At 71.5% G+C, this 57,671-nt stretch carries 49 protein-coding genes (2 of these 49 only partly in view); 28 read left to right on the top strand and 21 right to left on the bottom strand.

What is annotated here, in order from left to right; translation table 11 throughout:
* On the bottom strand, window positions 1-834 hold the 5' portion of the coding sequence (locus tag Pph01_RS09540; protein ID WP_204072636.1) for a purine-cytosine permease family protein. The gene continues 666 nt to the left of window position 1, outside the view; 834 of the gene's 1,500 nt are visible here — the first part of the coding sequence; it begins with the start codon at window positions 832-834; the stop codon falls past the left edge of the window.
* Between the two features lie 258 nt (window positions 835-1,092).
* Here Pph01_RS09540 and Pph01_RS09535 point away from each other — a divergent pair, with 258 nt between their 5' ends.
* From Pph01_RS09535 to Pph01_RS09525, 3 genes are all read left to right on the top strand, one after another.
* Complete coding sequence (locus Pph01_RS09535; protein ID WP_275412812.1) at window positions 1,093-2,817, top strand: NAD-dependent malic enzyme; 1,725 nt, start codon at window positions 1,093-1,095, stop codon at window positions 2,815-2,817.
* Between the two features lie 2 nt (window positions 2,818-2,819).
* Window positions 2,820-4,292 carry a class II fumarate hydratase gene (locus tag Pph01_RS09530; protein WP_204072635.1) on the top strand — a complete coding sequence of 491 codons (1,473 nt, stop codon included), beginning with the start codon at window positions 2,820-2,822 and terminating at the stop codon, window positions 4,290-4,292.
* Window positions 4,293-4,454: 162 nt separating this feature from the next.
* The gene (locus tag Pph01_RS09525) at window positions 4,455-6,116 is read left to right on the top strand and encodes a DEAD/DEAH box helicase (RefSeq protein ID WP_204072726.1); all 1,662 of its coding nucleotides are present in this window, start codon (window positions 4,455-4,457) and stop codon (window positions 6,114-6,116) included.
* 97 nt (window positions 6,117-6,213) lie between these two features.
* On the opposite strand, the gene Pph01_RS09520 is transcribed toward Pph01_RS09525, so the two are convergent.
* Window positions 6,214-6,843 (bottom strand): DUF305 domain-containing protein, encoded by a 630-nt coding sequence (locus Pph01_RS09520; RefSeq protein ID WP_204072634.1) that lies wholly within the window; start codon window positions 6,841-6,843, stop codon window positions 6,214-6,216.
* Window positions 6,844-7,109: 266 nt separating this feature from the next.
* On the opposite strand from Pph01_RS09520, the gene Pph01_RS09515 reads away from it, so the two are divergent.
* On the top strand, window positions 7,110-8,420 hold the full coding sequence (locus tag Pph01_RS09515) for an LVIVD repeat-containing protein (protein ID WP_204072725.1): 1,311 nt from the start codon (window positions 7,110-7,112) through the stop codon (window positions 8,418-8,420).
* 19 nt (window positions 8,421-8,439) lie between these two features.
* Here Pph01_RS09515 and Pph01_RS09510 read toward each other — a convergent pair whose 3' ends face one another.
* From Pph01_RS09510 to Pph01_RS09500, 3 genes are all read right to left on the bottom strand, one after another.
* The gene (locus Pph01_RS09510; protein WP_204072633.1) at window positions 8,440-11,103 is read right to left on the bottom strand and encodes a YfhO family protein; all 2,664 of its coding nucleotides are present in this window, start codon (window positions 11,101-11,103) and stop codon (window positions 8,440-8,442) included.
* Between the two features lie 243 nt (window positions 11,104-11,346).
* A complete protein-coding gene (locus Pph01_RS09505; RefSeq protein ID WP_204072632.1) occupies window positions 11,347-11,574 on the bottom strand; it encodes a hypothetical protein in 228 nt (75 codons plus the stop codon).
* Window positions 11,561-11,809, bottom strand: coding sequence for a DUF6400 family protein (locus tag Pph01_RS09500; RefSeq protein ID WP_204072631.1), 249 nt, complete (start codon window positions 11,807-11,809; stop codon window positions 11,561-11,563). Before Pph01_RS09500 ends, Pph01_RS09505 begins: the two co-directional genes overlap by 14 nt.
* A gap of 182 nt (window positions 11,810-11,991) precedes the next feature.
* On the opposite strand from Pph01_RS09500, the gene Pph01_RS09495 reads away from it, so the two are divergent.
* From Pph01_RS09495 to Pph01_RS09435, 13 genes are all read left to right on the top strand, one after another.
* A complete protein-coding gene (locus Pph01_RS09495; RefSeq protein WP_239116556.1) occupies window positions 11,992-12,495 on the top strand; it encodes a 2Fe-2S iron-sulfur cluster-binding protein in 504 nt (167 codons plus the stop codon).
* A complete protein-coding gene (locus tag Pph01_RS09490) occupies window positions 12,492-13,490 on the top strand; it encodes an FAD binding domain-containing protein (protein WP_204072630.1) in 999 nt (332 codons plus the stop codon). The genes Pph01_RS09495 and Pph01_RS09490 overlap by 4 nt, the downstream gene beginning before the upstream one ends.
* Entirely contained in the window at window positions 13,487-15,586 is a 2,100-nt protein-coding gene (locus Pph01_RS09485) for a xanthine dehydrogenase family protein molybdopterin-binding subunit (protein ID WP_204072629.1), read from the top strand. The genes Pph01_RS09490 and Pph01_RS09485 overlap by 4 nt, the downstream gene beginning before the upstream one ends.
* A gap of 77 nt (window positions 15,587-15,663) precedes the next feature.
* Window positions 15,664-15,888 carry a hypothetical protein gene (locus Pph01_RS09480; RefSeq protein WP_204072628.1) on the top strand — a complete coding sequence of 75 codons (225 nt, stop codon included), beginning with the start codon at window positions 15,664-15,666 and terminating at the stop codon, window positions 15,886-15,888.
* 126 nt (window positions 15,889-16,014) lie between these two features.
* Window positions 16,015-17,037 (top strand): N-acetylglucosamine kinase, encoded by a 1,023-nt coding sequence (locus tag Pph01_RS09475; protein WP_239116551.1) that lies wholly within the window; start codon window positions 16,015-16,017, stop codon window positions 17,035-17,037.
* Window positions 17,034-18,524 (top strand): glycoside hydrolase family 3 protein, encoded by a 1,491-nt coding sequence (locus Pph01_RS09470; RefSeq protein ID WP_204072627.1) that lies wholly within the window; start codon window positions 17,034-17,036, stop codon window positions 18,522-18,524. Before Pph01_RS09475 ends, Pph01_RS09470 begins: the two co-directional genes overlap by 4 nt.
* Window positions 18,525-18,638: 114 nt before the next feature.
* On the top strand, window positions 18,639-19,574 hold the full coding sequence (locus tag Pph01_RS09465; protein ID WP_204072626.1) for a MurR/RpiR family transcriptional regulator: 936 nt from the start codon (window positions 18,639-18,641) through the stop codon (window positions 19,572-19,574).
* An 87-nt stretch (window positions 19,575-19,661) separates the two neighbouring features.
* Window positions 19,662-21,464, top strand: coding sequence for an ABC transporter substrate-binding protein (locus Pph01_RS09460; RefSeq protein WP_204072625.1), 1,803 nt, complete (start codon window positions 19,662-19,664; stop codon window positions 21,462-21,464).
* Window positions 21,461-22,495 carry an ABC transporter permease gene (locus tag Pph01_RS09455; RefSeq protein ID WP_204072624.1) on the top strand — a complete coding sequence of 345 codons (1,035 nt, stop codon included), beginning with the start codon at window positions 21,461-21,463 and terminating at the stop codon, window positions 22,493-22,495. The genes Pph01_RS09460 and Pph01_RS09455 overlap by 4 nt, the downstream gene beginning before the upstream one ends.
* Window positions 22,492-23,403: an ABC transporter permease gene (locus Pph01_RS09450; protein ID WP_204072623.1), complete on the top strand. Its 912-nt coding sequence runs from the start codon at window positions 22,492-22,494 to the stop codon at window positions 23,401-23,403. Before Pph01_RS09455 ends, Pph01_RS09450 begins: the two co-directional genes overlap by 4 nt.
* A 5-nt stretch (window positions 23,404-23,408) precedes the next feature.
* Window positions 23,409-24,419: an ABC transporter ATP-binding protein gene (locus tag Pph01_RS09445; RefSeq protein WP_204072622.1), complete on the top strand. Its 1,011-nt coding sequence runs from the start codon at window positions 23,409-23,411 to the stop codon at window positions 24,417-24,419.
* Window positions 24,416-25,438, top strand: a complete 1,023-nt coding sequence (locus Pph01_RS09440; protein ID WP_204072621.1) for an ABC transporter ATP-binding protein — start codon at window positions 24,416-24,418, stop codon at window positions 25,436-25,438. Before Pph01_RS09445 ends, Pph01_RS09440 begins: the two co-directional genes overlap by 4 nt.
* Window positions 25,435-26,301: a GNAT family N-acetyltransferase gene (locus Pph01_RS09435; protein ID WP_204072620.1), complete on the top strand. Its 867-nt coding sequence runs from the start codon at window positions 25,435-25,437 to the stop codon at window positions 26,299-26,301. Before Pph01_RS09440 ends, Pph01_RS09435 begins: the two co-directional genes overlap by 4 nt.
* 2 nt (window positions 26,302-26,303) lie before the next feature.
* Here Pph01_RS09435 and Pph01_RS09430 read toward each other — a convergent pair whose 3' ends face one another.
* Window positions 26,304-27,416 (bottom strand): exo-beta-N-acetylmuramidase NamZ family protein, encoded by a 1,113-nt coding sequence (locus Pph01_RS09430; protein WP_204072619.1) that lies wholly within the window; start codon window positions 27,414-27,416, stop codon window positions 26,304-26,306.
* Window positions 27,417-27,448: 32 nt separating this feature from the next.
* Here Pph01_RS09430 and murQ point away from each other — a divergent pair, with 32 nt between their 5' ends.
* Both murQ and Pph01_RS09420 read left to right on the top strand, forming a co-directional pair.
* Window positions 27,449-28,471: an N-acetylmuramic acid 6-phosphate etherase gene (gene murQ, locus Pph01_RS09425; protein ID WP_239116550.1), complete on the top strand. Its 1,023-nt coding sequence runs from the start codon at window positions 27,449-27,451 to the stop codon at window positions 28,469-28,471.
* Between the two features lie 6 nt (window positions 28,472-28,477).
* Window positions 28,478-29,536, top strand: a complete 1,059-nt coding sequence (locus Pph01_RS09420) for a serine hydrolase domain-containing protein (RefSeq protein WP_204072617.1) — start codon at window positions 28,478-28,480, stop codon at window positions 29,534-29,536.
* A gap of 82 nt (window positions 29,537-29,618) precedes the next feature.
* Here Pph01_RS09420 and Pph01_RS09415 read toward each other — a convergent pair whose 3' ends face one another.
* The gene (locus Pph01_RS09415) at window positions 29,619-30,197 is read right to left on the bottom strand and encodes a TetR/AcrR family transcriptional regulator (protein ID WP_204072616.1); all 579 of its coding nucleotides are present in this window, start codon (window positions 30,195-30,197) and stop codon (window positions 29,619-29,621) included.
* Window positions 30,198-30,374: 177 nt separating this feature from the next.
* On the opposite strand from Pph01_RS09415, the gene Pph01_RS09410 reads away from it, so the two are divergent.
* A complete protein-coding gene (locus tag Pph01_RS09410; protein WP_204072615.1) occupies window positions 30,375-31,319 on the top strand; it encodes an SDR family NAD(P)-dependent oxidoreductase in 945 nt (314 codons plus the stop codon).
* Between the two features lie 37 nt (window positions 31,320-31,356).
* Here Pph01_RS09410 and Pph01_RS09405 read toward each other — a convergent pair whose 3' ends face one another.
* On the bottom strand, window positions 31,357-32,487 hold the full coding sequence (locus tag Pph01_RS09405; RefSeq protein WP_239116549.1) for an NAD(P)-binding domain-containing protein: 1,131 nt from the start codon (window positions 32,485-32,487) through the stop codon (window positions 31,357-31,359).
* A 152-nt stretch (window positions 32,488-32,639) separates the two neighbouring features.
* On the opposite strand from Pph01_RS09405, the gene Pph01_RS09400 reads away from it, so the two are divergent.
* Both Pph01_RS09400 and Pph01_RS09395 read left to right on the top strand, forming a co-directional pair.
* The gene (locus Pph01_RS09400; protein ID WP_275412811.1) at window positions 32,640-32,951 is read left to right on the top strand and encodes a thiamine-binding protein; all 312 of its coding nucleotides are present in this window, start codon (window positions 32,640-32,642) and stop codon (window positions 32,949-32,951) included.
* On the top strand, window positions 32,948-33,298 hold the full coding sequence (locus tag Pph01_RS09395) for an MmcQ/YjbR family DNA-binding protein (protein ID WP_204072614.1): 351 nt from the start codon (window positions 32,948-32,950) through the stop codon (window positions 33,296-33,298). The genes Pph01_RS09400 and Pph01_RS09395 overlap by 4 nt, the downstream gene beginning before the upstream one ends.
* Window positions 33,299-33,330: 32 nt before the next feature.
* Here the strand turns inward: Pph01_RS09395 and Pph01_RS09390 are convergent, their stop codons facing one another.
* Window positions 33,331-33,993 (bottom strand): endonuclease V, encoded by a 663-nt coding sequence (locus tag Pph01_RS09390; protein WP_204072613.1) that lies wholly within the window; start codon window positions 33,991-33,993, stop codon window positions 33,331-33,333.
* 232 nt (window positions 33,994-34,225) lie between these two features.
* Between Pph01_RS09390 and Pph01_RS09385 the strand changes: the two genes are divergently transcribed.
* Window positions 34,226-36,199 (top strand): HNH endonuclease signature motif containing protein, encoded by a 1,974-nt coding sequence (locus Pph01_RS09385; RefSeq protein ID WP_204072612.1) that lies wholly within the window; start codon window positions 34,226-34,228, stop codon window positions 36,197-36,199.
* A gap of 74 nt (window positions 36,200-36,273) precedes the next feature.
* Here the strand turns inward: Pph01_RS09385 and Pph01_RS09380 are convergent, their stop codons facing one another.
* The 4 genes from Pph01_RS09380 to Pph01_RS09365 all read right to left on the bottom strand — a co-directional run bounded on the left by Pph01_RS09380 (window position 36,274) and on the right by Pph01_RS09365 (window position 39,622).
* Window positions 36,274-36,945, bottom strand: a complete 672-nt coding sequence (locus tag Pph01_RS09380; protein ID WP_204072611.1) for a 4'-phosphopantetheinyl transferase family protein — start codon at window positions 36,943-36,945, stop codon at window positions 36,274-36,276.
* On the bottom strand, window positions 36,942-37,772 hold the full coding sequence (locus Pph01_RS09375; RefSeq protein WP_204072610.1) for a metallophosphoesterase family protein: 831 nt from the start codon (window positions 37,770-37,772) through the stop codon (window positions 36,942-36,944). Before Pph01_RS09375 ends, Pph01_RS09380 begins: the two co-directional genes overlap by 4 nt.
* Before the next feature lie 36 nt (window positions 37,773-37,808).
* The gene (locus Pph01_RS09370) at window positions 37,809-38,102 is read right to left on the bottom strand and encodes a DUF2218 domain-containing protein (RefSeq protein WP_204072609.1); all 294 of its coding nucleotides are present in this window, start codon (window positions 38,100-38,102) and stop codon (window positions 37,809-37,811) included.
* Window positions 38,103-38,290: 188 nt separating this feature from the next.
* Window positions 38,291-39,622 carry an MFS transporter gene (locus tag Pph01_RS09365; protein WP_239116548.1) on the bottom strand — a complete coding sequence of 444 codons (1,332 nt, stop codon included), beginning with the start codon at window positions 39,620-39,622 and terminating at the stop codon, window positions 38,291-38,293.
* 114 nt (window positions 39,623-39,736) lie between these two features.
* Between Pph01_RS09365 and Pph01_RS09360 the strand changes: the two genes are divergently transcribed.
* Window positions 39,737-40,642 carry a LysR family transcriptional regulator gene (locus tag Pph01_RS09360; protein ID WP_204072608.1) on the top strand — a complete coding sequence of 302 codons (906 nt, stop codon included), beginning with the start codon at window positions 39,737-39,739 and terminating at the stop codon, window positions 40,640-40,642.
* On the opposite strand, the gene Pph01_RS09355 is transcribed toward Pph01_RS09360, so the two are convergent.
* The 5 genes from Pph01_RS09355 to Pph01_RS09335 form a co-directional block, all read right to left on the bottom strand.
* Window positions 40,639-43,812: an efflux RND transporter permease subunit gene (locus tag Pph01_RS09355; RefSeq protein ID WP_204072607.1), complete on the bottom strand. Its 3,174-nt coding sequence runs from the start codon at window positions 43,810-43,812 to the stop codon at window positions 40,639-40,641. The two genes, Pph01_RS09360 and Pph01_RS09355, sit on opposite strands and share 4 nt — an antisense overlap.
* Before the next feature lie 177 nt (window positions 43,813-43,989).
* Window positions 43,990-44,673 carry a response regulator transcription factor gene (locus Pph01_RS09350; RefSeq protein ID WP_239116547.1) on the bottom strand — a complete coding sequence of 228 codons (684 nt, stop codon included), beginning with the start codon at window positions 44,671-44,673 and terminating at the stop codon, window positions 43,990-43,992.
* Complete coding sequence (locus Pph01_RS09345; protein ID WP_204072606.1) at window positions 44,670-45,875, bottom strand: sensor histidine kinase; 1,206 nt, start codon at window positions 45,873-45,875, stop codon at window positions 44,670-44,672. Before Pph01_RS09345 ends, Pph01_RS09350 begins: the two co-directional genes overlap by 4 nt.
* A 57-nt stretch (window positions 45,876-45,932) precedes the next feature.
* Window positions 45,933-46,901 (bottom strand): glutathione S-transferase family protein, encoded by a 969-nt coding sequence (locus Pph01_RS09340; protein WP_204072605.1) that lies wholly within the window; start codon window positions 46,899-46,901, stop codon window positions 45,933-45,935.
* A gap of 120 nt (window positions 46,902-47,021) precedes the next feature.
* Window positions 47,022-48,131, bottom strand: a complete 1,110-nt coding sequence (locus tag Pph01_RS09335; RefSeq protein ID WP_204072604.1) for an NAD(P)/FAD-dependent oxidoreductase — start codon at window positions 48,129-48,131, stop codon at window positions 47,022-47,024.
* Between the two features lie 156 nt (window positions 48,132-48,287).
* On the opposite strand from Pph01_RS09335, the gene Pph01_RS09330 reads away from it, so the two are divergent.
* Together Pph01_RS09330 and Pph01_RS09325 are read left to right on the top strand one after the other, a co-directional pair.
* On the top strand, window positions 48,288-48,749 hold the full coding sequence (locus tag Pph01_RS09330) for a DoxX family protein (RefSeq protein ID WP_204072603.1): 462 nt from the start codon (window positions 48,288-48,290) through the stop codon (window positions 48,747-48,749).
* A 127-nt stretch (window positions 48,750-48,876) separates the two neighbouring features.
* Window positions 48,877-50,523, top strand: a complete 1,647-nt coding sequence (locus tag Pph01_RS09325; RefSeq protein ID WP_239116546.1) for a thiamine pyrophosphate-binding protein — start codon at window positions 48,877-48,879, stop codon at window positions 50,521-50,523.
* A gap of 139 nt (window positions 50,524-50,662) precedes the next feature.
* Here the strand turns inward: Pph01_RS09325 and Pph01_RS09320 are convergent, their stop codons facing one another.
* A complete protein-coding gene (locus Pph01_RS09320) occupies window positions 50,663-51,190 on the bottom strand; it encodes an SPW repeat protein (protein WP_204072602.1) in 528 nt (175 codons plus the stop codon).
* Window positions 51,191-51,370: 180 nt separating this feature from the next.
* On the opposite strand from Pph01_RS09320, the gene Pph01_RS09315 reads away from it, so the two are divergent.
* Entirely contained in the window at window positions 51,371-51,565 is a 195-nt protein-coding gene (locus Pph01_RS09315) for a CsbD family protein (protein ID WP_204072601.1), read from the top strand.
* A gap of 136 nt (window positions 51,566-51,701) precedes the next feature.
* Here Pph01_RS09315 and Pph01_RS43285 read toward each other — a convergent pair whose 3' ends face one another.
* Both Pph01_RS43285 and Pph01_RS09310 read right to left on the bottom strand, forming a co-directional pair.
* Window positions 51,702-51,827, bottom strand: a complete 126-nt coding sequence (locus tag Pph01_RS43285; protein ID WP_275412810.1) for a hypothetical protein — start codon at window positions 51,825-51,827, stop codon at window positions 51,702-51,704.
* Window positions 51,828-51,931: 104 nt separating this feature from the next.
* Window positions 51,932-56,719, bottom strand: coding sequence for a cation-translocating P-type ATPase (locus Pph01_RS09310; RefSeq protein WP_239116545.1), 4,788 nt, complete (start codon window positions 56,717-56,719; stop codon window positions 51,932-51,934).
* A 62-nt stretch (window positions 56,720-56,781) separates the two neighbouring features.
* On the opposite strand from Pph01_RS09310, the gene Pph01_RS42695 reads away from it, so the two are divergent.
* Window positions 56,782-57,671, top strand: the 5' portion of a protein-coding gene (locus Pph01_RS42695) for a hypothetical protein (RefSeq protein ID WP_239116544.1). 478 nt of this gene lie beyond the right edge of the window; 890 of the gene's 1,368 nt are visible here — the first part of the coding sequence; it begins with the start codon at window positions 56,782-56,784; the stop codon falls past the right edge of the window.

Raw genomic sequence — 57,671 nt, 5'->3', positions numbered from 1 at the left:
GGACCCGGCCAGCAGCAGGCCGAAGACCAGCAGGATGATCGGCGCGACGGACGCCCCGAACGTCGTCCACCCGACGACGCCGCGGCCGGAGGACCTGCGCGGCAGGTAGCGCGAGTAGTCGGCCGCCGCGTTGACCCACCCGAGCCCGAAGCCGGTCATCATGAACACCAGGGCGCCGATGAACTCCTGCGAGGAGCCGCTCGGGACGGCGGAGACCGTGCCCCAGTCGATGTGGTCGAGGACCAGCACGATGTAGACGACCGTCAGGACGCCGGTGACCACCGTGATGATCGTCTGCAGGCGCATGATCAGGTGGAATCCCATGACCCCGGCGCCGATGATCAGCACGGTCACCACGATGAGCGCGATGACCTTGGTCGAGGTGCCGCCTCCCCAGCCGAGCCTGCCGAGCACCGTCGCGGTCGCGAGGGTGGCGAGGGCGGTGAGCACGGTCTCCCAGCCCACCGTCAGCACCCAGGAGATCGCCGACGGCAGGCGGTTGCCCCCGACGCCGAACGCGGCGCGGCTGAGGACCATCGTGGGGGCTGAGCCCCGCTTGCCCGCCACCGCGACGAAGCCGCACAGCAGGAACGAGAAGACGATGCCCACCACACCCGCGATGAGCGCCTGCCAGAAGGAGATGCCGAACCCGAGGGCGAACGAGCCGTAGCTCAGCCCGAGGATGGAGACGTTGGCGCCGAACCACGGCCAGAAGAGCTGCCTGGGGCGGCCCTTCCGCTCATCGTCGCCGATCACGTCGAGCCCGTGGGTCTCGATCGTCAGCGCTCGTGCGGCGGTCGTGGATTGCTGATGTTCGCCCTGCGTACTGGCCATTTGCCCTACCTGTCTAAACTTGTTCAGGGAAACATAGGACTTATGGCGATATAGCGTCAAGACCCCGTAAATATCGGGCCCGCGTCCGCCGTACGCACAGGGGCAGTACGGCGGACGCGCCCGGGGGCGTGCGCAATGGATGTCTGAGATGTCCTTTGGCGCCGCTTTGGCTTGCCGTTCCCGTTGAAGGGAACCCCGTAATGGACCGTATGCGCCGTATATGACGGAAACGCATAGTTTCAGCCACGGGGAGGCCCGGTGTCCGCGGTGAAGAACGAGCGAGTCGGGGGACGGAACTTCACGGAGACCGACGGGACCTACGTCACGCCGGCGCGCGGGCTGGAGGTCCTGCGCGATCCCCTGCTGAACAAGGGCACGGCGTTCACGGAGGAGGAACGGGCGGAACTCGGGCTCGAGGGCCTGCTCCCCCCGGCCGTCGAGACACTCGACGAGCAGGCGCGCAGGGCGTACGAGCAGTACGAGGCCCAGCCGGACGACCTCCGCAAGAACATCTATCTGACGGCGCTGCACGACCGCAACGAGGTGCTCTTCTACCGCCTGCTGTCCGATCACCTGAGGGAGATGCTCCCCGTCGTCTACGACCCCACCGTCGGCCAGGCGATCAAGGCGTTCAGCCACGAGTACCGCAGGCCGCGCGGGGTCTACCTGTCAATCGACGACGTGGGAGGCATCGAGCGGGCCTTCGAGAACCTCGGGCTGGGGCCGGACGAGGTCGACCTGATCGTCGCCTCCGACGCCGAGGAGATCCTGGGCATCGGCGACTGGGGCATCGGCGGGGGCAGCGGCATCGCCGTGGGCAAGCTGGCCGTCTACACGGCCGCCGCGGGCATCCACCCGAACCGGGTCGTCGCCGTCGCGCTGGACGCGGGCACGAACAACGAGGCGCTGCTCAACGACCCCTCCTACGTGGGCTTCAGGCATTCGCGGGTGCGGCGCGAGCGCTACGACGACTTCATCGACGCCTACGTCTCCACCGCCACCCGCATGTTCCCCAAGGCGCTGCTGCACTGGGAGGACTTCGGGCCGTCCAACGGCCGGCGGATCCTCGAGAGGTACACCACGCGGATCAGCACCTTCAACGACGACATGCAGGGCACGGGCGCGATCGTGCTCGCCGCCGCGCTGGGCGCCACCCGGGTCGCGGGCGTGCCGATGAGGGAGCAGCGGATCGTCGTGTTCGGCGCGGGTACGGCGGGCGTCGGCATCGCCGACCAGTTGCGAGACGCGATGACGCGTGCCGGCCTCGAGAAGGAGTCCGCCACCCGCATGATCTGGGCGGTCGACAAGCAGGGACTCCTGAGCGACGACATGGACGACCTGCGGGACTACCAGGCCCCCTACGCCCGGCCCGCCGCGGAGGTGGCGGGCTGGCAGGGCGAGGACGGGCGGATCGGGCTGCGCGAGGTGGTCGGCCGCGTCCACCCGACCATGCTCATCGGGACCTCCACCGTCCACGGCGCCTTCACCGAGGAGATCGTCCGGGCGATGGCCGCCCACACCGACCGGCCGATCATCTTCCCGCTGTCGAACCCGACCGAGCGGATCGAGGCGATGCCGGGCGACCTGATCCGCTGGACGGACGGCCGCGCCCTGGTCGCCACCGGGATCCCGGTCCAGCCGGTCACCTACAAGGGCGTCACCTACGCCATCGGCCAGGCGAACAACGCCCTGCTGTACCCGGGCCTGGGGCTCGGCGTCACCGTCTCGCGTGCCCGGCGGGTCAGCGACGGCATGTTCCAGGCCGCCGCCGACGCGGTGGCGAGCCTGGTCGACGTGTCGGCACCGGGCGCCTCCCTGCTGCCGCAGGTCGAGAACCTCAGGGAGATCTCGGCTCTGGTCGCGGTCGAGGTCGCCGGGGAGGCCGGGAAGGAGAACCTCGCGCGCGTGGAGTTGCACGACGTCATCCAGCAGGTGGAGGACGCGATGTGGCGACCCGAGTACCGCCGGGTCAGGGGAGGCTGACGATGACGCGCAACGGCCCCCGGATCCTGAACGTGCCGATCGGGCTCGACGCGACGGGCACCCGCACCGAGAGCGACTCGCTCGGCGAGATCGAGGTGCCGGCCGACCACTACTGGGGAGCGCAGACGCAACGCTCCCTGATCCACTTCAGCATCGGCGACGACCGGATGCCCAAGGCCGTCTACCACGCCTACGGCTACATCAAGAAGGCGGCGGCCCACGTCAACGGGCGTGCGGGCCGTATGCCCCGCTGGAAGGCCGACCTCATCGCCCGCGTGGCCGACGAGGTGATCGACGGCCGCCTGGACTCGGAGTTCCCGCTGTACGTCTGGCAGACCGGCTCGGGCACCCAGTCGAACATGAACGTGAACGAGGTGATCTCGAACCGGGCGATCCAGCTGCTCGGCGGACGCCTCGGGAGCAAGGATCCGGTGCATCCGAACGACCACGTGAACATGGGCCAGTCGTCCAACGACACCTTCGTCACCGCGATGCACATCGCGGTGGTCCACGCACTCGAGACACGGCTGCTGCCCGCGTTGTCACGGCTGAGCGACGCGGCCGGGCGCAAGAGCCGGGAGTGGGCGCACGTGGTCAAGGTCGGCCGTACCCACCTGGAGGACGCGACGCCGTTGACGGTCGGCCAGGAATGGTCGGGGTACGTCGCCCAGATCGAGGACGCCACCGAGCATCTGAAAACCACGGCACGAGGGCTCGACAGGCTGGCGATCGGCGGGACGGCGGTCGGCACCGGCCTGAACGCCCCGCCCGGCTTCGGAGACGAGGTCGCCCGCGAGATCGCCAGGCTGACCAGGCACGCGTTCACCGGGGCGCCCAACAGGTTCGCCGCCCAGGCGTCGTGCGATCCGCTCGTCCGCGTCTCGGCGGCGCTGCGCACCCTGGCCGTGTCGCTGTTCAAGTTCGCCAACGACTTGCGGTGGCTGGGGTCGGGCCCGCGAACAGGCCTGCACGAACTGGACCTGCCGTCCAACGAGCCGGGGTCCTCGATCATGCCGGGGAAGGTCAACCCGACTCAGGCCGAGGCGATGCTCATGGTCGCCGTCCAGGTGATCGCCGATGACGGGGCCGTCTCGATGGCCGGGGCGGAAGGGAACTTCGAGCTCAACGCGTTCCGGCCGGTCATCATCAACAACGTCCTTCACTCGATCCGGATTTTAGCGGACATGATGGATCATTTCCGGGAGTATCTGGTCGAAGGTGTGCGGCTGAACACTCCCAAGCTCGAGTCCGACGTCGAGCGCTCGGTCATGATGGTGACCGCGCTGAGCCCGGTCATCGGCTACGACGAGTCCGCGAAGATCGCACACCGGGCGATCGCCGACGACCTCACGCTGAAGGAGGCCGCGATGAGGTCCGGCGTCGACGAGCGGCTCTTCGACAGGGTGGTCGATCCGGAGCGCCTCACCCGCCCGGGGGTGGCGGGCAACGGCCGGACGCGCCGCACCGGCGGCTGATCGCCGGACCCTCTCACCGCCGCGTCGGCCGGGATTTCCGCCGGTGAGGGCCGCCCGCTGACGAAGGAGTGTCAGGTTGGGGGGATCATAGGGGGGACCAGTTCCCCGCACACCTGCCCGTTCTCAGAGGAGCCCGACATCGTGAACGTGACCGACGAAGCCATGAGCTTCGCGGATCTGGCACTGCGCCCCGAGCTTCTGCGGGCTCTCGGCGATCTCGGTTACGAGGAGCCGACTCCCATTCAGCGGGAGGCGATTCCGCCCCTCCTCGAAGGCCGTGACCTGCTCGGACAGGCCGCCACCGGCACCGGCAAGACGGCGGCGTTCGCCCTGCCCGTGCTGCAGCGGATGTCCGAGAGGGAGCAGGAGTCCGGGCCGGTCGCGCTGATCCTGGTCCCCACGCGGGAGCTCGCCGTACAGGTGTCGGAGGCGATGCACCGCTACGGCAAGGACATCGGGGCGCGGGTGCTCCCGATCTACGGCGGGCAGCCCATCGGCCGTCAACTGCGGGCGCTGGAGCGAGGCGTGGACGTGGTGGTCGCGACCCCGGGGCGTGCTCTCGATCACATCGGGCGGGGCACGCTGGCGCTGGGCGGACTCCGGATGGTCGTGCTCGACGAGGCCGACGAGATGCTCGACATGGGCTTCGCCGAGGACATCGAGGCGATCCTCCAGGACACCCCCGAAGACCGGCAGACGGTGCTGTTCTCGGCGACCATGCCGCCCCGCATCGACGGGATCGCGCGCAGGCACCTCTCCGACCCCGTACGGATCAAGATCGAGCACGAGCGTCCCACCACGGGGGAGAGCCCGCTGGTGCGGCAGAGCGCCTACATCGTGACCCGGTCCCACAAGCCCGCGGCGCTCGGGCGTGTGCTCGACGTGGAGTCGCCGACGGCCGCGATCGTGTTCTGCCGTACGCGTGACGAGGTCGACTCCCTGACCGAGACGCTCAACGGGCGCGGTTACCGCGCCGAGGCGCTGCACGGAGGCATGGGCCAGGAGCAGCGCGACCGCGTGATGGGACGCCTGCGGACCGGCACCGCCGACCTGCTGGTGGCGACCGACGTGGCGGCCAGAGGTCTCGACATCGAGCAGCTCACGCATGTCATCAACTACGACGTCCCCTCGGCGCCCGAGTCGTACGTCCACCGGATCGGGCGGGTCGGCCGGGCAGGCAGGGAAGGCGTGGCGATCACGCTCGCCGAGCCGCGCGAGCACCGCATGCTCAAGACCATCGAGCGGGTCACCCGGAGCCGCATCGAGATCGAGAAGGTGCCGACGATCGCCGACCTGCTGGCGCGGCGACTCGAGCTGACCCGGGCCGCGCTGCACGAGAGCCTCCTCGAGGACGACGACCTGGACCGGTTCCGCGTCGTGGTCGAGACCCTCACCGACGAGTTCGACGTGATGGAGGTGGCCCTCGCCGCGGTGAAGCTCGCCCACGAGTCCACCGGTGCGGCGGCCGACGAGGAGGAGATCCCCGAGATCGCCCTGTCGCCCACCCGCGGCCGGCGCGACGGAGGCGGACGCGACGCGGGGCCGAGGGACGACCGGCGGGGGCGCGGCCCGTCGAGGGGCGGCATGGCCCGCCTGTTCGTCGGGGCCGGGCGCAGCGCGCGGATCCGGCCCCAGGACCTCGTCGGCGCCATCGCGGGGGAGACGAGGGTGAGCGGGCGCGACATCGGCGCGATCGAGATCGCCGACCGGTTCTCCCTGGTCGAGATCCCCGAGTCGGCCGTCCAGGAGGTCATCGACGCCCTCAGGAGGACCACGATCAAGGGCCGCAAGGTGACCATCCGCCGCGACCGCGACGCCCACTGACCCGCCCCCACCCCCTGGCCGTGATCAACGCACAAGGTTCGTGCCGGCCGGGTGGTGCGCGCGCGAACCTGTGCATGATCACGCAGGGGTTGGGGCTTTATGGCTGGAGTTGGCGGAGGCGGTTGATTTCGGCGGTTTGGGTGACCGAGATGTCCTGGGCCAGCTCCTGCACCGTCACGTGGGAGCCCTTCTCCATCTCGTCGGCGGCCATGGTGATCGCACCCATGTGATGGGCGATCATCAGCTGCACGAACAGCCGGTCGAAGTCGGCGCCGCCGGCCTTGCGTAGAGCGTCCAGTTGCTCGGGGGTGGCCATGCCGGGCATGTCGTGATGCTCGAGCTCATGGTGGTCGGGAAGCCGCTGCCCCTGCTGCTCCAGCCAGCGGGTCATCGCGGAGATCTCCGGCCCCTGGGCGTCGTTGATCCGGGCCGCCATGCGCTTCACGGCGTCCGAGGCGGCCCGCGTCGGCGCGAGGTCGCTCATGTCGAGCGCCTGGCGGTGGTGGACGATCATGTCCTGCATGAAGAGGACGTCGGCGGCGTTCGCGGACGGGGACGGCACGGCCGGCACGGTCTCTGTGGGACTGAGCGTCCTCGCCTGCTCGCCGGGCCTGCCGGGAGCGATGACCGGGGCGGTCGGCCGGGCCTCCGTGGGCTCCGACGAGCCCGAACACCCCGCGAGCGTGGCCGTCCCGATGACGATGGCGGTGAGGAGTGCGGCGCGCACCCAGCCTCCCTGTGATCTCTAGCCGTGCCCACGCACCCTAACAAAATACTGAAAAACGGGTAAACCCGGAATGTTGATCTATTTTCCGGAAGCAGGCAGGATGGCGTACAAATTCCTGTTCGGGTGACGAACTGGTGATATTTCGTCTGCCCGGACGCGTGCGACCAAGGAGGGGTACCTGCGTGTTGTCCAACCTCCGCAGAGGCGGTCCGGTCGGCCGCCTCCTCGTTCTGGTGGGCGCGGCGGCGGCGATCGCGCTGCCTGCGATGCCCGTTCAGGCCGCGGACATCCCGGGAACCGATGAGATCGTCATGAGCTCGAACGTCGAGCACGTGACGAACGTCCCCAAGCCGGCCGCCATCGCGGCCACCATCAACACCGACATCGCATTCCAGGGCAATTATGCCTATGTCGGTAACTATGGCGGTTTCTCCATCTACGACATCAAGAACCCAAAGAAGGCGAAAGCGGTCAGCTCCGTCGTCTGCCCCGGTTCGCAGATGGACCTGTCGGTCTACGGCGACCTGCTGTTCGCCTCGGTCGACTCCTCACGTAACGACGACTCCTGCGCCAGCACCGGGCAGCCGGCGTCGGTCAAGGAGTCGTGGGAGGGCATCCGCATCTTCGACGTCAGCGACAAGACGAACCCGAAGTACATCAAGTCGGTCGAGACGAGCTGCGGTTCGCACACCCACACGCTGGTTCCGGACAAGAAGCGGAACAACGTCTACCTGTACATCTCGTCCTACAGCCCGTCGGCGAGCTTCCCCGACTGCCTGCCGCCGCACGACAAGATCTCGATCGTGAAGGTGCCGCTGAAGAACCCGACGTCCGCGTCGGTGGTGGCCACCCCGGTCGTGTTCCCCGACGGCGGCAACGAGACCCAGCCGGGCCTGCTCATCCCCACGAGCGGCTGCCACGACATCACGGTCTACCCGGAGAAGGGCATCGCGGCCGGCGCGTGCATGGGCGACGGCGTGCTGTTCGACATCCGCAACCCTGAGCAGCCCAAGGTGACGGCCCGCACGACCGACCCGAACTTCGCGTTCTGGCACTCGGCGACGTTCAACAACGAGGGCACCAAGGTCGTCTTCACCGACGAGCTCGGCGGCGGCGGCGCGGCGACCTGCAACGAGGCCATCGGCCCCAACCGGGGCGCCGACGCGATCTACGACATCGTGAAGGGCAAGCTGGTCTTCAAGAGCTACTTCAAGATCCCCCGTTACCAGGCGGACACGGAGAACTGTGTCGCCCACAACGGCTCGCTCATCCCGGTCAAGGGCCGCGACATCATGGTCCAGGCCTGGTACCAGGGCGGCGCGTCGTTCTGGGACTTCACCGACTCCGCGCACCCGAAGGAGATCGGCTACTTCGAGCGCGGTCCGGCCGCCGAGGGCTCGGGCGGGTTCTGGTCCGCGTACTACTACAACGGCTACGTCTACGCGAGCGACTTCAACCGCGGCTTCGACGTCATCAAGATCGATGACCGTCGGACCGATTCGGCGAGCAAGGTCCGCGTGGACCGGCTCAACACGCAGACCCAGGGCTCGTACCCCGAGCACGGCCACGGGCACTGACGGTAACAGGCTCCGCTGATCACGCAGGGGCGGCGCCCGAGGCCACGGCGGTCTCGGGCGCCGTCTCTTCCCGTCTGCGGCGTGCACGCCGCAGGAAGAACAGGCCGATCCAGAGCGCGGCCGCGCCGAGCACGGTGCTCCCGGTGATCGTCAGCCCGATCTTCAGCCCCGGCGGCGTGAACGAGCAGCTCACCCGGGTCGTCTTGCCGTCCAGCGGCACGGCGACCAGCCCGAGGAAGCTGCCTGCGGGCCGGGCCCCGGCGCTCCCGAGCGCGCAGGTCCATCCTCTGATCGCCGGTACGGCCATGACCGCGGTTCCCGTGCTGCCGGCGGGCAGCGTGGCGTTGACGGTGTGCCCGGAGACCTCGACGCGGGTGGCGCCGGTGCTCCGGAGACGACTCACCGCGTCGGCCAGGCGTGCGGTGTCCAGGCAGGCGATGGGGTGGTCCGGCACGGCCCCGCGATCCATCGGCCGGAGTTTGACCTTGACCCTTCCCGTCGCGGGAACCGTGCCCAGCCACTCGATCGGCGCCCGGTTCCGCCCGGCGGAGCCGGTGAGCCCGACCCGGATCCCACTGTCCACCAGCGAGGCGCCGCCCGCGTAGTCGGGGGCGTACAGGTACACCTCCTGGCCGGGAGCGCAGGCGGCGAACAGGTTGTACGGATAGGAGCGGGGGGTCGGGTCGGGAACGGTCTCCAGCGGCCCGGTCGTGCCGATGACCGTGCCGTCCTTGCGCTCGTAGCGCACCTCGGGAACCGTGTAGACGGACGTGCCGAGCAGCAGCTCCTGGTTGCGGAACGGAGACGCGCCGTACCGCGGCGGCGGGCGGAAGTCCGGCCGCACGGTCACCAGCGGGGCGACCTGCCGCCGGGTCAGGGTCACGTCGGCCTGGTCCCCGCCCCGAGACTGCGACGCGCCCGTCACCGTCGAATGGGCCCGCGCGGCGATCGAGAACACCGTGTCCGTCACCGGATTGTCGAGGCTCTTGGGCGACCTGCCCCGGGAGATCCAGCCGTAGCCGAGGTTCTCGAGCATCCCGATCAGCGTGACGGAGGTGAAGCTGCTGTAGTAGGCGGACCCCTCGCCGCCGACCAGTTGCGGATCGTTGCCGGTCACCCTGGCCTCGCCCGGGTCCGTACGGTAGGACGGCCACGCGTCGGCGGAGGCCACGGCCGCGCGCAATCGCTCGTGCCAGGTTCCCCAGGGGGCGTAGTAGCCGAGGGCCGCCTGGCGCTTGGTGTCGACGTCGGCGACGTTGGCCGCGGTCTCGGCCGTCTGCGCCGCCGCCACCAGGACGAGCAGGACGCCGGAGGTGATCCGCCACGTCCGCCGGCCGATCTTCTTCGCCAGCGCCAGCACGCCGTACAGGACGGCGCCGACGGCCGCGACCGCCCAGGTCCACTGGAGCATCTCCGGGGCGGCCTTCTCCCAATCGGAGGCCACCCAGATCGTGAGACCGAGCAGCGCCGCGCCTCCCGCCAGCGCGTAAGGCTTCGGCATGCCCCGGGAGAACGACGTCCATCCCGCAACGACGATCATGCCGCACAGAACGAACGCCTCACGGTAGGCGCTGCCGTTGGGGGTCGTGTAGGCGTACCAGATCCGGACGGTCGGCTCCCACAACATCGAGGCCGCAACGGCGACGATCGCCACCGTCCAGGCGATCCGCGCACGCACCCGGACGGCCGGGTTGAACGGCAGCGTGAGCGCCGCGAAGAGCGCGAAGGTGCCCACGAAGATCGCAGGGGAGTTGAACTCGTAGCTGCCGGGGAGCAGCCGCCCGAGCATGGGGGAGACGCCGACGGAGGTGAAGGGCCGGGGAGTGACGGGCCAGGCGTCGGCGGCCGCGAGGTAGACCACCAGCGCGACGGGCGCGGCCACCCCCAGGCCGGCTCCGACGTACAGCGCGGCGCGCCCGGATCCGCGGAGTCTGGCCCGGAGGGGCGAGTCCTCGGTCGTCGCCCGGATGAGGAGCACGACGGTGGCGCCGATCATCGCGAAGGCGGCGGTGTAGAAGCCCGTGACCAAGGCGAACACCACGCACAGCGGGCCGAGCACCGGCCTGCGCCCGGCCATGGCCCACTCCCCGACGATGCACAGCAGGGGGAAGGCGATCAGGCCGTCGAGCCACATGGGGTTGTAGGCCGCGTCGGTGACGGCCCAGCCGCACAGGCCGTACGCGGCGCCGAAGACGGCCGCCAGGCCGGAACGGAACGGCCCGCGGACGCGGAGCCCGCGCAGGTACCAGGCCATGACGGCGGCGCCCGCCGCGATCTTGGCCGCGGTGATCACGTAGACGGCGAGGTCGACCTCGGCGCGGGGGAACAGCGCGACCAGGAGGGAGAAGGGGCTGGCCAGGTAGTAGAACACGTCGGGCAGGTAGCTGGAGCCGAACCCCGAGGCCCAGTTGACGATCAGGTCGCCGCGGGCGTGCCCGTGCAGCACGTCCCACCAGTACGCGTAGAAGGGGACGTACTGGTTGCCGAGGTCGCTGATGCTGCGGGACGCGGGCCCGAAGGGGAAGAACCCGGCGACGGCGTCGCCCGCGCAGAGCCCGGCGGCGGCCAGCAGCGCCGCCATGAGAGCGGCGGCCGATCTGCGGAGGACAGGGCGGCGGGCACGGTTCACCGTGAGGGAAGGGGCCGCGATCGCGGGCGTGCGGTCGAGTTCCTGCGTGGTCACGGATCCTCATGGCATGGGTGGGAATCGGCCAGAGGCACCCTAGCCGATCATGTTGACCTGCAGGTGAACACCGGATATCTCGCCGGCTCCGGCGAGATGATCTTCCTGCCCAAAGCCGTCCCACGCAGCCGTCCCACGCGACCGCTTCGCCCCGACCGTCGGCGCGGAACCGTCCCGCGCGACCGCGTCGCCCCTGCCGTCGGCGCGGAAGCGGCCCGCGCGACCGTCGGAGCCCGCCGCGGATCAGTGGTGGCGGGTGCCGTGCCGGAACCGGGTCTCGTGGTCCCAGAGGTGGGCGCAGCCGGGGCACTGCACGTGGAGGAGGCTCCCGCTGGTGCTCAGGAGGTAACGCCAATGGTCACGGCAGTTGCGGCCGGCTCCGCACTCCGCGCAGTCCTTGTCGTCGCGGCACCGGGGGCAGGGCACCCAGGCGCGGCGGCCCAGGTCGGCGTGGGGGTCAATCGGCAGCATGGCCGGGCCTCCGCCGGGGCAGCACGCCGGCGGCCACGAGCATGTCGTAGGTCTCCTGCTGCCGCGCGTCGAGATTCGAGTAGAGGGCGTCGTAGGCCTCCTCCTCCGCCCGCATGGCCTCCATCGGGTTCCAGTCGCTCCCGAGTGCGGTGACCACCTCGGCGCGGCGCCGGGCCTCCTCGAGGGTGAGGTCGATCTCGAACACGGCGTGTACGCCGTCGTCGTGCTGGGGCATGGGGTGCTTTTCCCATCCACGGTCGAAGTTTTATCCCGTCATGCACGATATATGGCCTTTTGGGGTAAATCGAGTGATTTTACTCGCGGGGGGAGGGCCATGCCGCGATACGCACGGCGGCAACTGGGTAAGGCACGCGCGTGAACGGCGAAGGAAACAGCGGTCCGGTCTTCGCGGACCCCATCACGGCCGACCTCATGCTGTCGGTCAACGGAGACGAGCACCCCGTCACGGTGGACACCAGGGAGACGCTCCTCGACACGTTGCGGGAACACCTGGATCTCATCGGAGCCAAGAAGGGCTGCGACCACGGCCAGTGCGGCGCCTGCACGGTCCTCGTCGACGGCAGACGGGTCAAATCCTGCCTGACCCTGACGGTGACGGTGGACGACCGGGAGATCACCACGGTCGAGGGGCTCGCCGTCGACGGCGCCCTGCACCCGATGCAGGCGGCGTTCGTCGAGCGGGACGCCTTCCAGTGCGGCTACTGCACCCCCGGCCAGCTGTGCTCGGCCGTCGCGATGGTGCGCGAGGTCGCCGACGGATGGCCCAGCGCGGTCACGGCCGACGTGTCGGGTCCGGTGGCGCTCGACGACGACGAGATCCGCGAGCGGATGAGCGGCAACCTGTGCAGATGCGGCGCCTACGTCAACATCGTCGCGGCGATCCGGCAGGTGGGCGCATGAGACCCTTCGCCTACGAACGCGCCGCCGACGTCCGGTCGGCGGTCGCCGCCTGCGCGGCAGGCATGGCCGACGGAGCCGGCGCCGTCTACCTCGGCGGGGGCACGAACCTCGTCGATCTGATGCGGCTCGGCGTCGTCTCGCCCGGAGTCCTCGTCGACGTCACACGCCTGCCCTTCGACGGGGTCGAGGAGACCGCGGGCGGCGGCCTGCTCATCGGCGCCGCCATGCGCAACAGCGACCTGGCCGCCCACCCTCTCGTACGGCGGCGCTACCCGATGCTGACCCAGGCGGTCGTGGCCGGAGCCTCCGGCCAGGTCCGCAACATGGCGACCGTCGGAGGCAACCTCCTGCAGCGCACCCGCTGCTCGTACTTCCAGGACGTGACCAAACCGTGCAACAAGCGGGCGCCAGGCTCCGGCTGCCCGGCGCGGAACGGCGACCACCGCAACCTGGCCGTCATCGGCCAGTCGGAGTCCTGCGTCGCCACTCATCCGTCGGACATGGCGGTGCCACTGGCCGCGCTGGGAGCGATCGTCCACATCGAGGGCCCGGGCGGCAGCCGGAAGGTGCCGATGCCCGGTCTCCACCGGCTGCCCGGCGACACGCCGGAGCGTGACACCGTGCTCGAACCCGGCGACCTCATCACCGCGGTCGAACTGCCGCCGCTGCCGTTCGCCGTCCGATCCCGCTACCGCAAGGTGCGCGACCGCGCGTCGTTCGCGTTCGCGGTCGTGTCGGTGGCCGCGGCGCTGGACGTCGAGGACGGCATGGTCAGGGACTGCAGGATCGCCCTCGGCGGAGTCGCCCACGTCCCCTGGCGCGCGGAACGGGCCGAGTCCGCACTGCGCGGCTCGCCCGCGACCGAGGCGGCGTTCGCCCAGGCCGCCGACGAGGAACTGGCCCAGGCGACCCCTCTTCCGCACAACGCGTTCAAGGTGCCGCTCGCCCGCAACGTGGTGGTCCGCACGCTGCTCGACCTCGTGGAGGCGTCATGACCACCGTCGCCGCGCCGTACTCCGGGACGGCCCTGGACCGGGTCGACGGCCCGGAGAAGGTGACGGGCCGGGCGAGGTACGCCTACGAGCACGCCCCAGACGACCTGGCCTACGCCGTGGTCGTCCAGTCCACGATCGCCAGGGGAGCGGTCCGCGTGGTCGACGCCGACTCGGTGCTCCAGCTTCCCGGGATCATCGCCGCGATCTGGCACGAGAACGCGCCCCGGGTGGCCCCGATCGAAGACGCGGAGCTCACCGTCCTTCAGTCGCCGCGGGTGGCGTACCGCGGTCAGGTGGTGGCGGTCGTGGTGGCGGAGACCATCGAGAGCGCCACCGAGGCGGCCCGGCTCCTGCGGGTGGACTACCAGGTTGAACCGCACGACGTCGAACTGCGCGCCGATCATCCGGGGATGTACCGGCCCGACCACGTCAACCCCGACTACGCCACGGACAGCGAACTCGGCGATCCCGAGGCCGCCCTCGGCTTCGCGCCCGTCGTCGTGGACGCGACGTACACCACGCCGGCGCAGCACCACAACCCGATCGAGCCGCACGCCACCGTCGCCGTCTGGGACGCGGACGGGCTCACGCTGTACGACTCCACCCAGAGCGCCTCGGCGGTGCGCGCCACGATCGCCCCACTGTTCGGCCTGCCGCCGGAGAGCGTTCGGGTGGTGTCGCCGTACGTGGGCGGCGGATTCGGGTCCAAGGGCGCCCCACACGCCCAGGTGGTGCTCGCGGCGCTGGCGGCCAAGCAGGTGGGCCGCCCGGTGAAGCTGGCCGCCACCCGGCGGCAGATGTTCGCCGTGACCGGCTACCGGACCCCCACCGTCCAGCGCGTACGGCTCGGCGCGGACGAGGAGGGGAGGCTGAGCGCGGTCGTGCACGAGGCGTTCGAGCAGACCGCCACGGTCAAGGAGTTCGCCGAGCAGACGACCGTCGTCACGCGGATGATGTACGCGGCTCCGCATCGCCGGACCTCGCACCGCCTGGTCCGGCTCGACGTGCCGGTCCCCACGTGGATGCGCGCGCCCGGGGAGACGCCCGGGATGTTCGCGCTGGAGTCGGCCATGGACGAGTTGGCCGTCGCCTGCGGGATCGACCCCGTCGAGCTGCGCGTCCGAAACGAGCCCACCGTCGATCCGGAGCGCGGACTGCCGTTCAGCTCCCGCAACCTCGTCGCCTGCCTGCGCGAGGGCGCCGCCCGGTTCGGGTGGGCGGGGCGCGACCCCGAGCCGGGCGTCCGCCGCAGGGGCCGGCAGCTGATCGGCACGGGGGTGGCGTCGTCGACCTACCCGGTCTACCGGTTGCCCTCCCAGGCCACCGCCCGGGCCGAGCCCGGCGGCGGCTTCACGGTCAAGATCGCCGCCGCCGACATCGGGACCGGGGCGAGGACCGTCCTCACGCAGATCGCCGCCGACGCGCTGGGCGTCGCGCCGGCCCAGGTGCGGATGGAGGTCGGGGACAGCGCGCTGCCCCGGGCCTCGGTCGCCGGAGGGTCGTCGGGGACGGCCTCGTGGGGCACCGCCGTCGTGCGGGCCTGCGAGGCGCTGACGGACGTCCTCCACCGCCGCGCGGGCGACGTGCCGCCGGGCGGCCTCGAGGCGAGCGTGGACACGGCCGAGGAGTTGCGGTCGCAGCGGCCGTTCTCCAGGCACGCGTACGGCGCCCAGTTCGCCGAGGTCGGCGTCGACCTCGACACGGGGGAGGTGCGGGTGCTGCGCCTGCTGGGGGCGTTCGCGGCCGGCCGGATCATCAACCCCAAGACCGCGCGGTCGCAGTTCATCGGAGGCATGACCATGGGCCTGTCGATGGCGCTGTTCGAGGAGAGCGTCATGGACGTCGAGTTCGGCGACTACCTCAACCGCGACCTGGCGCAGTACCACTTCGCCGCCTGCGCGGACGTCCGCGACGTCGACGCGTTCTGGATCGAGGAGGAGGATCCCGAGCTGAACCCGATGGGGTCGAAGGGCATCGGCGAGATCGGCATCGTGGGCACGGCCGCCGCCGTCGCTAACGCGGTGTACCACGCCACCGGCCTGCGGGTCCGCGACCTGCCGATCCGCCTGGACCGCCTGATCGGCGGGGCCGTGTGAGCAAACTCGCATAGAAAACAACCGGTTTGGGCACCCCCCGAAGTACGGGCCTCTGGCCCGAGTCGAGGGGGGGACCCATGACGGTGACAGCGGATCTGGCGAAGCTGCTCGATCGGGACTACGAGAACATGAGCCTGTCGGACCTGCTCAAGGCCCCGGTTCACGCGATGTCGGGCATCAGCGAGAAGGACGGCGAGCTCCTCAAGCAGGCCTTCAACATCAAGACGATCGGCGACCTGGGCCGCAACAGGCTCTTCCGGATGGCGGCGGACCTGGCAGACCTGGCCGACAACACCAGGTAACCCTGCACTCGAAGCCCGCGGGCCCGCATCGGGTCCGCGGGACGGGTCTTCTCCGTCACAGCACTCGTTGTAGAAAATCTTCGCTCTCTTGTAACTTGTCGGAAGGTATCTACGCAAGGGGCGGTCGTGACGGCTCTGTTCGTCGGTGTGGACGGCGGTGGTACGAGCACTCGCTGCGTCGTCGCCGGGGAGACCGGAGAGGTCGCCGGGCGCGGGCGTTCGGGCGGTGCCAACGTGCTGTCCGCTCCCGACCCGGCCGCCAGCCTGCTGGCGGCGCTGACCGCCGCGCTGGAGGGCCTCAACCGGTCACGGGTGGCCGGAGGCGTGTTCGGCCTCGCGGGAGTCGCCCGGGGCGAGGCGCCGGCCGTCCAGGCGTGGCGGGCCGCCGGGCTGCCCGGCCTCCCGGTGGTGGTGCCGGACGTGCTCGTCGCCTTCTGCGGCGCCACCCCCGAGCCCGACGGCACCGTGCTGGTCTCGGGGACCGGCGCGATGGCGGCCAGGATCCGGGACCGCGCCGTCGTCCGGCGCGCCGACGGCCTGGGGTGGCTGCTGGGCGATGAGGGCTCCGGAGTGTGGATCGGGCGACACGCCCTCACCCGCGCGCTCACGGCCCTCGACGGCAGGACCCCGCCGACCCTGCTGGTCGACCTGGTCGCGGCGGCCGTCCTCGGCCGCGCGGCCCCGGCCCACGAGCCCACCCCGGAATGGTCGCGGGAGCTCACCGCGCGGCTCATCGACGTCGTCTACGAACGGGTGGCGTCGAAGGGCGCGGCCTGGCTGGGCACCCTGTCTCCCGTGGTCGACGACGCCGCCAGGAAGGGCGACCCGGTCGCCGGCGACATCCTCGACGAGGCCGCGCACCGGCTGAGCCGTACGGCGAAGGTCGCCGGCCGCGACCCCGAGCGGGACGAGGACGACGGAGATGACTTCGGCGGCCCGCTGGTGCTGGCGGGCTCGCTGCTGACCGAGCCGACGGAGCTGGCGCGCAGGGTGCGGGCCGCGCTGGGGGAGCGGGCTCCGTGGACGCCCGCACGCGACGGGGCCGTCGGCGCTGCGGCGCTGGCGCTCAGGGCGGCTCTGCCGGCCGACCGGGCGCACGAGGCGCACGTGCGGCTGATCGAGCGCGTTCCGGTTCCGGAGGGACGATGAGAACGCGATCCCGCGAGCTCTGCCGGCTCGCGATGACCGTGCTCCAGCCGGGTTTCGAGGGGGCGGAGCCGCCGGACTGGCTGCGGCGGGCGCTCGCCGACGGTCTGGGCGGCGCCGTCCTGTTCACCCGCAACCTCGCCGACGCCGCGCAGACCGCCGAGCTGGTGGCCGCCATGCGCCGGGAGAACCCCGGCGTGATCGTCGCGATCGACGAGGAGGGGGGCGCGATCACCCGGCTGGAGGCGCGGACCGGCAGCTCCTGGCCGGGCAACCTCGCCCTGGGCGTCGCCGACGACGTGCGCGCGACCGAGCGGGTCGCCCGGCAGATCGGGCGCATGCTCGGCGCCGTGGACGTCACCCTGGACTACGCGCCCGTCGTCGACGTGAACGCCGACCCTCGCAACCCGGTCATCGGCGTCAGGTCGTTCGGCTCGGACCCCGAGCGGGTCCGGCGGCACACCGTGGCGTGGATCGAGGGGCTCCAGGGGGCGGGCGTGGCCGCCTGCGCGAAGCACTTCCCCGGGCACGGGGACACCGTGACCGACTCCCACCTTGTTCTCCCGGAGGTCCGGGCCTCCCGCGAGGTCCTCGAACGGCGGGATCTGCCGCCGTTCCGTGCCGCGATCAAGGCCGGTGTGCGAGCGATCATGTGCGGCCATCTCCTCGTGCCCGCCCTGGATCGCTCTCCCGTCACGATGAGCCGCGCTGCGCTGACCGGCCTGCTGCGGGAAGAGCTCGGGTTCGGAGGCCTCGTCGTCACCGACGCCATCGAGATGCGCGCGGTGGCCGCGCTTCACACCGCCGAGGAGATCACCGTCCGGGCCCTGGCGGCGGGCGCGGACGCGATCTGCGTGGGCGTCTCCTCGCCGGGCGGTGAGAGCGTTTACGCGCTCCGGGACGCGATCGTCTCCGCCGTCCGCGAGGGGCGCCTGCCCGAGGGCCGGCTGGCCGAGGCCGCGGGCCGGGTGCTCGACCTCGCCCGGTGGCACGCGGACCAGGCTCCCGCCAGGGCGGCGGCCGCCCGCGACGTGGACGAGGGCGTCGGCCTGAAGACCGCGACGGCCGCCCTGCGCGTGATCGGCACCCCCTCCCGTCCGGTGCTGAAGGTCGCCCCGCTGGTCGTGGAGATGGCCGCGCGCCCCAGCCAGGCCGTGGGACGGGCCGCGCCGGTCTCCTTCGGCGCGGCGATCGGCGAGATCATGCCGGGGACCCTCCTCGCGGAAGTGGCCGAGGGAGACGACCTCCCCGACCTCACCGACGTCCGCCGCCCGGTCGTCCTCGTCGTGCGCGACGCCAACCGGCACGAATGGATCCAGCGGTCGATGGCACGAGCCCTGGAGGTGCGCCCCGACGCCGTCGTGGTCGAGACGGGCGTGCCGGGCACCCCCGCAGGCGCCGTGTACCTCGCCACCCATGGCGGCTCCGCGGTGTCCGCGCGCGCGGCCGCCCGCCTGCTGACCGCCATCCGCCCGCAGGAGTCTGCCTGACGCTCCCGTGCCTCCCCGGCCCGTGGGACCCGGCAGAACCCCGTCACGACCCTCCGTTCCCCGTAACCCCTCCACCCCCGATTCCCCCGTCTCACCCTCCCCAGAAGGAGCCCCATGAAGGAGCCCTCAGCAGGCGGACCCGCGTCCGCGAACCTCGTCGCCACGGTGCGCGCGGTGCTGCCCTCGCTCACCCCCGCCGGGCGCTCGATCGCCAGGCTGATCCTGGACGACCCGGCCACGGTCGCGAGGAGCACGATCACCGAGCTGAGCGAGGCCTCGGGCACCAGCCAGGCGACGATCGTGCGGACCGCCCGCGCCCTCGGATTCACGGGATACTCCCAGCTGCGCCTGGCCCTGGCCGCGGCGTCGGCGCGCGAACGGCCGGACCGGCTGGTGCCGGGAGACCTCGCTCCAGGCGACCCGCTCGCCGACGTCATCGCCAAGGTCGCCAGGGCGGAGTCGGAAGCGCTGGCGGACACCGCGGCGCAGCTCAGCCCGGAACTGCTCGGCCCGGTCGTCAAGGCCGTGGCGGACGCCCGGCGGGTGAGCGTCTACGGCGTGGGGGCGTCGGGCCTGGTCGCCGCCGACATGGCGCAGAAGCTGCTGCGGATCGGCGTCTCCGCCCATGCCTTCACCGACGTCCACCTCGCTCTCACGGCGGCGGCCGTGGCCGGGCCCTCGGACGTCTCGATCGGCGTGAGCTGCACCGGGGAGACGCCCGACGTGCTCGAGCCGATGCGGACGGCCCGGCGGGCGGGAGCGGCGACGGTCGCGATCACCAACAACCCCCGGTCGTCGCTCGCGGAGACGGCCGAACACGTGCTCGTGTCGGCCGGTCGCGAGACGGAGTTCCGGCCGGGCGCGCTCGCCAGCCGCATCAGCCAGTTGCTCATCGTCGACTGCGTCTTCGTCGGCGTCGCGCACCGGACCTTCGAGGCGTCCGAAGGAGCTCTGAAAGCCACCAAGGGAGCGCTGGATCGGTTCCTCGAGGACACCCGTCACCGCCATCGCCAGACGTCTCCGCAGGTGGGCGGCCTGGGTAAAAATTAACTTCATGAGTACGTCCATAGACGGAAAAAATTGACGCTGCCGCCGGGCGCCCGTATTGTCCAGGCAACCGGGAACCAGGAGCAGCCCATGAAGCGACTCGCGGCGATCGCGGCTCTGGCGTCGATCGCCACCGCCACCGCGTGTGGAAGTACCGGCCAGGAGGATGCGGGGCAGGGGGGGATCTACACCACGATCGACGGCAGCAAGCAGATCAACGCGAGCGCGCCGATCAATCCCTTCAACCCAGTGGGCTCCGTGTTCGACGGCTACAACGGGATGGCACTCGCCTGGCCGAAGAACGACCCGATCGACCCGAACCAGTTCTATCCGGCGATCGCGCGCAGCTGGACGATCACTCCCGACGAGTCGGAGGCCGTGATCCACCTGCAGCCGAACGCCCGATGGTCGGACGGCAAGCCGGTGACCAGCGAGGACGTCCGCGTCTCGATCGGTCTGGCCTACACCCAGGGCGGTACGGCCTACGCGCTCGACCCCAAGGCGGCGGGCGCCGCGGCCACCATCCAGGTGGTGGACCCGACGACGATCCGGATCACCCAGGGCGCCAACAAGAGCAACACGTTCCTCAGCAACCTGCTGTCGACCGTCGTGGTGCCCGCCCACGTCTACGGCTCGTTGCTGCCCCGCGACTTCTGGCACACGCTCAAGGTCGCCCAGGACGGGAAGGGCGCGCCGGCCGAGCGGGCGAAGACCGAGATCACCGGTCTGGCCGACAAGGTCATCGCCTTCGCGCCGCGCCATGACGTGTCCGCGGGGCCGTTCGTGCTGGAGCGGGTCAACCCGGGCGCGGCGCTGCTCAGGCGCAACCCGTACTTCTACGACGGCAAACTGATCGGGCCCGACAAGGTCGAGCTGCTCAACTACTCGGGCAACCAGCAGATCTGGAACTACCTGATCGCCGGGAAGCTGGACAACGCGCCCTTCACGTCGGTGCCGTCGGCCGTCCTGGACCGCATCCGCGCGGTCAGGGGCAACAAGGTCATCAAGGGCTTCTCGCCCGTGTCCACGTCGCTGGCGTTCAACCAGGCGCGCAAGCCGTACGACAACGTGCACGTGCGACGGGCGCTGGCCTATCTGATCGACCGGGCACAGGTGACCAAGATCGCCTCACCCGAGGGCGGAACGCCGTCCCTCACCACCTCGGGCATCCACGCCGAGGCGGCCAAGGTCTGGCTGGGGGCGGAGTTCAACGGCCTCGACCCCTACCGCCTCGACCCGGCCAAGGCCGCGGCCGAGCTCAAGGCGGCCGGCATGACCCGGCGGGGGAACAAGTGGGCGCTGCCCGACGGCCGGCCGTGGAAGGTCGAGATCCACGTGCCCGCGTCGTTCTCCGACTGGATCTCCGCGGCCAAGTCGATCACCAGCCAGCTCAACGACCACGGGATCGACGCGACGGTCGTCACCGCCGCCGACTACACCCTCTATCTCAGTGAGCTCGCGGCAGGGAAGTACGATGTTGGTTTCTGGCTGATGGGCCTCGGGCCCTCGCCGTACAACATCTTCCAGCGCCTGTACGGCCAGGCCAACGGCTGGCAGATGTTCGGCGGCAGGCTCGAGCACGTCGCGCCGGGCACCGAGGGCAACTGGATGGGCGGCCCCGAGACGGTCACCGTCTCCGGCACGAAGGTCGATCCGGGAGCGCTGACCAGCAGGCTCAACTTCGCCCCGCCCGCCGAGCAGAAGCAGATCGTCGGGACGCTGGCGAAGGTGTCAAACGAGCAGCTGCCGGTGATCCAGCTGTGGGACTACGTCAACACCCAGTTCGTGAACACATCCCGGTACACGGGCTTCCCCCCGGACGACAGCCAGGCGCTACGGCTTTCGTCGGGCGTGTGGATGCAGCTCGGCATGATCAGGAAGAGGCAGGCATGACGAAAGCGGTGCGGGAACGGCCCCGCGGAGCCGCCCTGGCCCGCAGGGTGGCGGGGCACGTCGTACGCGGCCTGGTCATGATCTGGGTCGTCGCGACGATCAGCTTCGTCATCATCAGGGAGATCCCCGGCGACCCCGTCCAGGGCATGTACGAGAGCCTGCTGCAGAAGGGCATGTCCCCCGACCAGGCGGAACGGGCGACGGCCGTGCTGTACGGGTTCCTGCCGACGGGCAGTCTCTGGGACCAGTACGTCGGGTACATGGGGTCGTTGCTCCACCTCGACCTCGGCCGGTCGCTGAGCACGCCGGGTGTGAAGGTGACGAGCCTGATCGGCTCGGCCGCCCAGTGGACCGTGCTGCCCGTCCTCGCGGGCACACTGCTGAGCTTTCTGCTCGGCGTGACCATGGGCGTCTACGCCGCGATCAAGCGCTCGGGCAAGCTCGGCGACCTGCTCGCGTTGTCCGGTTCGCTGCTTCACGGCATCCCGGTGTATGTCATCGGGCTCCTGCTGGTGGCGATCTTCACGACCCTGTGGCCGATCCTGCCCTCGGGCGGGCCGGTCGACGTCGCGTTCGTGCCCGGGTTCAACCCCGGGTACATCGGCTCGCTGATCCACCACGCCGTGCTCCCCGTCGTGACGTACACGCTGGCGAGCTACGGAGGCTGGATCCTCGCGATGAAGTCGAACGTGGTCGCCGTGCTCGGCGACGACTTCATCCTGGCGGCCGAGTTGCGCGGCCTGAAACGCGGCATCGTGTTCCGCTACCTGGCGCGCAACGCGATCCTGCCGCTGTTCACGATCCTCGCCCTGTCGATCGGCATGTTGTTCGGCGGATCGATCTTCATCGAGGAGATCTTCAACTATCCCGGGCTCGGGCTGCTGCTTGTCAACAGCATCAGCACCCGTGACTACGCGCTGATGGGCGGGACCTTCCTGGTGATCACAGTGGGCATCGTCGTGGCCAACATCGTCGCCGACCTGCTGTACACGGCGATCGACCCCCGGGTCAGGAGCGGGGAGGCGTCATGACCGTAACCGTCATGCCCGACATGGCCACGGGCACCACCCGGGCGACGCTGCGGCGCAACTTCTGGCGCGGCGTGTGGCGGGTGCTGCTCCGCAAGCCCAGCCGGATGGCAGGCGTGATCATCGTGCTCGGCTTCGCCGTCATGGGCGTGATCGGGCCGCTGCTGTACCCGGCCAACCTGCCACGGGACGACAACGCGCTCTACGCGCCCCCGAGCCTCCAGCACCTGTTCGGCACGGACTTCGAGGGCACCGACGTCCTCGCGCTCGTCGTCACCGGCGCCCGGTACGTCCTGCTCACCGGCCTGGCGACGGCGGTCATCACCGTCGCGCTCGGCACGGTCATCGGCCTGTTCGCCGGGTTCAGGCGGGGCAGGTGGGACAGCGCGCTCATGCGGCTGACCGACCTGAACCTCGCGATCCCCGGCCTGCCCCTGCTGCTCGTCCTGTCGACCGTGTGGAAGTTCACCAGCCCGCTCGAGATGGGCCTGGTCCTCGGGCTGCTCGGATGGGGCGGCGTGGCCCGTGCCGTCCGGTCCCAGACGTTGTCGCTGCGGGAACGCGGCTTCATCGAGGCGGCGAGAGGGCTCGGCCTGCCGACCAGGCACATCATCGGGCGCGAACTGCTGCCCAGCATGGCGCCCTACATCGCGATGAACATGCTGATCGCGGTGACCGGCGCCGTCTACGCCCAGGTGGGCCTGTTCTTCCTCGGCGTCCTGCCCTTCGACGCCAACAACTGGGGCGTGATGCTGAACCTCGCCGTCTTCAGCGGCGGGGCGCTCACGACCCCCGCGGCGCTGCCGTACCTGCTGGCGCCGCTGCTCGCGATCCTGCTGCTCACGCTGGGCATCGTGCTGATCGTCGACGCGATGGACGAGATCTTCAATCCCCGCCTGCGTGAGGAGTGACCCGGTTGTCCAGAGATTCCGCCGCGCCAGAGGTACGCATCCGCGACCTCACCGTGGTCTACAACACGCCGGCGGGCGAGCTGCCGGCGGTGTCCCACGTGAGCCTCACACTCACCCCGGGCACGATCACGGGCGTCGTCGGGGAGTCGGGCTCCGGCAAGTCGACCCTGGCGCTGTCCCTGCTCAACGCCGTGCAGCCGCCCGGCAGGATCGCCGAGGGCAGCGTCGAGATCGACGGCCTCGGGGACGTCCTCCGCCTCGACGGCGAGGACCTGCGCCGCACCCGCGGCCGCAAGGTCGGCTACGTCTTCCAGGCCGCGCAGAACTCCCTGAACCCGTTGAAGACCATCGGGAAGCAGCTGCTCGACCTCGGCCGCTCGCACGACGTCGAAGACCTTCGGGCGCTCGTCGCCGACGCGAAGGCGCTCCTGTCCCGGATGGGCCTCGACGGCGCCCGCGTGCTCGACTCCCACCAGCACGAACTGTCGGGCGGGATGCGCCAGCGCGTCGGGATCATGCTCGCGCTCGTGCTGAACGCCCAGGTGGTCGTGCTCGACGAGCCGACGACGGCGCTCGACATGATCACGCAGGCGACGATCCTGCGGATCATCCGCGAGGTGCACGAGGAGCGGGCGCTCACCACTCTCGTCATCACCCACGACGTCGGAGCGGTCGCCGAGGTGGCCGACGACCTCGCCGTGATGTACGGCGGGCGCGTGGTCGAGCACGGGCCGATCGCCGAGGTGCTCGGCGCGCCCCGGCACCCCTACACCCAGGGCCTGATCCGGGCGATCCCGCGCCTCTCCGGAGACATCTCTCTCGCCAGGGCACTGCCCGGCAGGCCCCCCACGCTCGGCACGCTCCCGGCCGCCGGGTGTGTGTTCCGGGAGCGCTGCGAGAAGCGCATGGAGATCTGCGAGACGGTCGAGCCCGCGACGGCGACCTACGACGGCAGGTCGGTCGCCTGCCACGCCGCCGGACGCCCGGCGCCGGTGAAGCGGAGGGAATACGCGTGATCACGGGCACTGCGATCACCAAGACGTTCAAGCAGCGGGGCAACGTCCTCGGTAAGCGAGAGGTCCCGGCGCTGCGCGGGGTCGACTTCGCCATCAAGAAGGGCGGGGCGGTCTCCTTCATCGGGGAGTCGGGCTGCGGCAAGACCACCCTCGGCCGGATCATCGCGGGACTGGAGACCTACGACTCGGGCGAGATCGTCATCGACGATGTCGCGATGTCGGGCCTGTCCCACCGCCACCGCCAGCCGTACTTCCGCAGGATCCAGCTCATCCACCAGGATCCCTACTCGGCGCTCAACCCCACCCGCACGATCCACCAGACCCTGGAGGCGCCGCTGCGGCTGCGGGCCCGCCAGACGGGCCGTCCCCGGTCGTGGGTCGACGCGCGCGCGGAGGAACTGCTCAGCCTCGTGGGGATCGACCCCGGGTACGTGCTGCCGCGCTACCCGCACCAGCTGTCCGGGGGCATGCGCCAGCGCGTGGTCATCGCGCGGGCGCTCACCATGGACCCCGAGGTGCTCGTCGCCGACGAGGCCGTCTCGATGATCGACGTGTCGCTGCGGCTCGGCATCCTCGGCCTCCTCCGCGACCTGCGCGAACGGCTGGGCGTGAGCGTCCTGTTCATCACCCATGACATCGCCACCGCCCGGTACATCGGGGACGAGGGCGAGCTCTACGTGATCTACCGCGGCCAGGTCGTCGAACGGGGATCGACCGAGACGATCATCGCTGACCCGGTGCATCCGTACACGCAGTCGCTGCTGTCGGCGATCCCGGTGCTGCACGGGCTGGAACGGCCGGGCGCCGAGCAGGTCGTGCCGACCGAGGCGCTCGACGAGGCGCAGGCGGACGAGGGCTGCCTGTTCACCCGCCGATGTCCCTTCAGCACGGCCCGGTGCGAGGCCGAGCGGCCGGTGCTGGGCCACGACGGCGGCGAGGGCGGCGAGGACACCGAACAACTGCACGCCTGCTTCCACCCCAGGAGCAGGAGCGTGATCCCGCAGGGAGTGCGGGCGTGACCGGAATCGCGCCGGTGACGCCGGACGTCCGCGTGGAGGACCTGGCGGCGCGCGCCCTCTGGGCGGACGCCGAGGCTCCCGCGCTGGTGAGACGGCTGGCGACGCCACCAGAGGGGCGCCGGTGGACCGCACTGGCCACCCCCGACCTCGACGGCGTGGTGTTCGCGTCCATGTCGGAGGCCGGCGTCGGCCACCTCGACCTGATCGCCGTCGATCCCGCCGCCCGGGGACGGGGGATCGGCCGTGCCCTCGCCGAGGCGGCGCAGGAGTGGCTGCGCTCCGAGGGCGCCACCGAGGCCAGGATCGCCGGGAACCCGCCGTGCTACGCCTGGCCCGGCATCGACGTGCGCTACACACCAGCGGCGTGCCTTGCGGAAAGCCTCGGGTACGACCGGTACCGGGTCGCCTGGAACATGACGGCCGACGTCGCGGCCATGGGATCCCTGCTCGACGAGGACGACGCGGCGTCCGCGCGGCTGGCCTCGGCCGGTGTGACCGTCCACGCCGCACCCGCGGGGGAGCGCGAGGCGGTGGCCGCCTTCGCCCGGGCTCATTGGAACGAGGCGTGGGCCTGGGAGGCCGAGCAGGCGACCGGCTGCCACTACGCGTCGCGTGGCGGGGAGATCCTCGGGTTCGCCGCGTGGGGCTCCCGGCCGCTGTGGTTCGGCCCGATGGGCACGGCCGAGGAGGCCCGGGGGCTCGGGGTGGGCCGGGTCCTCGCGCGGCGGTGCCTCGCCGAGCAGAGGGCGGCCGGCCTGCGCGAGGTCCAGATCGGCTGGGTCGGCCCCGTCCGGTTCTACTCGCTGGCGTTCGGCGCGCGCGTCGAGCGGGTCTTCTGGCTCTACCGCCGCGACCTGGGCTGATGTCAGCCGTAGAGCAACTCCACCTGGTCGAACCAGGAGACCGGCGCGCAGAGGCCGCGCGGGTCTTCGCCCGCGTCGAGGCGCAGGCGCAGCGAGTCCGACCCCCACAACAGGTCGAGGAACGGATCGCAGGCGAACTCACCCGGATACAGCGCGCGCATGCAGTGGAGCATGGACACCCCGGCGAGGACCGGCTGGAACGCGGACCGGTCGCAGACGTGCGCCTGGACGCCGCGCACCTGCAGGCCCGCGTGCTTGCCGAAGGTGGGGGTGAACCACGTGTCGCGGAAGCGCACCCCGGCGAGGCCGAGATCGTTGAGCGCGAGGGCGAGGCGCTCGTCCACGTACGGCGCGCCGACCAGTTCGAACGGCCGGGTCGTGCCGCGCCCCTCGGAGACGTTCGTGCCCTCGAACAGGCCCGTCCCCGGGTAGACGAACGCGGTGTCCAGCGTGGGCATGTTGGCCGACGGCATCACCCAGGGCAGGCCCGTCTCGTCGAAGAGCCATTCCCGCCGCCAGCCGCTGAGCGGGATCACGTGCAGGTCCGCGTCGATCGTCCGGTTGACGAACAGGGCCAGCTCCCCGGGTGTCAGGCCGTGCCGTACGGGGATGGGGGCGCGGCCGAGGAAGCTCGCGCAGGCCGGGTCGAGCATCGGTCCCTCGGCCGTGACCCCGCCGATCGGGTTGGGCCGGTCGAGCACGACGAACCGCAGGGCCAGCCGGGCGGCGGCCACCATGAGGTCGTACATCGTCCAGATATAGGTGTAGAAACGCGTGCCGACGTCGCTCACGTCGAACACGAGCACGTCGACGCCCGCGGACGCGACGAGATCGGCGAGTTCCTCGGGCGATCTTCGGTAGGTGTCGACGACCGGCAGGCCGGTCACCGGATCGGTCGTGTCGCCCTCGCCCGCGCCCGCTTGCGCCGTGCCCCGGAGGCCGTGTTCTGGGCTGAAGAGCGTGGTCAGCCGGATTCCCGCCGACAGCAGGGCCGTTGCCGACGGGGTCAGATCGGGCAGGACTCCGGTGGGGTTGGTGATGAGGCCGGCACGGCCGTGACTCGCTGGCCGCGGCGCCGCGACCAGTTCTTCCAGCCCCGTCCGGACTCGAATCATCAGGATAAAATACTCCAAATAGGATATTTATGATGAAATCACTTGCGGCTCTCGCCACCGAACAGAGCGATCCCCGCTACAGCCGGATCGACACGCTTCCGACGGAGGAGATCGCGCGGCTGATGAACGAGGCCGACTCCGCCGTGCCGGCCGCAGTGGCCACCGCGGTCCCGGTGATCTCGGCCGCGGTCGACGGCATCGCCGCGCGGATCGCCGCCGGCGGCCGCCTGCTCTACGTGGGCGCCGGCACGTCGGGACGGCTCGCGGTGCTCGACGCCTCGGAGTGCCCGCCGACCTTCGGCACCGACCCCGACCTGGTCCAGGGCATCATCGCGGGAGGCGAGCCCGCGCTCACCCGGTCCGTCGAGGGCGCCGAGGACGACGCGGAGGCGGGCGCGGAGGCCATCCGGGCGAAGGACGTCGGCCCGCAGGACTCGGTCGTGGGGATCTCCGCCAGCGGGCGTGCGCCGTACGTGGTGGCGGCGGTCGCGGAGGCGCGCAGGCGCGGCGCCCTGACCGTGGCGCTGGCCTGCAACACGGGCACGCCGCTCGCCGCGGAGGCGGATCACGCCGTCGAGGTGATCGTGGGACCGGAGATCGTGACCGGGTCGACCCGGCTCAAGGCGGGAACGGCCCAGAAGCTGGTCCTCAACATGATCTCGACGATCACGATGATCAGGTGCGGCCGCACGTACGGCAATCGCATGATCGAGGTGTCGGCGAGCAACTCGAAGCTCGTCGACCGTGCCGTGCGGATCGTCGCCGAGGTCACGGGGGCCGACACCCCGGTCGCCCGCGAGGCCCTCGAAGGCGCCGGCCACGACGTGAAGACCGCCGTCGTGATGATCCAGTACGGCTTCGACGCCGCCCGGGCCCGCGAGTTCCTCGCCGACCGCGGTGGCAGGCTCGACTCCGCGTTGCACGCCGGGTCCGGTCAGGCGCCCGGGGGAGCGCATTCCGGCAACGGAGGCGTGCATTCGGGCGATACGCCGGGTCGGGGGCATTCTCGGGAGTCGCGGGCTCGGGAGCCGCGGCGCCGCGGCAAGGCCGGCTGACGGCCCATGCTCGGCGACCTTCTCCGGGCGGCGGTTCCGGAGGTCGCGTCCGGGGCTGTAGCGGTGATCGCCGTGGACGGGCGGACCGTGGCCGAGGCGGCCGTGGGCGAGGCCGTGCGCTACGCGGACTCGTCTGAGTCGCCTGCCCGGGAGCGTCCGCCGGTCGCGCTGGACTCGATCTTCGACCTCGCCTCGATCACCAAGCTGTTCACCACCGTCGTGCTCCTGTCGCTCGCCGACGACGGCAGGGTGTCCGTCGACGAACCGGTGGCGACCTGGCTGCCCGAGCATTACGGCGACCGGCCGGAGATCACGCTGAGACACCTGCTGACCCACACGGCGGGCCTGCCGTCCGGGCGGCGGGTCGAGAAGGAGCCCCCCGAGAGCCGCTGGGACATGATCCTGTCCACGCCTGCTTCCGGCCCCGCCGGCACGCACGTCTACTCCGACGTCGGCATGATCACCGCGGGACGGGTCGCCGAGATCGCGGGAGACGCACCCCTCGACGTGCTCGTCCGGGAGCGGATCACGACGCCGCTCGGCCTGTCCGACACGGGCTACCGGCCGGACCCGGCCCGGCTGCCGAGGATCGTGGCGACCGAGCACAAGCCCGAGCGCACGGCGCGGGAACGTCCGGGAGAGCTCGCGGCGGCCTGCGTCAGGGGAGAGGTCCACGACGAGACCGCCCACGCGCTCGGCGGGGTCGCGGGCCACGCGGGGCTGTTCTCCACGGCCGCGGACCTGGTCCGCTTCTGTGAGGCGCTGCGCGGCGGCGGGGACGGGATCCTCTCCCGCGAGGCGGTCGCCGAGATGACGCGCGACCACGCGGCCGCCGGTTGCGCCTTCCGCCAGGGGCTCGGCGTGCGGATCGGCGATCCGGCCGTCGTCGGCCCGCTCGTGGACGCGTGGGGGCACTCCGGCTTCACCGGGACGTCGGTCGCCGTGGATCCCGGCCGCGGGGTGACCGCCGTCCTGCTCACCAACAACGTCCATCCGCTGCGGGGACGGCCCGGCATCCGGGACCTGCGCCACGCCGTCGCCGCCGAGGCCCTGCGGCTGGCCTGACCTGGCCTTCTGCTGCCTGCCGTGCCGGGCGTCAGGCTTTTTTCACGGCCAGGCTCCGCTCACGGTCACGCTTGGTTCGCGGTCACGCCTCGTTCGCCGGCCGGTAGCGCAGGCCGTCCATCAGCAGGTCGAGCAGGCGGTCGGCCTGCTCGCGCCGTCCGGGGTCGCCCGTGATGAGACCGATGCCGCTGAGGCTCGCGAGCACGTCGTCGGCCCGGGCATCGGTCCGCAGCCTCCCGGCGGCGCCGCCCGCCTCGAGCAGCGTGCCGATTGTGTCGATCAGTTTGTCCCGGCTGTGCGCGTAGGGGTTGCCGCCCGACGCCACGACCGCCCGCAGTGCGTCGGCCATGCCGCGCTTGGCCGCCCCGTAGTCGACGAAGCGGTCCATCCAGTCGCGCAGCGCCTGGTCGGGCGCCTTGGCCTCGAGGAGTTCCCCGGCCGCGTCGCACAGTCTCGCGAGCTCGTTGCGGTAGGCGGCCTCGACGAGCGCCTCCCGGGTGGGGAAGTGGCGGTAGAGCGTGCCGATGCCCACGCCCGCCTCCTTCGCGATCGCCTCAAGCGTGACATCCGGCCCGTCCTGGGAGAACGCGCGCACGGCGACCTCCAGCAGCCGGTCGCGGTTGCGGCGGGCGTCCGCGCGAAGCGGTCGGGCGGGTGGCACGTCTGTCCTCCTCGTCGGCGTGTTCGCGGTTCATTGTCCTGGGCGCAGGCCGAACTTGCTAAACGGAGGTTCCTCCGATTAGAGTCGGGAGCGTAACGGAGGTTCCTCCGTTTTCAGCGTACCGGCAGGGCCCCCGGTCCGCATGCCCTGGCAGGACCTGGCGAGACAGGAAAGAACATGACCGCGACCACACGCATCACCACGCCGTTCACCGCCGAGTCGACCGCTGCCGGGGTCGTCGCCGGCGTCGACCTCACCGGCCGTCGCGTCATCGTCACCGGCGCGGCCTCCGGCATCGGCATCGAGACCGCGCGGGCGCTCGCCGGTGCGGGCGCCGAGGTGACCCTGGCGGTCCGCGACCTCGCGGCGGGAGAGCGCACAGCCGGGGACATCGTCGCGACCACCGGAAACGAGCAGGTCCGCGTGGCGCGGCTGGACCTCGCCGACCGGGCCTCCGTTGCGGAGTTCGCCGCCTCGTGGGACGGCCCGCTGCACATCCTCGTGAACAACGCCGGAATGATGGCGTCGCCCGAGATGCGCACACCGGAGGGCTGGGAAATGCAGTTCGCCACCAACCACCTCGGGCACTTCGCGCTCACCACCGGACTGCACCGGGCGCTCGCGGCGGCCGGCGGCGCCCGCGTCGTGTCGGTCAGCTCGAGCGCGCACCTGCGCTCGCCGGTCGTCTTCGAGGACATCCACTTCCGTGAGCGGGAGTACGAGCCCTGGTCCGCCTACGGGCAGTCCAAGACCGCCAACGTGCTGATGGCGGTCGAGGCGACCCGGCTGTGGGCGGACGACGGCATCACCGCCAACGCGTTGATGCCGGGCGGGATCCGGACCAACCTCCAGCGGTACGTCTCCGATGAGGAGCTCGAGCGGCTGAGGGCCCAGAGGGGCGCGGCGGGAGTGTCGTGGAAGACGCCGGAGCAGGGCGCCGCGACGTCCGTGCTTCTCGCGGCGTCGCCTCTGCTCGAAGGCGTCGGCGGCCGCTACTTCGAGGACTGCAACGAGGCGGAGCCGAACCAGCCGGGCACCCGGCGGGGTGTCGCGCCCTGGGCGCTCGACCCGGAGGCGGCCACACTGCTCTGGCAGGTGTCCACCGAAGCGCTGGTCTCCTAGGACACCGGCTTCTCCGGAGCCGGTGGGGCGGTGGGGATCAGGCGGCGTGAGGGGCGGCCAGCAGGCGGCGGATCTCCTGGGCGGCCGTGCGGCCGGCGCGGTTCGCCCCGACGGTGCTGGCCGAGGGGCCGTAGCCGACCAGATGGAGGCGGGGTTCGGCGACCACACGGGTGCCGTCCATCTGGATGCCGCCGCCCGGGCCCCGCAGCTTGAGCGGTGCGAGATGGCCGATGGCCGAGCGGAACCCGGTCGCCCAGATGATCACATCGGCTTCGGCCGTCCGCCCGTCGTCCCACATCACGCCGTCGGGGGTGATGCGGCTGAACATGGGGAGCCGGTTGAAGACCCCCTTGTCCATGGCGTCCCGTATCACCTTCGTGTAGGCGAGGCCCGTCGCGCTCACCACGCTCTGGGGCGGCAGCCCCGCCCGCACGCGTTCCTCCACCCGCGCGACGGCCGCCCGCCGGCGGTCCTCGCCGTACGCGCCGTCATGGAAGACCAGCGGGCTGCGTGTCACCCAGATGGTCGTCTCGGCGACGTCCGCGACCTCGGACAACACATGTGTGGCGGAGGCGCCCCCGCCGACGATGACCACCTTCGCCCCGGCGAACTCCTCGGGTCCCCGATAGTCGGCGTAGTGCAGCTGCCTGCCCCGGAAGTCGGCGGCCCCGGGGTAGTAGGGCCAGTGGGGCCGGGTCCAGGTGCCCGTGGCGTTGATCACCGCACGTGCCGCCCATGTCCGGGGTGCGGCGTCGGCCGATGCCCGCTCGGCGGTGACGAGGAGCCTGCCGCCCTCATGGCGCGTCACCGAACGCACCTTAACGGGCCGGAGGATGGGCAGTCCTGTTCGTCTTTCGTAGTCGGCGAAGTATCGGGGCACCACGTCGGCGGCCAGGAGAGCGGGGTCGATCTCCGGAGTGCGGTGTACACCGGGCAGGTCGAAGATGTCGTGGATCTTCTCCATGGTGAGCGTCGGCGACCGGTGCCGCCACGCGCCGCCCGGTCCCGGCTCGGCGTCCAGGACCACGAATCCGAGCCCGAAACGGCGCACGAAGTACGCGCTGGACAGCCCGGCCTGGCCGGCGCCGATGACGACGACGTCGACCTCCGTCGGCGCGGCGTCAGTCGGGGGCGTGCTCGCGGCCGAGCCGATTGCGGTGGTGCTCACGGCGGTGGTCAACAACGTGCCGGGCGTCCGGCTTCCCTCGGTTCGGCTGTGCCCGTCGGCGGTTTTGTCCCTCGGCGGCTTTGTCGGTTGTGCGGGATACGCTCGCGGGTGCCGGGTCGGACGGCTCGGGGTCGCAGCTGTGAGGGGGAGCCATGTCGGTGCTGGTGGCGTTCAGCGTCACGCCGATCGGGACCGGGGAGGACGTCGGAGAGCTGGTGGCTGAGGCGGTCCGCGTCGTGCGCGAGTCCGGCCTGCCGAACCGCACGGACGCCATGTTCACCACGGTCGAGGGTGAGACCTGGGAGGAGGTCCTGGCGGTGGTCACGGCCGCCGTCGCCGCCGTCGCCGCCGTCGAGGCACGGGCTTCCCGGGTGAGCGTCGTCCTCAAGGCGGACTCGCGTTCCGGCGGCGGCCGGCTCGACGCCAAGGTGGCCGCAATCGAGCGGCACCTGGCGGAGTCGTGATAACCGCTGCTGAGATCCGCGAGGTGGCCGCGGCACTGCCGCGCACCGAGGAGAAGCTGGTCAGAGACCGGGTCACGTTCCGCGTCGGCCGTCTCGTCTACGTGACGATCTCCGCGGACGAGACGTCGATGGGCTTCGGCTTCCCGAAGGAGGAGCGGGCCGCGCTCATCGCGGCGGAGCCGGACAAGTTTCACATGCCCCGCCCGTCGGACGAGCGCTACAACTGGGTCCGTGCCTGGCTCTCCGCGCTCGACCACGCCGAGATGGAGGAGCTGGTCGTCGACGCGTGGCGCATGGTCGTCCCGAAGCGGGTCGCCGCCGCCTACCTCGCGGAAGGGCCGCGCTGAGCGACTCGCAAGGGCCCAGTACTCCCCGGTAGTCAGGTCCCGGAGGCCGCTCGCAGCGCCTCCCGGGACAGCCGGTCGGCGGCTCTCGTCGTCTCCGGGAGGCGATGGCGCGGCGTGAGCGCCAGGACGTTGTGGCAGGCGGTGTCCAGGTCGACCGCGTGGCCGACCGAGACGAAGACCGGCTTGACGCCGTCCTGAGTCCGGAGCACGCGCCCGACGACGTCGCCCTCGAGACGCAGCTCACTCCAGGCGCCCCGCCCGTGCGCCGGATCGTCGTAGGTGCCCACGAACGCCGTCTTCGCGACGCCGATGGCGGGCAGACCGGTGAGCGCGCCCAGATGGCAGGCCAGGCCGAACCGCCGTGGGTGGGCGATGCCGTACCCGTCGCAGACGACCAGGTCCGGAGTGACGGAGAGCCGATCGAGCGCCTGGATGACGCTGGGCAGCTCTCGGAAGGCCAGCAGGCCCGGCACATATTCGAAGGCGACCCGGCCGGGCAGGGAGACCTGGTCGAGGACCTGGAGCGTGGTGCCGTCGAGGACCACGACGGCGGCGGCGAGCCGATCGTCGGTGTAGGCGACGTCGACACCCGCCACCCTCGCCGGATGACGCTCGCCCGGCCCGACGAGATCGAGCCGCGGGCGGAGCTCCTCCTGGATGGCCTCGGCCTCGCGGACGGTCGTCGGCATGGTCATGGGCAGGCGCGTCCTCACATCTCGGGACGATAGCCCGTCATCAGGGTGCCGGTGGCCATCGGCTGGTCGGATGAGTCGTCCGGGGCCGGTTCCCGCCGTGAACGGGTGGGTCGATGTTGGGTGAAATGGATTATTTGGTGTTATGTAATGTTTTCTTGGTGTGTGAAATCGATTTCCGGGCGGCGCTTGAAGCTCGAGCGATTTTGTCGGCGGTGGTTGTTAGTTTTGCGGCGTGATTGTCGAGCGGGAGCTGATCGCGGAGGGCCTGGCCGAGATGGCGCCGGGTCCGGAGCTCGCTGCGGCGCTGGGCGGCCTGGATCTCGCGCGGTTGAGCGGGTATGACGCGGTGGTCGTCCTGCAGGCCTACGCCCGGCTGGAAGCACATGTTCAAGCCAGGAAAGCCGCAATAATGGCCGAGGTCGGGCTGTATGTCCCTGCGCCGGGCGATATGACGAAAATGGCCGTTCCGGACAAATGCTCGGCTGACGAAATACGCGCCGCGTTGACGCTGACCCGGCGGGCCGCCGAACGGGAATATGCCTTCGCCCATGCTCTGGCCACCCGCTTGCCTGCCGTACGCGACGCCCTGGATGCCGGGCGGATCGACAAGCCCCGCGCGCTGGTGTTCTGCGACTGGCTCGAGGACGTCCCGGCCGACCTCGCCCGTACCGTGGCCGACCATGTGCTGCCCACCGCCGGACGGCTCACCACCAGCCAGCTCAAAGACAAGATCAAACGCCTGCTGCTGGCCGCCGACCCGAGCTGGGCCCGCCGTCGCTACGAACGTGCGCTGCAACGCCGCCGGGTCGAAGGCACCCTCCTGCCCGACGGCACCGCCGGCATCACCGGCCACCAACTGCCCCTCGACCAGGCCGCCGCCGCGATCGTCCGCGTCGACGCCATCGCTCAGCAGGCCAAACGCGCCGGACTGCACACCCCGATCGACCACATCCGCGCCGACATCTTCCTCGGCCTGCTCGACGGCAGCTTCACTGGGCTGGACGACACCCAGATCGCCGCCGCCCTCCTTCAGGCCGGCCGCCCCTGCCCCGACGAAGAGGATTACGACGACCAACTCCTCGACAACCCCCACGACGGACCCCGTGACGAACCCGGTGACGGACCTGACACGGGGACGGACGGCGGCGGACTTGGGGTGGGGCCAGGCGATGGGCCTGACGGCAAGTCCGATGGTGGATCGGATGCCGGACCGTCATCCATGGAGGAGTCCGCACCAAAGTCCGCCCGTGGCCTGCCAGCAGGGCTGGAAGCGGGATTCGCGGCGGGTGAGATACGGGTCCAGCTGTCGACCCTGATGCACCTGGACGACCTTCCGGCTGAACTCGCCGGATGGGGACCTCTCCACGCCCATCTGGCCCGCCGCATGACCAAAGCCCAGGTCAACAGCGAATGGCGCTACGCCGTCTGCGACCACGACGGGCGGCTCCTCCACGCCGGAATCACCCGCCACCGACCCCGCGGCTGGCCCCGCCACCCTGCTCGCTCGTCTACACCAGCCCCAGGACCAGGGTCGGCAGCAGACTCGGTGACAAAGCGGCGTCGAGCGTCGGCGCGCAGCCGGGGCATCGTCGAGCTGCAGATCCCGCTCGCCCTGCTCCGCCTATGGCAGACGGACCTGCCCGCCCTCGGCGGCTGGGCGCCCGTCATCGCCGACATCATCGGCCAGCTCGACCAGACCGAACCGAACTCCGACCCCGTCAACACCGGCGAGCGGCGGCGCTTCGCCACCACCCGGCTACGCCGATGGATCCAGATCCGCGACCGCGTCTGCTGCCACCCGGGCTGCCGCGCACCGGCCACCCGTACCGAACTCGACCACACCCAGGCATATGGCGACGGCGGACCCACCACCCATACCAACCTCGCCGCCACCTGCACCCACGACCACGACCTCCGCGACCACGGCTGGCAACTCACCCAGACCGCACCCGGCCACCTGACGTGGATCAGCAGGACCGGCCACCATTACCCCGTTCAGCCCCCGCCCGTCATCGAGCCCCTCCCCGAACCTAACCCGCAGACCACCGACCATGACCCGGCAGAAACCGACCCCGTACCTCACCCCTGGGAGCCCACCCCCATCTGGACCGAACCCCACCCAACCAGCCGCCATCAAACCCACCTCAACGCCAGACCGCCCACCCGATCACCCACCACGCCGGACAACGACATCCCGCCCTTCTGAACCCACGGGAAGGGCGGGCCATCCGCCATGCACATGCGGCGGGCCGGCGTCCAAGGCCCGCCATCACACGGCCATCACCCAGAGCGGTGGCGCTCCGGTGCGACACGGGGGAGCGCGATGGCGGTGGCGAGCAGCCCGCTGGCGACGATCCATCTGCCCGTCAGCCGGTCGGTCCCCATCCGGGGATCGGAGATCAGCAGCGTCGCGGTGAATTCTCCAGAAGGCTCGATATCGACCACGGCCTCCGTGAAGTCGAGCCATCGCCCGGTGAGTGGAAACCAGGCCTTGTAGACCGACTCCTTTGCGCTGAACAGGATCCTGTCCCAGTTCACGCGTGGATCCTCGTCCCGGAATCGGCCGAGGGTGGCGATCTCCTCTGGTGAGGCGACGGTTTCGAGCACCCCGTCGGGCAGGGGTCCGCCCGGTTCGGCATCGATGCCGATAGTGATCCCGGACGTAGAAGTCGCGACGGCGGCGGCGCGATAGCCGGCACAGTGAGTGATGCTTCCGATCGTGCCGGATGGCCACTGCGGCGCACCCCGTTCGCCGCGAAGGATCGGCCCGGGGGGCACCCCCAGACGGGCGAGCGCCGTCCTGGCGCAGTACCGGCCGGTGACGAACTCGCGCCGGCGCTTCTCCACAGCGCGGGCGATCAGCGGTTCCTCCTCGGGGAACAGCGAGTCCTCGGGCACGTCATCGAAGCGCTCGGCGACGACCACCCACGGAGGAAGGATGTCTCCGATCATGCGGAGCTCCCGGGCAGTATGGCGCGCGGCTGGGACGGCCCGTCGTCCCGCAACCGCCACTCCCGTGGGTAGCCCAAGGAGACCTCCTCGAACCGGACACCGTCGTACCAGGTAGTCCGGGGAATATGCAGGTGGCCGTAGACGACGGCTTCCGCCCGGAAACGCGTGTGCCAGTCGGCGGTCCCCTCGGTGCCGCACCACATGGCGAACTCGGGGTGGCGCAGGATGGCCGTCGGCTCGCGCACCAGCGGGAAGTGGTTGACCAGAACAGTGGGCAGCCCGATCTCCGCCAGGCGGTGCTCCGTGTGCTCGACCCTCGCGTGGCACCAGGCCTCTCGCGAGGGATAGGGGTCCGGATGCAGGACGAACTCATCGGAGCAGACGACGCCCGTCCCATGCGCGTAGTCCAGGCCCTCGACCTTCGTCGAGGTTCCGGCGGGAAGGAAGCTGTAGTCGTAGAGCACGAACAGGGGAGCGACGGCGACCGGCCCGTCCGGACCTTGCCACACGGGATACGGATCCTCGGGCGTGGCCACCTTCAGATCACGGCAGATGCGAACAAGGTGCTCATAACGCTGCACGCCGCGCAGAGTGATCGGATCGGATGCCGTGGTCCACAGTTCGTGGTTGCCGGGAGCCCAGATCACCTTCGCGTACCGGTCGGCGAGCGTGCCGAGCGCCCACTCGATGTCGGTGGGCGTCTCAGCGACGTCACCGGCGACGATCAGCCAGTCGCCCGGCGCCTCCGGGCGGAGTGCGGCGACGATCTCACGATTCTCCGGATAGCCGACGTGTAGGTCGCTGATGCCGTACAGCGTCCCGGTCACCGGGCGGCCTCGCGGCGACTCACGCCGTGGCGCCGGTCACGAGGGGTCCTCCTGCCAGGTCACGACGAGTTCGTTCCGCTGGCCGAAGCGCTCCAGATGGCGGCCGAGGACATCCTGCACGGTGGCGAGGGATTCCGCGTCCTCGGCGGTTGCCCGCATGATCAGGCGATCCGCCTCCGGAGTCAGGGTTCCCTCCCCGGCGGCGAAAGTGAGCCGGAACCCGTCGCCGGGCAGGTCCTCGACCGGGGCCTTGCGGCCGAGGTGGGACGCGAGTTGCTTGGCGTACCGGGCGGCGGCGTCGGTGGCGACGTGCGCGGTCGAACTGGGCATGGTCGACAGCCTCCTATGATCAGGCCCTCGAGGGCAAAGCCCGGAGAGCGTTCGGCACTAGTGCCGACAAACTTGAGCACTCAAATATTTCGACCCCGCCCGCCGCCCGAAACTCCGGCCCCGCGCCCGCGCTGGCACCCAGGCCGACGGCTACCGGGTCACCTCGGACCAGCGGCCGCGCCCCGCCCTCAGGCCAGGCGTCGCCGTACGGTGGCGACCGAAATGGCCGCGCCCGCGGACAGCAGGACGGCGAAACCGATGATGGCGGGCTCGATCCCGGCCCACTGGGTGGCGAGGCTGAACAGGATGACGGGTACGCCCATCCCGATGTAGGCGATGACGAAGAACACCGCCAGCACTCCCGCCCGGGACTCCGGCACGGCCACGCTCGCGACCTGGCCGACACTCGCCTTGAACAGCAGCCCCGAGCCGGCTCCCGCCGCGGCGGACGCGATGAGGTACAACCACAACGCCGGATGCGAGAGCGAGACGGCGACGAGGGCCAAGCCCACCGGGAAGAGGATGATTCCGACCCCCAGCAAGCGGCGGACGGCCGCCCTGCCCATCGTGAGCTGCCCGACGGCCGCCGAGCCGAAGGAGATGAAGCCCGCGACGCCGCTCACGAGCGGAGAGGCGATGCCGAGCTGGCCGCGGATCATGACGGCGCCCAGCGACGAGAACAGGCCGAGTGCGGCGAACGCGACGAAGGCCATGCCGCTGGCGCCGGTGAACATGCCCGCACCCGCCGGTCGCAGGGCGAACCGGGCGGGCCGCTCGCGCGCGGCCGAGCCGGAGTCGACGGTCTCCGGGCTGAGGAGGACCAGCACCAGGAACACCGCCATGACAGCGCCGAAGGCGGCCTGGGTGGCGACCAGCGGCACCGGCGCCCACTCGGCGATGATCCCCGCGATCAGAGGGCCGAGTGCCAGTCCGCCCAGGTTGGCGGCGGTCGTCACGATCCCCGGGACTCCCGAGGCCGACCGGCCTGGATGTGATCGGCTGTAAAGGTCGGCGATATAGGTGGTCGCGGTGGACGCCATCAGGCCGATTCCCACGCCGGTGAGCACACGCCCGACCAGTAGGCCGGGCAGCGAGGGCCACGCGATGAGCACCACGGCCGACGCGATGGCCACCGAGAGCGCGGACGCGATGACGCGGCGGCGACCATGGACGTCCGAGAGGTGTCCCAGGCCGAGGAAGCCGGCCGAGGCGCCGACGACGAGCAACGCGAAGGCCACGGTCACCGTCGTCGGGCCGAACCCGTCCCGCGCCTCATAGAGCGGCCACAGCGGCGTGGGCGCGGTGCCGAAGCCCATCTGCGTGGCGAACGCCCCGGCCGCGAACCAGAAGGCGGTGCCGTGGGAGGCGCGGGCCCTTCCGGGGGAGCCGGACCCGCCGCCCGCCACCTCACCGACCGTCGTCTTACCGCCCGCCGCCGCGGCGCTCCCCGTTGAGGCCGCCGCCGTGTGCGGACGCTGGGTGGAAACGTCCCGCTTGTCGGCGGGGGAGACAGCGGGCACGGGTCATCCGATCACTTGGCTGGCGGTCGTACCTCACCAGGGTGGTGGCCGGGAAGCGATCGCGTCCAATGACTGTTCCTGCTTGGCTCCATCTCTCCCCGTGATACTTGGGTCATGGAGTTACGTCACCTGGAGTACTTCGTCGCGGTCGCGGAGGAGCTCAACTTCACCCGGGCGTCGCGCCGGCTGCACGTCGTACAGTCGGGGGTCTCGGCGGCCATCCGGTCCCTGGAGCGCGAGATGGGCGTCACGCTCTTCGACCGGACCTCTCAGCGGGTGGTGCTGTCGGACGCGGGCGCCGCCCTCCTCCCCGAGGCCCGCGCGACCCTCGACGCGGCCCGGGCGGCGCGCGAGGCGGTGCAGGCCGTCGGCCAGGGACTGCGGGGGACGGTGAACATCGGCAGCATGACCTCCGTCCCGATCGTCGACCTGCCCGGGCTTCTCGGCCAATTCCGCCGCGAGCACCCGGGGGTGACGATCCGCATTCGCGTGGCGCCGAGCGGCTCCTCGGGGCTCGCGCAGGCGCTGGTGTCCGGTGAGCTCGACGTGGCCTTCCTGTCGTTGCCGGGGCCTCCGCCCACGGGGGTGGCCCTGCGGCGGCTCGCGGCGGTTCCGCTGGTGCTCGTGGTGCGCGCCGACCACCCGCTCGCGAGTGAGCGGAGCGTCCCGCTCACCCGTCTCGTGGACGAGGAGTTCATCGACTTCCCGCCCGGATACGGCAACCGCGCGATCGTCGACCGCGCGTTCGCGGCGGCGGGAGCCGAGCGCCGCGTCACGGCTGAGGTCCACGACATCGCCACGGGGGCCGCGTTCGTACGGCACGGCCTCGGCATCGCCTTCCTCCCGGAGTTCGCCGTGCCGGACGCCCGTGACCTGGCCGTCCTGAGCCTCTCCGACGTCACGCTGACCTGGTCGCTCTCGGTGGCGACAGTCTCGACGCGGCGGCCGAACGCGGCCGTGCGCGCGCTGCTCGATCTCGTGGATCAGCATGTGCCCGGCACGGCCGCGATCGGTCCCTAACCCGCCGCGGTGCCCACGGGCTCGGGGGTCCGCTCCGCAACCGGCGGTACGGCACGCCGGAGCCGCCGCCTCTCCTTGCGGTTCTCGACCATGGTGTAGAGGGTCGGGACCAGGATGAGCGTGAGCACCGTGGAGCTGACCAGGCCGCCGATCACCACGACGGCGAGTGGCTTGGAGATGAATCCGCCGCCCCCGGTGATGCCGAGGGCCATGGGCAGCAGCGCGAAGATGGTGGCCAGAGCGGTCATCAGGATCGGGCGCAACCGCCTCCTGCCGCCCTCGACCACGGCCTCGTGCAGGGACATGCCCTGGTCCCGGTACTGGTTGATCAGGTCGAGCAGGACGATGGCGTTGGTCACCACGATGCCGACGAGCATCAGCATGCCGATCATCGCGGCCAGACCGAGCGACGTGCCGGTGATCAGCAGCAGCCCGAGCGCGCCCGTCGCGGCGAACGGGATGGAGACCAGGAGCACCAGCGGCTGGATCAGGCTGCGGAAGGTGGCCACCATGATGAGGAACACGAGCGCCACCGCCGCGACCAGGGCGAGACCGAGGCTGCCGAACGCCTCCTCCTGGTCCGCGCTGACACCGCCGATCTCGTAGGTGGCGCCGCCCGGCAACGTGAGCGCCTCGAGCCGCTTCTTCAGCTCGGTCGAAGTGGCGCCGAGGTCGGAGCCGCCGGCCTTGCCGGACACGGTGGCGCTCCGCTTGCCGTCGATGCGCGTGAGGGACACCGGCCCCTCGACCTCGCGGACGGTCGCCACGTCGGAGACGGTGGTCGTGCCGACGAGCGTGAGGTTCCGGAGCGCGGTCAGCGACGCGGGGGTGCCGACCGGCCGCACGATCACGGCGGCGGTCCCTCCGTCGAGGTTCAGCTGCGTGACGGTGCTGCCGCGCAGCGCCTGCGTCACCGCCTGCCCGACGGCGATCTCCGTGAGCCCACGCGCGGCGGCCTTCTTCCGGTCCACCGTCACCTCGACCCGAGGGGCGGTGTCGGCAATGGTGGTGGTCACCTCGGTCACGCCGGGCATCCCGGTCATGGCCTGCTGTACCTGCTTCGTCGCGGCCGCGAGGGCGTCCTGCTCGGCGGCCTGGACCACGACCTCGAGCCCGTCGCCGCCGAGACCGCCGGACTGCCCTACCTGGATCTCGCCGATCTCGGGCAGCTTGCCGATGCGGTCGCGCAGCGAGGTCTCGACCGCGGCGGTGTCGCTGCCCTCCTTGAGCGTGAGGGAGTAGCCCGCGCGGGCCGCTCCGCCTCCGCCGGAGTTGGCTCCGGGGCCGAGGTTGTTCCTCCCGCCGACGGTGACCTGGTAGGACTCGACCGCCTTCGTGCTCGTGACCACCTGCTCGACCTGCTTGGCCTTCGCGTCCGCGGTCGCGAGGGACGTGCCGACCGGCAAGGTCTGAGTGATGTTGATCGTCGCCTGGCCGGACTGGTCGATGAAACTCGTGTGGATCCGGGGGACGAGGGCGAGCGTCCCCACGAAGACGACCAGAGCCGCGGCCACGATCCTGAGCCTGTGCTCGGTCGCGTATCGGATGACCGGGACGTACGCCCGCTGGAGCCATCCGTTCCGCTCCCGCTCCTCGGCCTGGACCCGGATCGTCTCCGCGTCGGCGCCCCGCGGCGCCTTCATGAACCAGTAGGCGAGCACCGGGACCATGGTGAGGGCCACGAGCAGCGAGGCCAGCAGCGCGACGGTCACCGTGACCGCGAACGGGCTGAAGAGCTCGCCGACGAGACCGCCCGTGAACGCGATCGGCAGAAAGACCGCGACCGTCGTCAGCGTCGACGCGGTCACTGCGCCCGCCACCTCGCGGACGGCGTTCTCCACCGCCTGCCGCTTGGCCTCGCCGTACGACAGGTGGCGCTTGATGTTCTCCAGCACCACGATCGAGTCGTCCACGACGCGGCCGATCGCGATGGTCAGTGCGCCGAGGGTCAGCATGTTCAGCGAGTAGTCCCGGGCCCACAGGGCGATCAGCGCGATGAGCACCGACAGCGGGATCGACAACGCCGTCACGATCGTCGAGCGGATCGACAGGAGGAACACGAGGATGACCAGGACGGCCATCACCAGGCCGAGCAGTCCTTCGGTGGTCAGGCTCTCGATGGCCTCCCGCACGGAGGGCGCCTGGTCGAACACCACGGTGAGCTGGGCGTCCCCGCCGAGCGTCCGGGTGAGCTCGGGCAGCTTCGACCGGACCGCGTCCGAGATGGACACCGCGTTGCCGCCCGACTTCATCGTGATCGACACGGCCAGGCTCGGCTTGCCGTTCGTCCTGGTCAGCGTGGTGGAGTCGGCGAGGCCGAGGGAGACCTTCGCGACGTCGCCGAGCCGCACCGGCGCGGGGGCGGCCGTCCGGCGCCCCGTCAGACGACCCGCGGGCGGACCGGCGGTCCCACCGGCCGAGGCCGCCGGCGCGGCGGTGAGGTAGAGGTTCTTCAGGTCGTCCACGCCGGTGAAGCCCTTGCCCACCTGCACGGTCAGCGTCCGGTCCGACTGGGTCAGGGTGCCGGCGGGCGCGGAGGAGCCGGCCGCCTGGATGGCGCTCGTGACGGCCGCCGCGGTCAACCCGTGGCGGGCCAGCTCGTCGTCGTCCGGCGTGACGGTGACGACCTGGTCGCGCGCGCCGCTGACGGACACGTCCCTGACCCCGTCGATCCCGCTGAGCGCCGGGGCGACCTGCGAGTTCAGCTTCGCCGCGAGCGCCCGCTGGTCCCCGGTCGAGCCGGCGGCGAGCTGGACGACCGGGAGGTCGTCCGTGCTTCCGGCGAGGACCTGGGGCTCGACTCCGTCGGGCAGTTGCGCGGAGACCCGGCCGATCGCCTGCTGGATCTGGGCCTGCGCGGCGTCGATGTCGGCGCCGAAGTCGAACGCCACCCCGACCGTCGAGCCGGACTCCCTGGATATCGAGGTGACCCCGGTGACTCCCGCCAGGCCGCGGACCGCGTCCTCCAGCGGCATGGTCACCTGCTCCTCGACGATCTGCGGCGCCACCCCGGGGTACGACGACACGACCGACACGGAGGGCAGGGATATCGAGGGCAGCAGCTGCTGCTTGATCGCCGGGATCGTGTACGCGCCGAACCCGACCACCATGATGGTCAGGAGCGCGACCAGCCCCCGGTTGGCGAGGCTCAATCTGGCCAGAAAGGACATCGTTCCACTTCTCTTCATGGGACCCGGGGCTCATGCGATTGCGGCCCGGGGGCGACGGCTGCCCGTCGTGACGCATCAAGGCTCGCGCGCGCCGGGAGCCTGCTCGTCCGACGCGAGGACGGTCTTCGGGTACCGCGATCGCAGTACCGCTCTCCGGCGGTTACACCGGAGGCCGCGTCACCGGGATCCCGGGCGCACCAGCCCGGTCTCGTACGCGATGATGACCAGCTGCGCGCGGTCGTGCGCGCCGAGCTTGAGCATCGCCCGGTTGACGTGCGTCTTCGCCGTCGTCCTGCTGATGCCGAGGAGGTCGGCGATCTCGTCGTTGGTCAGGCCGGCCGCCACGAGCGTCATGACCTCGCGTTCGCGGTCGGTGAGGGAGTCGAGGTCCTCGGGCACGTGCTCCACGGTGGACGCCGGACCGGCGAGGAACCGGGCGATCAGAGTCTTGGTCGCCACCGGCGACAGCAGGGAGTCGCCGCGCGCGATCAGCCGGATCGCGTCGTGGAGCTCGCCGGCCTCCACGCTCTTGCCGAGGAACCCGCTCGCTCCCGCCCGCAGCGCGGCGAACACGTACTCGTCGATCTCGAAGGTGGTCAGCACCAGCACCTTGACCGCGGAGAGCTCGCCGTCCGAGGTGATCGCCCGGGTCGCGGCCAAGCCGTCCATCCCGGGCATGCGGATGTCCATCAGCACGACGTCGGCCCGGGTCGACCGCGCGAGCCGTACGGCCTCGTCGCCGGTGGCCGCCTGGCCCACCACCGTGAGGTCGGGCGCGGTGTCGACGAGGATCTGGAACCCCGCCCTGACCAGCGCCTGGTCGTCGGCGATCACGATGCGGATCGGGGTGGTCCCCGTCACGGCGAGCTCACCCCCAGGGCCGCGGGGAGCACGGCCAGCACCCGGAAGCCGCCCGTCACCGACGGGCCGGTGGTGAACGTCCCGCCCACGGACAGGGCGCGTTCGCGCATGCCGACCAGCCCGTGGCCCGCGTGACCGGCGCCGGCGGGCGCCTTGAGCGGGCCTCCGTCGTCGGCGACGTCCACCACGAGATCCCGCGGCCTGTAGACGATCCGAACGGTGGCACGGGCACGCGGGGCGTGCTTGCTGACGTTGGTCAGCGCCTCCTGCGTCACCCGGAAGGCGGCGAGCTCCACCGGCGCGGGGAGCGGGCGCGGATCGCCCTCCGTCCGGAAGTCGACGGCCAGCCCGGCCGCCGTGAACGAGCCGATCAGGTCGGCGAGCCGGTCCAGCCCAGGCGCCGGCTCGGTGACCAGTTCGCCGGGCGGCTCGTCCGGACTGCCCGGACGGCGGAGCAGGCCCACAGTGGTCCGCAGCTCCTCCAGGGCGGCGCGGCCGGCGAGCCTGATGTGGCCGAGCGCCTCGCGCGCCTGGTCGGGTTCGTCGTCGAGCACGTGCGCGGCGACCTGCGACTGGACGTTGATGAGGGCGATGTGGTGCGCGAGCACGTCGTGAAGCTCCCTGGCGATGCGCAGACGCTCCTCCATCACCCTGCGCTCGGCTTCTTCCTCCCGGGTCTGCTCGGCGCGGCGCGCCCGCTCCTCGACGGCGGCCACATAGGCGCGCCGGCTGCGCAGCGCGTCGCCCGCCGCGGTCGCCATGCCCATCCAGGCGATCAGCCCGACGACCTCGGGATGGAGCCAGGCCTCCCCGGAGGTGAACACGCGGCTCGCCGCCAGTGCGAGCGCGCCCGCCGTGCCCGCGGTCCACGCGGTTCTGCGCGGCACGAGTGTCGCGGTGGACAGCGTGGCCACCATCGCGACGACGATCAGAGGGCTTTGGGACGACGTGGCCGCGTCGTACACGACGGTCCCCGTCACGGTGACGGCGAGGACGCCGAGCGGCCACCGCCGCCGGAACGCGAGGGCGCCGCACACCACCAGTGCGGCCACCGCCAGTCCCGGCGTCAGCTCCGGCCGCGGGCGGGGCCTGGCGGACGACGCCGTGAGGATGACCGCGTACACGCAGACGGCCACGGCGGTGTCGAAGATGTACGGCCGCGCCCGCAGTGCCTCTTTCAGGGACGCTCTCAGGTGGTGCACCCGTCCACGCTAGGGCCGCCCCGCACCACGCTCGTCGTCCCCACGTACCGGCCGCGACTACTGCGACCGCTGTAGGGACCAGTCGAGGATCGGCCCCGCCGGAACGACGCGGGTCGGGTTGATCCCGGGATGGGTGCCGTAGTAGTGCCGCTTGATGTGGTCGAAGTCGGTGGTCCCGCCGAAGGCCGGGAGCCGGTAGAGGTCGCGCGCGTAACGCCACAGGTTGGGCTGGTCGACCAGGCGGCGGATGTTGGCCTTGAAGTGGGTGACGTACACGCTGTCGAACCTGGCCAGCGTCACCCACAGCCGGACGTCGGCCTCGGTGATCCGGTCGCCGAACAGGTAGCGGCGATCGACCAGGCGCAGCTCCAGCTCTCCGAGGGTGGAGAACAGCGCGGACACGGCCGAGTCGTACGCCTCCTGGCTCGTCGCGAAGCCGCAGCGGTACACGCCGTTGTTGACGGTCGCGTAGACCTGCTCGTTGAGGGCGTCGATGTCGGCGCGCAGCGCGGCCGGGTACAGGTCGACCTCCGGGTCGGCCCACTCGGCGAACTGGGTGCCCAGGTCGATGGTGATGTCGGGGAAGTTGTTGCTGACGATCCGGCCGCTCTCGCGGTCCCACAACACGGGCACCGACACGTGGCCGTCGTAGCCGGGCTCCGTCGCCTCGTAGGCCGCGCGGAGCAGGGTGAAGCCGTTGAGCTCGTCCGGCCCGTGCCCAGGGCCCTCCCGGAAGGCCCAGCCGCGGCCGTCGCGGACCGGGTCGACGACCGACAGGCTCACGACGTCCTCCAGGCCCAGCAGGGACCGCACGATCATCGTCCGGTGCGCCCACGGGCAGGCGTACGACACGTAGAGGTGGTACCGGCCGGGCTGGGCGCGGTAGCCGCTCTCTCCGTCCGCGGTGATCCGCCCCTGGAAGCGGTACAGGGGTCGTACGAACGAGCCGTCCTCGCGGACGGGCGCTTTCAACGAGTAGTCGCCGTAGGCGGCGAAGTCCACCGGGCTCGCGACGGGGGTTGTCATCGGCACGGTCCTTCCTCTGGGGAGGTTCGCGCGCGTGCCGTATGGGATGCGTCCGGGGAGGCACGCGCGGGTGTTTCGAGGATAGACGCCCGCCGTGAGGCGTCCTGGTGCGGAGACGTCTCAGCCGTCGTGATCCGCCACGGGCCGGTGCGGTGAGAACGCGCTCACGTCGGACGGCGTGGCCTCCCCCAAAGCGAGATGCGCCGCGAGCAGCCCGGCGTACGGCCCGGCGGTCAGGCCGTAGGCGCTGAGCCCCGTGGCCAGCACGACGCCGCCGGTGAGTGGCCCGATGAGGGGCAGGCCGTCCGACGTCACCGGGCGGAGCCCCACGCGTGTCTCGAGGAGCGTCGCTGCCGCGAGCCCGGGCGCGAGCTCCACACCGGTCGCGAGCACCTCGCCGATGCCCCCGGCTGTCACCCGGGCGTCGAACCCGGCGTCTTCGACCGTGGCTCCGAGCACCACGCGCGAGCCGGGGAAGCCCAGCATGTACGGCCCGCGCCGGGGCAGCACGATCGGCCAGCCCGACGTGTCGGCCCCGGGCAGCTCCGTGTGCGCGATCTGACCCCGGCGCGCCCCGACGGCGACCTCGAGCCCGAGAGGCCCGCACAGCTCGCCGGCCCACGCCCCTGCCGCCACGACGACGGCGTCCGCCGCGAGCGGCGAGCCGTCGACCAGCAGCGCGCCCGACGCCGTGAACGACGCGGTCCCGGTGACCGTGCGGGCTCCGCGCCCGGCCGCGGCCCGGAGCAGGGCGTCCCGGACGGCCCTTCCGTCGACGCGGGCGGGTCCTTCGATGTGCAGCGCGGCCAGGCCGGGACGCAGCGGGGGGAAGAGGTCCTCGGGCCGGTCCACCGCGGAGACCGACCCCATGTCGGGCGCCGCCGCCCGCCTGCTCCGCAGAAGCGACTCGAGCCCGCCCAGTTCGTCCGGCCGGTCCGCCACGAGGAGCGCGCCGGTCCTCGTGTGCCCGGCGTCGTGCTCGCCGTCCTCCGCGAGCGACTCCATCAGGCGGTCGTAATACCGCGTGCCGTCGAGGGCCAGCCTGTACCAGTCGCCCTCGCCCTCGTGGTCGACCCACGGGCACAGGATGCCCGCGCCCGCCGCGGTCGCCTCTCCGGCGGCCGGACGGTCGACCAGGGTCACGGCGGCGCCGACGAGGCTGAGATGGTAGGCGGCGCTCGCTCCGACGATTCCGCTTCCGACCACGACGATGGAAATGTCCGTTCGCATACCCGCATCGTCGCAGGGACCGTCGTCAGCGGTCCGCCCGTCTCACGGCGTTGCGCGCCCCGGACGTGCGCCGCTTCCCCGTTGAATGGTTCAGGCCGTGCCCGCGCCGGAGCGGGGGACCGCGGTCAGGGGACACGCGATATCGGGGGAGTCGTCATGTTCGATCGGGCGCGGAGCGTAGCGACGCTCGCCGGCAGGGTGATCATCGGTGTGATCTTCGTCTTCCACGGCTGGATGAAGGTCGCCGACATGGGACTGGCCCGGACGGCCCAGATGTTCGAGGACGTGGGCATCCCGCTGTCCGGGATCGCCGGCCCCGGGGTCGCGCTGCTGGAACTGGTCGGCGGGGCCGCCCTGATCCTCGGCGCGGCGCTGCCGCTGTTCGCGACGTTGCTGGCGATGGACATGTTCGGTGCGATCGTCTTCGTTCACGGACCCCACGGCCTGAGCTCGGAGAACGGCGGCTACGAATACGTGCTGGCGCTCGCGGGAGCGTGCCTGCTCATCGCGTTCAGCGGCGGCGGGGTCCTGGCCGTCGACGGCCTGTGGCGGCGCCGGGCTCCACTGGGCGGGCGCTTCCGCGAGCGGACGACGTTGCCGAGGTCCCAAGAGTTGTAGCTCCAACTTTCCCGGGAAGGCGGACCCGGATGCGGCGGTGATCGCGGGGTTGCGTATCCTCCCTCCCCATCAAGACCGATGGTGACGTCCTCCGGCGTCCCACAGGTCCCAGGAAGGCGCCGCGCCGGTGGTGTCCGCGGCCTCGCGGCGCCCTGCCGCGCGGCCGGACGTCGAGGAGATCGAGATCAATCTCTTGCGGGTGGGCCCGGACGGAGCCATGGCGGGACAGCCGCTGATCCGGGCGCTGGCGGCGCATGGCGTGGACACCGTGTTCGGCACCCCGAGGACGCACTGGCTCCCCGCCTACCGTCATCTGCACGGATTCGGCGTCCGGCACGTGAGCATGCGGCGTGAGCAGGGGGCGGTCCACGCCGCGTACGGACACGCGAGGGTCGCCGGCCGGCCGGGCGTGTGCCTGCTCGCCTCCGGAACGCCCACCCTGGACGCCATGGGCGCGGTGGCCCAGGCGTATCGCGACTCCGTGCCGGTGTTGCTCGTGTCCTGCGGAGGCGGACAGGCGATCCGCGCCCAGGCGGCGGCGATGGGCGCCGTCACCGCGCATAGCCACCGGGTGGCGAGTGTGGCGGAGATCCCGGCCGCCGTCGCCCGCGCGTTCGCGGCGATGACGTCGGGACGTCCCCGGCCCGCGCACATCGAGGTGCCCGCCGACCTGTCGGAGCCGCTCGGGGCCGCCCCGCCCGTCACTCCGATCCGGCTCGCCGTACCGGCGGCGCGGGACGAGGACCTGGACGCGGCCGCCGATCTCCTTTCCGCGGCCGAACGGCCGGTGATCGTGGCGGGCGGCGGGGCGCGAGGGGCCGGGGGAGAGTTGCGCGCGGTGGCCGAACGGCTCGGCGCGCTCGTGGTCACGACCGCGGGCGGCAAGGGGGTTATCTGGGACAACCATCCGCTCGCGCTCGGTGCGGGCACGCACCTCCGCACGATCCATGACCTGGTGGAACAGGCTGACGCCGTGCTGGTCGTCGGCACCGAACTCGCCCCCTCGGACCTGTGGAACGGCCCGCTTCCCCTCTACGGCAGGCTGGCCCGGATCGACCTCGACCCGGCGCAGATCGTCACCGGCGCCGTTCCCGAGGTGGCCGTGGTCGCGGACGCGGCGCAGGCGCTGCGCGGCCTGTTCGGGCGTCTGGACGAGCGCCTGGGCGGCGACCCTTACGCCGGCGACGGCGAGCCGGACCCGGCCGACGACAAGGTGCGCGACCAGATCCGCGACGAATGGCGCCGGCGGAAGCGGGCCGAGTCGCGCGCGGAGGGGGCGGAGTGGCTCGAACTCGTCGACGCCCTGGCCGCGGCCCTGCCGCGCGACGCGGTCGTCGCCTCGGGCGCGGCGGAGATCTCCACGTACGGCGTGCTGTCCAACCTGCCCGCCTACCACCCCGGCGCGTTCCTGTACGGCGACGCGACCGCCGGGTTCGGACTTCCGGCGGCGGTCGGGGCGAAGATCGCGGATCCGTGCGCACCGGTGGTCGCGGTGCTGGACGAGCAGGGGGCGATGTCGGCGCTGACCGAGCTGGCGGCGGCCGCCGCGCTCGATCTGCCGCTTCCCGTGGTGGTCGCCGGGGGTCAGGAGAGTGCGGGCGGCGACGGTTCCGCGGACGCCGCCTGGGCGTCCGGTCAGCCTCCCGCGGACCTGGCCGCGGCGGCCGAGGCCATGGGCTGCCACGGCGTCCGGGTGACCGCGCCGGAAGCGGGAGCCGAGGTCATGAGGGCGTTCGGCGCCGACCGGCCGACGCTGATATGGGTGACCGCGTGATCTGACGCGGCCCGTGTAGTCGAGAGGACCGCTCCGGAAACGGCTCCTCAAACCGGCCGTGGGGCGTCCGGAGCCGGGACGGCTGCGGATGCCCCACGTCGGATGCCTCCTCCTATCGGAGAGGCGTCATCGGACCGGGTCAGGTCCGAGAGGTCGGGCCTGGACGGTCCTGACCGTAGTTCGTGCGGTCCTGACCGTACGTCGTGTGCTCGGTCATCCTCGGCTTGCCGAACCCGCGGCCCGTCCGGTCGTGCTTGGCCATGCCGAAGCGCATGGTGGCCAGACCGAGGGCCAGGATGATCGCGCCGACGACCACGTTGCTCCAGATGGTCCTGGCTGATGCCATGTCCCCCCGGATTACCCAGGGAGCGATGATGGTCCAGATCCCGATGAGGGGCAGGACCCACGCGATGCCGTAGGTGCGGCCGTACATCGAGCTGTACCCCAGCGCGAGGAGCGTCACGACGAGACCCGTGATCAGGTTGTTGACGGTGAGCGGACCCCTGTCGCTGAACCCTACGATCCAGGGCGAGAGCGCGAGGTACATGCCGCTTAGCAGCGCGAGGCCGTCGGCTCCCTGAGCGACGGGATTGGCCGCGGCGGCCTCATACCGCGCACGCATCTGCACGATGTCGGGATGCGTCCCGATGTCAGTGCTATGCGTCATCTGTTACACCACCCTTCTGAAGGCGTGGATTTAAACACTTATATCCATCTTACGCCCCGTTCATCCGTTTGATCCAGATTGTGACGGAATCATGGGATTCAGGTGGACCGCCACGGCGCGTTTGGGCTGCTGAGCAGGGGAAGGGGGGTCCTGCAGCCGCATGACCGGGAGGGAAGACCGATGAGTGTCATGGACAAGATCCGCAACAAGGCTCAGGAGGTCGCGGGAAAGGCCAAGGAGATGGCGGGCCGGGCGAGCGGCCACGAAGATCTCGAGGCCGAGGGCCGGGCCGACAAGAGCAAGGGCCGGACCAAGCAGGCCGGCGAGAAGATCAAGGACGCCGCAGGCAAGGTCAAGGGCGCGTTCAAGAGCTGAAATTCAAGATCTGAACTCGGCCGCGGCCGGGACGGCGGGCGCACTTGTGAGTGACGGTGGAATCGCCTGTGAACCGGGCCTGGACGGAAATCCAGGCCCGGCCGGGTCTCTCTGGTCGGGGCCGGGGCGTGAAGCCTCAGGCCGCCTGCGGGAAGCTGATACGGAAGCCGGACGTCACGAACGACTGGATCAGGCGCATGAGCAGCGCCTCCAGCACCATCAGGACAGCCCTGGCCAGCATCGCGCTAAGAAACTCGGACACTAGATACCTCATGGCTGGAAACTTGCATTCCACGGCATAGTGTCGCATAAAACTGACCATATCGGTACATATTTGGTTAACCGATGGTGAACGATCGATGGTCGTCAGCCATACATCCTCTCGATCGTCTTTTCGACCGTGCCGCCCATCAGTCCCGCCGCCGCGGCCGATCCGAGCCCGATTCCCCAGCCGAACGGGCCGATCGGGCGTGATCCGAAGAACTGGCTGACGCCGGGAGTCGACACGATGACCATCAGCGCGGCCATCGAGGAGATCGCGGCGATCGTGACCGTGCGGTCCCGGCCGCCGGCGCCGAGGGTCCTGAGCAGCTGGGCCGACACCAGGGCCACGAGCGCGACCGTGTCCGCCCGGCTCCGGGTGCCGGTCATCCGGGCGGCCAGCCACGCGGCCCCCGCGGCGGAGGCGGTCGTCACGGCGCGCACGTTGATGTCCCTGGTCAGCGCCGTGCCGAGGGAGCTCTCCGGCCCTTCCGCCAGGACCTTCTCCGGGCTGGCGGCGCTCGGCGGCCGTACGGCGACCGCCATGGCGGGCAACATGTCCGTGAGCAGGTTGACCAGCAGGAGCTGCCGGGCGTTCAGAGCGCTGCGGCCGGTCAGCAGGCTCGATCCCACGGTGAAGATGATCTCGCCGATGTTCCCGCCGAGCAGGATGCCCAGCGCGTCGCGGACCGAGCCCCACATGGCCCTGCCCTCGACGATCGCGTCGATGATCGTCTCGATGCGGTCGTCGGTCACGACGATGTCGGCGGCGGCCCGGGCCGCCGCCGTGGCCCGGGAGCCGAGGGCGACGCCCACGTCGGCGAGGCGGATCGCGGGCACGTCGTTGGCGCCGTCCCCGGTGACGGCGACGACGTTGCCCGACTGCCGCAGGGCCGCGACGATGCGGGCCTTGTGGGCGGGCGTGGTCCGCGCGAACACCGACACCTCAGGAAGGATCTTGACCAGCTCCTCGTCGTCGAGCACGTCGAGCGAGGGGCCCGTCATGACCCGCAGGCCGTTGACGGCGTCGATCTCGGCCGCGATGGCCTCGGCCGTACTCGGGTGGTCGCCGGTCAGCATGATCACCCGGACGCCCGCCTTCATCAGGCCCTGCACGCTTCGCGCGGCGGTCGGGCGCACGGGATCGGCCATGCCGAGGAATCCGAGGAAGCACAGCCGGTCCACCCGCGACTCGTCCAGGTCCGCGCGGCTGGAAGCGGGCCGCTCCGCCACGGCGAGGACCCGGTAGCCCTGCAGGGCGAGCCGTTCCACCTCGGTCTCCAGCTCGAGCCGGGCGTCCTCGTCGAGCTCGGCCTCCTCGCCGTCGCGGAGCAGGGTCGCGCACCGGGTCAGCACCACCTCGGGGGCGCCCTTGACGCTGAGCAGATGCCCCGACTCGGCCAGGCCCAGCACCGCGTGGAAGCCCCTCGCCGGCTCGAACGGCATCTCGTCGACCCGCTCCCACTTCTCCAGCCCCTCGATGGGGCCGACGCCGAGACCCTGCGCCCCCTCGACCACGGCCCGGTCGGTGGGGTGCGCGAGCAGCCGGCCGCCCTCGAACTTCGGTCCGGCGCGCAGAGCCGCCGCGACGACCCGGCGCAACTGCGGCGTCATCGAGCCCGCGCCGCCCTCGACCCGGCCGTCGGACACGCGGCGCAGGCTGATGTGGCCCTCGGTCAGCGTGCCCGTCTTGTCGAAGCACAGCACGTCGACCCGTCCGAGGGCCTCGATGGTGGACGGGTTGCGGACGAGCGTGTTCCGCGTCGACAGGCGCTTGGCCGCCGCCAGCTCCGCGAGCGTGGCGACGAACGGAAGGCCCTCGGGGACCGCCGCGACGGCGAGGCTCACCGCCGGAGCGAGAGCCTGCGACAACGACGCGCCGCGGAGCAGCTCCCCGGCCATCAGGACCACCCCGGAGCCGATCGCCATCGGCACGATCTTGCTGCTCAGCGTGCGCAACCGCAGCTCCACGCCGCTGGGGGGAGGGCCGCCGTGGACGAGCCTGGCCGTCCTGCCCGTCTCGGTCTCCTCACCCGTCGCCACGACCACCGCGAGGCCGGAACCCGCCGCGACCGAGCTGCCCTCGTACACCATGGAGCTGCGGTCGGCGACCGCAGGAGCCGTGGTCGGCGCGACGGCCTTGCTCACGAGTTGCGACTCCCCGGTGAGAGTGGACTCGTCGATCTCCAGGCCCACGGCCTTGAGCAGCCGGGCGTCCGCGGGGACGGCGTCGCCCGCCCGAAGCTCGATGACGTCGCCGGGGACCAGGTCCGCGGCGTTGCTCGTCTGGCCGCCGTCTCCGGCGCCGTCCGGGCGGCGCAGCCGCACCCGTACGGCAGTGGCCTCCGACAGGGCGCTCAGCACCCGGCCGGCATCGCGCCGCTGCGCGCCGCCGAGCAAGGCGTTGACGGCCATCACGCTGACGATCAGCACCGCGTCGAGGACCGACCCGATGGCCGCGGAGACCCCCGCACCCGCCGCGAGCACCGGGGTGAGCGGATTGGCCAGCTCCTCGACCGACGCCTTCACCAGGGACTCGGGGCCCGCCGGAGTGGACCGCGCGGACGTCTTCCTCCGGAGTGCCGCCTCGGCCTCGGTCAGCCCGCTGGGGGAGCTGTTCAGCCGGGCCAGGACGTCCTGCGCCGACATCGCGTGCCAGGGCGTGCGGTCGGCCGTGACCGGCGTCTCGCCGTTCGCCACGCGCCGCCCCGCCCACGTGCCCAGGACGAGCGACGCGAGCGACGTCCCGTCGGCCACGAGCTGAGCCCGCCGTACTGCGGTGCGTTCCATCCCGAGGATGCCGAGCGCGCCTCCGACCACCGCGGAGGCCGCGGCGAGCCGCACCCCCAGCTCACTCGCGCGCCGGGCGGCCGGCAGGCAGGCGAGCATCAGATGCGCGCAGCCGAGGTCGCCGAGGACGTCCGCCTCCCAGGGCACCTGACGAGACCTCCGGATCAGGCCGACACCCAGGTCGGCCTGACGCAGGGCGCGGTGGGACCCGCCGGCGACCACGGCCACGCCGCGGCCCTCGGCCTGCAGGTCCACGACCGCGCCGGTGAGATCGTCGCCGCCCGCGACCTGGGCCACGTGCAGCCGGCGGGCCAGCCACGACGGGCCTCCCGCCAGGAACACCTCACACGTGCCGCTCGGCGCCTCGGCCAGCACCTCGGCCAGCGGGTGCAGCTCGGGGGCGAGGCCGACCAGCGCGACGGCCCTCCTGCCCTTGGTGACCGTGACGGCCCGGATCCCCTGGGCGCGCCACTGCGCCACCTGCGCGAGATCCTCGTCCCCCTTGTACGGCTCGGCCTTCCAGCCGTCGTGGCGGCGCCGGGCCTCGGGGTCGGTGAGGTCGATCAACGAGTAGAGGCGATCGTGCAGGTCGTCGAGGTCGAGCCTGGGGGTCAGGGGGACGACCGCGTCGATCGTCCAGGACCCGGTGGTGAGCGTCTCGGCGTCCAGGATCACGGTGTCCACACGGTCCATCCGGCGCAGGGCGTGCCGGTTGAGGACGACGCCGCCGCGCTTGGCCAGCGCCCGGCCGACCGCGCTGGCGAAGGCGTCCCGGCCCACGCGCGCCGACTTCGGCGTCCCCGTGATGAGGACGGACAGCGCCCGGGCCCGGCTCCGGCTCGCCGCGAGGGTGAGGCCGTGCGCCGCCAGCGACGCGGGGCTGGCGATCTCGCAGTATCGCTCGATCGGCCCACGCGGAAGCGACTCCGGCCGCGGGTCCTTCTCCGCTCGGACGTGGGCGTAGGCCCCGTCGTGGGTGGCGAACGCCTCCTCCAGGCGGGCCCACGCGCCGAGCCCCGCACGCGCCTCGGCGTACCGGCCGGCCGCGGCGAGCGAGTCGACGAACAGCCCGGCCGGCCGCTGGCCGAGCGTCTGGCCGACGAGCCGGGTCGCCGCGAACAGCACCTCCGTGCCCGGAGAGCCGAGGCGCTGCTCCAGTTCCCGGCGGACTCGCGGCGTGTGCTCGGCGAGATGCAGGAACGTGGGAACGGTGGGGGGCAGCCGCCACACCCGCGTCGCCCGTCCCGCGAGGGCCACCCCGGTGCCGAGGAGGCTGCCGGCCAGGCTCAGCGCCGCCCGGGCATGGTGCTCGCGCGCGTCCCGCGCCCACACGCCCTCGTCGGCGCCGTCCTCGGGGCCTTCTTCCATCTCCCAGTCGTCGGCCGCCTCGCCGTCCAGGACGGCCGCCGCCTCCGCGAGGTCCTCGTCCGATACCGCCTCCGCGAGGTCCTCGCCCGCGACCGACTCCCCTTCCTCAAGGGCGTGGCCGAGGACCGATTCGGCGCGGGCGGCGTCGTCGAGCACGGCTTGGACGGCCTCGGCGACCTGGGCGGCCCGGGTGGCCGGGTCGATCTCCGGCTCGGCGGTCGGGTCCGACGGCCGGTCGGCGGTCTCCTGCTCGCCGGCCTGGTCGACGCCGAGGTCGCCGTCGGGGTCGTCGACGTCGAACTCCTCCACGATCCGCAGGAGCTTGTCCATGTCGACCGTCGCGGGATCGCATGCGATGAAGACGCAGCCGAGGGCGCCGTTGACCTCAGCCCTGTCCATCCCCGCGTCGCACAGCCGCGTCTCGAGACCGGAGATCGCCTTCTCGGTGCCGGGGCCTCCGATGACGCGGAGGCTGATCCGCACCCCGCCGGCGCACACCTGCGTCCGCCGTGCCCGCGGTATGAGGGACAGCACAGGATCGGGCACCAGGGTGAGGACCTGGTCCGGCACCAAGGCCAGCAATGAGTCGGCGGCCAGCGAGCCGAACGGCCACATGTCGTTCTCCGGATTTCGAATCGTGGACGTGGTGGACAACGCCGGGTGATCACGAATGACCGCCCGGCACGGATCGAACAGGATCGACCACGGAGAGTGATCGATGGTGGGCGTGCGCACCCCCCGAGCCCTTCGACGTCCCGACCGGGGTCAGCCGGATCGGGCCAGGAAGGTCACGCGGGGTGACGCGGGTACTGCGGGTGATGCAAGTGATGCGGGTGAAGCGGGTGATGCGGGTGAAGCGGGTGAAGCGGGTGAAGCGGGTGAAGCGGGTGAAGCGGGTGAAGCGGGTGAAGCAGGTGAAGCAGGTCGGCTCGACCAGTGGAGGCAGGCGACGTGGTCACGTGTCCATGGTGCGGACCTGGGGGCCGAAACCCCCCGGACGCACTCTGGGACGCGGCCACGCCGGTCCGTGCTGCCCCTATTCGCCGACCTTGGTGGTGCGCTTGGCCGACGCCCGCTTGGCGGACGGCTTCGCGCTCCCGGTCCGCATGGTCACGGTGCGCGCCGCGGAGCCGCGTGTGGCCGCGGTGCGTGCCGTGGCCTTCCGCGCCGCCGTGGTGCGCCCTGTGGCGGTGCGTGCCGTTGCCGTGCGTGCCGTCGCGGTACGCCTCGCGGGAGTCCGCGCCGTCGACGTGCGCGCGGTGGCGGTGGTGCGCCCGGTGCTGATGCGCGCGGGCGACGTCCGTGCCATGGAGGCGCGTGCCGCTGAGGTCCGTCCCGTTGAGGTGCGCCTCGTCGAGCGTCCGGTCGTGGTGCGCCTGGTGGCGGTCCGTCCCGTGGTCGTCCGTCGGGCGGTACTGCGCCCGGGGGTGGCGCGGCCGGTGCTGGTGCGCCCGGTCGTCGTGCCTCCGGTCGTGCGCCGTGCGGTCGTCCGCGCGGGGGTCTTTCGCGCCGCGGTCGTCCGTCCAGCGGTGGTGCCTCCGGTCGTACGCCGTGCGGCGGTGGTGCGTCCCGTGGTCGTCCGCCCGGCTGCCGTGCCGCGGCCGGTGGTGGTGCGGGCCGTGGTGGTGCGTCCGGTCGTCGTGCCTCCGGTCGTGCGCCGTGCGGCGGTGGTGCGTCCCGTGGTCGT

Origin of the sequence: Planotetraspora phitsanulokensis, assembly GCF_016863295.1 — a bacterium.
GTDB classification, from domain to species: Bacteria; Actinomycetota; Actinomycetes; order Streptosporangiales; family Streptosporangiaceae; genus Planotetraspora; species Planotetraspora phitsanulokensis.
Note: the sequence above shows the minus strand (reverse complement) of the source record. Positions and strands in the feature narration are given on the sequence as shown.

Coding starts and splice junctions, on each gene's coding strand:
- Pph01_RS09530 (WP_204072635.1), top strand. CDS start 2,820: ATGACGCGCAACGGCCCCCGGATCCTGAACGTGCCGATCGGGCTCGAC.
- Pph01_RS09525 (WP_204072726.1), top strand. CDS start 4,455: ATGAGCTTCGCGGATCTGGCACTGCGCCCCGAGCTTCTGCGGGCTCTC.
- Pph01_RS09515 (WP_204072725.1), top strand. CDS start 7,110: ATGCCCGTTCAGGCCGCGGACATCCCGGGAACCGATGAGATCGTCATG.
- Pph01_RS09505 (WP_204072632.1), bottom strand. CDS start 11,574: ATGCTGCCGATTGACCCCCACGCCGACCTGGGCCGCCGCGCCTGGGTG.
- Pph01_RS09500 (WP_204072631.1), bottom strand. CDS start 11,809: ATGCCCCAGCACGACGACGGCGTACACGCCGTGTTCGAGATCGACCTC.
- Pph01_RS09490 (WP_204072630.1), top strand. CDS start 12,492: ATGAGACCCTTCGCCTACGAACGCGCCGCCGACGTCCGGTCGGCGGTC.
- Pph01_RS09485 (WP_204072629.1), top strand. CDS start 13,487: ATGACCACCGTCGCCGCGCCGTACTCCGGGACGGCCCTGGACCGGGTC.
- Pph01_RS09480 (WP_204072628.1), top strand. CDS start 15,664: ATGACGGTGACAGCGGATCTGGCGAAGCTGCTCGATCGGGACTACGAG.
- Pph01_RS09470 (WP_204072627.1), top strand. CDS start 17,034: ATGAGAACGCGATCCCGCGAGCTCTGCCGGCTCGCGATGACCGTGCTC.
- Pph01_RS09465 (WP_204072626.1), top strand. CDS start 18,639: ATGAAGGAGCCCTCAGCAGGCGGACCCGCGTCCGCGAACCTCGTCGCC.
- Pph01_RS09460 (WP_204072625.1), top strand. CDS start 19,662: ATGAAGCGACTCGCGGCGATCGCGGCTCTGGCGTCGATCGCCACCGCC.
- Pph01_RS09455 (WP_204072624.1), top strand. CDS start 21,461: ATGACGAAAGCGGTGCGGGAACGGCCCCGCGGAGCCGCCCTGGCCCGC.
- Pph01_RS09450 (WP_204072623.1), top strand. CDS start 22,492: ATGACCGTAACCGTCATGCCCGACATGGCCACGGGCACCACCCGGGCG.
- Pph01_RS09430 (WP_204072619.1), bottom strand. CDS start 27,416: ATGATTCGAGTCCGGACGGGGCTGGAAGAACTGGTCGCGGCGCCGCGG.
- murQ (WP_239116550.1), top strand. CDS start 27,449: ATGAAATCACTTGCGGCTCTCGCCACCGAACAGAGCGATCCCCGCTAC.
- Pph01_RS09420 (WP_204072617.1), top strand. CDS start 28,478: ATGCTCGGCGACCTTCTCCGGGCGGCGGTTCCGGAGGTCGCGTCCGGG.
- Pph01_RS09410 (WP_204072615.1), top strand. CDS start 30,375: ATGACCGCGACCACACGCATCACCACGCCGTTCACCGCCGAGTCGACC.
- Pph01_RS09400 (WP_275412811.1), top strand. CDS start 32,640: ATGTCGGTGCTGGTGGCGTTCAGCGTCACGCCGATCGGGACCGGGGAG.
- Pph01_RS09390 (WP_204072613.1), bottom strand. CDS start 33,993: ATGACCATGCCGACGACCGTCCGCGAGGCCGAGGCCATCCAGGAGGAG.
- Pph01_RS09380 (WP_204072611.1), bottom strand. CDS start 36,945: ATGATCGGAGACATCCTTCCTCCGTGGGTGGTCGTCGCCGAGCGCTTC.
- Pph01_RS09370 (WP_204072609.1), bottom strand. CDS start 38,102: ATGCCCAGTTCGACCGCGCACGTCGCCACCGACGCCGCCGCCCGGTAC.
- Pph01_RS09360 (WP_204072608.1), top strand. CDS start 39,737: ATGGAGTTACGTCACCTGGAGTACTTCGTCGCGGTCGCGGAGGAGCTC.
- Pph01_RS09355 (WP_204072607.1), bottom strand. CDS start 43,812: ATGTCCTTTCTGGCCAGATTGAGCCTCGCCAACCGGGGGCTGGTCGCG.
- Pph01_RS09340 (WP_204072605.1), bottom strand. CDS start 46,901: ATGACAACCCCCGTCGCGAGCCCGGTGGACTTCGCCGCCTACGGCGAC.
- Pph01_RS09335 (WP_204072604.1), bottom strand. CDS start 48,131: ATGCGAACGGACATTTCCATCGTCGTGGTCGGAAGCGGAATCGTCGGA.
- Pph01_RS09330 (WP_204072603.1), top strand. CDS start 48,288: ATGTTCGATCGGGCGCGGAGCGTAGCGACGCTCGCCGGCAGGGTGATC.
- Pph01_RS09320 (WP_204072602.1), bottom strand. CDS start 51,190: ATGACGCATAGCACTGACATCGGGACGCATCCCGACATCGTGCAGATG.
- Pph01_RS09315 (WP_204072601.1), top strand. CDS start 51,371: ATGAGTGTCATGGACAAGATCCGCAACAAGGCTCAGGAGGTCGCGGGA.